60 protein-coding genes (1 of these 60 running past the window's edge) are annotated in these 55904 nt (G+C 68.3%); 26 read left to right on the forward strand and 34 right to left on the reverse strand.

What is annotated here, in order from left to right:
• A partial coding sequence (locus tag G406_RS56125) for an HNH endonuclease signature motif containing protein (RefSeq protein ID WP_169736771.1) occupies positions 1-312 on the forward strand: 312 nt, incomplete at its 5' end.
• 47 nt (positions 313-359) lie between these two features.
• On the opposite strand, the gene G406_RS0123565 is transcribed toward G406_RS56125, so the two are convergent.
• From G406_RS0123565 to G406_RS0123590, 6 genes are all read right to left on the reverse strand, one after another.
• Positions 360-1355: an L-histidine N(alpha)-methyltransferase gene (locus G406_RS0123565; protein ID WP_028935655.1), complete on the reverse strand. Its 996-nt coding sequence runs from the start codon at positions 1353-1355 to the stop codon at positions 360-362.
• On the reverse strand, positions 1345-2352 hold the full coding sequence (locus tag G406_RS0123570) for an iron-containing redox enzyme family protein (protein WP_037078616.1): 1008 nt from the start codon (positions 2350-2352) through the stop codon (positions 1345-1347). Before G406_RS0123570 ends, G406_RS0123565 begins: the two co-directional genes overlap by 11 nt.
• Positions 2352-2564 carry a CDGSH iron-sulfur domain-containing protein gene (locus G406_RS0123575; protein ID WP_028935657.1) on the reverse strand — a complete coding sequence of 71 codons (213 nt, stop codon included), beginning with the start codon at positions 2562-2564 and terminating at the stop codon, positions 2352-2354. The genes G406_RS0123570 and G406_RS0123575 overlap by 1 nt, the downstream gene beginning before the upstream one ends.
• Positions 2554-3225: a HemK2/MTQ2 family protein methyltransferase gene (locus G406_RS0123580; RefSeq protein WP_245607202.1), complete on the reverse strand. Its 672-nt coding sequence runs from the start codon at positions 3223-3225 to the stop codon at positions 2554-2556. Before G406_RS0123580 ends, G406_RS0123575 begins: the two co-directional genes overlap by 11 nt.
• 33 nt (positions 3226-3258) lie before the next feature.
• Positions 3259-4224: a hypothetical protein gene (locus G406_RS0123585; RefSeq protein ID WP_028935659.1), complete on the reverse strand. Its 966-nt coding sequence runs from the start codon at positions 4222-4224 to the stop codon at positions 3259-3261.
• A 127-nt stretch (positions 4225-4351) separates the two neighbouring features.
• Positions 4352-5077 carry a hypothetical protein gene (locus tag G406_RS0123590; protein ID WP_028935660.1) on the reverse strand — a complete coding sequence of 242 codons (726 nt, stop codon included), beginning with the start codon at positions 5075-5077 and terminating at the stop codon, positions 4352-4354.
• A 208-nt stretch (positions 5078-5285) separates the two neighbouring features.
• Between G406_RS0123590 and G406_RS0123595 the strand changes: the two genes are divergently transcribed.
• Positions 5286-5756 carry a nuclear transport factor 2 family protein gene (locus G406_RS0123595; RefSeq protein WP_028935661.1) on the forward strand — a complete coding sequence of 157 codons (471 nt, stop codon included), beginning with the start codon at positions 5286-5288 and terminating at the stop codon, positions 5754-5756.
• Here the strand turns inward: G406_RS0123595 and G406_RS49360 are convergent.
• The gene (locus G406_RS49360; protein WP_037078275.1) at positions 5753-6214 is read right to left on the reverse strand and encodes a PaaI family thioesterase; all 462 of its coding nucleotides are present in this window, start codon (positions 6212-6214) and stop codon (positions 5753-5755) included. The genes G406_RS0123595 and G406_RS49360 overlap by 4 nt on opposite strands.
• A 28-nt stretch (positions 6215-6242) precedes the next feature.
• On the reverse strand, positions 6243-7250 hold the full coding sequence (locus G406_RS0123605) for an MBL fold metallo-hydrolase (protein WP_028935662.1): 1008 nt from the start codon (positions 7248-7250) through the stop codon (positions 6243-6245).
• A 178-nt stretch (positions 7251-7428) separates the two neighbouring features.
• On the opposite strand from G406_RS0123605, the gene G406_RS0123610 reads away from it, so the two are divergent.
• Entirely contained in the window at positions 7429-7920 is a 492-nt protein-coding gene (locus tag G406_RS0123610; RefSeq protein ID WP_028935663.1) for a PaaI family thioesterase, read from the forward strand.
• An 8-nt stretch (positions 7921-7928) separates the two neighbouring features.
• Here G406_RS0123610 and G406_RS49365 read toward each other — a convergent pair whose 3' ends face one another.
• Positions 7929-8414 (reverse strand): MarR family winged helix-turn-helix transcriptional regulator, encoded by a 486-nt coding sequence (locus G406_RS49365; protein WP_051342564.1) that lies wholly within the window; start codon positions 8412-8414, stop codon positions 7929-7931.
• A 54-nt stretch (positions 8415-8468) separates the two neighbouring features.
• A complete protein-coding gene (locus G406_RS0123620; RefSeq protein WP_028935664.1) occupies positions 8469-8960 on the reverse strand; it encodes a GNAT family N-acetyltransferase in 492 nt (163 codons plus the stop codon).
• Between the two features lie 216 nt (positions 8961-9176).
• Here G406_RS0123620 and G406_RS0123625 point away from each other — a divergent pair, with 216 nt between their 5' ends.
• Genes G406_RS0123625 through G406_RS0123635 form a run of 3 tightly spaced genes read left to right on the forward strand, consistent with a single transcriptional unit; the run spans position 9177 to position 11949 of the window.
• A complete protein-coding gene (locus G406_RS0123625; RefSeq protein ID WP_028935665.1) occupies positions 9177-9668 on the forward strand; it encodes a PaaI family thioesterase in 492 nt (163 codons plus the stop codon).
• Positions 9669-9706: 38 nt separating this feature from the next.
• Positions 9707-11149 (forward strand): NAD(P)/FAD-dependent oxidoreductase, encoded by a 1443-nt coding sequence (locus G406_RS49370; RefSeq protein WP_037078278.1) that lies wholly within the window; start codon positions 9707-9709, stop codon positions 11147-11149.
• On the forward strand, positions 11134-11949 hold the full coding sequence (locus tag G406_RS0123635) for an alpha/beta fold hydrolase (protein WP_028935666.1): 816 nt from the start codon (positions 11134-11136) through the stop codon (positions 11947-11949). The genes G406_RS49370 and G406_RS0123635 overlap by 16 nt, the downstream gene beginning before the upstream one ends.
• Before the next feature lie 211 nt (positions 11950-12160).
• Here the strand turns inward: G406_RS0123635 and G406_RS0123640 are convergent, their stop codons facing one another.
• Together G406_RS0123640 and G406_RS0123645 are read right to left on the reverse strand one after the other, a co-directional pair.
• Positions 12161-13339, reverse strand: a complete 1179-nt coding sequence (locus G406_RS0123640; protein WP_051342565.1) for an LLM class flavin-dependent oxidoreductase — start codon at positions 13337-13339, stop codon at positions 12161-12163.
• Positions 13340-13378: 39 nt separating this feature from the next.
• The gene (locus G406_RS0123645) at positions 13379-14866 is read right to left on the reverse strand and encodes an aldehyde dehydrogenase (RefSeq protein WP_028935668.1); all 1488 of its coding nucleotides are present in this window, start codon (positions 14864-14866) and stop codon (positions 13379-13381) included.
• Between the two features lie 291 nt (positions 14867-15157).
• On the opposite strand from G406_RS0123645, the gene G406_RS0123650 reads away from it, so the two are divergent.
• Together G406_RS0123650 and G406_RS0123655 are read left to right on the forward strand one after the other, a co-directional pair.
• On the forward strand, positions 15158-16162 hold the full coding sequence (locus G406_RS0123650; protein ID WP_028935669.1) for an AraC family transcriptional regulator: 1005 nt from the start codon (positions 15158-15160) through the stop codon (positions 16160-16162).
• Positions 16163-16371: 209 nt separating this feature from the next.
• Positions 16372-17364 (forward strand): LLM class flavin-dependent oxidoreductase, encoded by a 993-nt coding sequence (locus tag G406_RS0123655; RefSeq protein ID WP_028935670.1) that lies wholly within the window; start codon positions 16372-16374, stop codon positions 17362-17364.
• Between the two features lie 396 nt (positions 17365-17760).
• On the opposite strand, the gene G406_RS49375 is transcribed toward G406_RS0123655, so the two are convergent.
• Positions 17761-19017 carry an integrase core domain-containing protein gene (locus G406_RS49375; protein ID WP_169736772.1) on the reverse strand — a complete coding sequence of 419 codons (1257 nt, stop codon included), beginning with the start codon at positions 19015-19017 and terminating at the stop codon, positions 17761-17763.
• A 321-nt stretch (positions 19018-19338) separates the two neighbouring features.
• The gene (locus G406_RS0123665) at positions 19339-19734 is read right to left on the reverse strand and encodes a nuclear transport factor 2 family protein (protein WP_028935671.1); all 396 of its coding nucleotides are present in this window, start codon (positions 19732-19734) and stop codon (positions 19339-19341) included.
• Between the two features lie 133 nt (positions 19735-19867).
• Here G406_RS0123665 and G406_RS0123670 point away from each other — a divergent pair, with 133 nt between their 5' ends.
• Positions 19868-20281, forward strand: coding sequence for a carboxymuconolactone decarboxylase family protein (locus tag G406_RS0123670; protein ID WP_028935672.1), 414 nt, complete (start codon positions 19868-19870; stop codon positions 20279-20281).
• On the opposite strand, the gene G406_RS0123675 is transcribed toward G406_RS0123670, so the two are convergent.
• Complete coding sequence (locus G406_RS0123675; RefSeq protein WP_051342567.1) at positions 20278-21093, reverse strand: IclR family transcriptional regulator; 816 nt, start codon at positions 21091-21093, stop codon at positions 20278-20280. The genes G406_RS0123670 and G406_RS0123675 overlap by 4 nt on opposite strands.
• Before the next feature lie 91 nt (positions 21094-21184).
• Here G406_RS0123675 and G406_RS0123680 point away from each other — a divergent pair, with 91 nt between their 5' ends.
• From G406_RS0123680 to G406_RS0123690, 3 genes are read left to right on the forward strand one after another with little or no spacing between them, the layout of a single operon-like run.
• Entirely contained in the window at positions 21185-21985 is an 801-nt protein-coding gene (locus G406_RS0123680) for an alpha/beta fold hydrolase (RefSeq protein WP_028935674.1), read from the forward strand.
• Positions 21986-22023: 38 nt separating this feature from the next.
• Positions 22024-23157 (forward strand): FAD-dependent monooxygenase, encoded by a 1134-nt coding sequence (locus G406_RS0123685; protein WP_028935675.1) that lies wholly within the window; start codon positions 22024-22026, stop codon positions 23155-23157.
• A gap of 27 nt (positions 23158-23184) precedes the next feature.
• Complete coding sequence (locus tag G406_RS0123690) at positions 23185-23916, forward strand: alpha/beta fold hydrolase (protein ID WP_028935676.1); 732 nt, start codon at positions 23185-23187, stop codon at positions 23914-23916.
• Between the two features lie 39 nt (positions 23917-23955).
• Here G406_RS0123690 and G406_RS54490 read toward each other — a convergent pair whose 3' ends face one another.
• Positions 23956-24552, reverse strand: coding sequence for a TetR/AcrR family transcriptional regulator (locus tag G406_RS54490; protein ID WP_169736773.1), 597 nt, complete (start codon positions 24550-24552; stop codon positions 23956-23958).
• A gap of 60 nt (positions 24553-24612) precedes the next feature.
• Here G406_RS54490 and G406_RS0123700 point away from each other — a divergent pair, with 60 nt between their 5' ends.
• Together G406_RS0123700 and G406_RS0123705 are read left to right on the forward strand one after the other, a co-directional pair.
• Positions 24613-25521 (forward strand): haloalkane dehalogenase, encoded by a 909-nt coding sequence (locus G406_RS0123700; RefSeq protein ID WP_245607203.1) that lies wholly within the window; start codon positions 24613-24615, stop codon positions 25519-25521.
• The gene (locus G406_RS0123705) at positions 25514-26257 is read left to right on the forward strand and encodes a hypothetical protein (protein WP_028935678.1); all 744 of its coding nucleotides are present in this window, start codon (positions 25514-25516) and stop codon (positions 26255-26257) included. Before G406_RS0123700 ends, G406_RS0123705 begins: the two co-directional genes overlap by 8 nt.
• 13 nt (positions 26258-26270) lie before the next feature.
• On the opposite strand, the gene G406_RS0123710 is transcribed toward G406_RS0123705, so the two are convergent.
• From G406_RS0123710 to G406_RS0123730, 5 genes are all read right to left on the reverse strand, one after another.
• On the reverse strand, positions 26271-26663 hold the full coding sequence (locus G406_RS0123710; RefSeq protein ID WP_051342570.1) for a pyridoxamine 5'-phosphate oxidase family protein: 393 nt from the start codon (positions 26661-26663) through the stop codon (positions 26271-26273).
• 29 nt (positions 26664-26692) lie between these two features.
• Entirely contained in the window at positions 26693-27637 is a 945-nt protein-coding gene (locus G406_RS0123715; protein WP_028935680.1) for an NAD-dependent epimerase/dehydratase family protein, read from the reverse strand.
• 49 nt (positions 27638-27686) lie between these two features.
• Positions 27687-28535 carry an AraC family transcriptional regulator gene (locus G406_RS49385; RefSeq protein WP_037078282.1) on the reverse strand — a complete coding sequence of 283 codons (849 nt, stop codon included), beginning with the start codon at positions 28533-28535 and terminating at the stop codon, positions 27687-27689.
• 137 nt (positions 28536-28672) lie between these two features.
• Complete coding sequence (locus G406_RS0123725; protein WP_028935681.1) at positions 28673-29494, reverse strand: SDR family NAD(P)-dependent oxidoreductase; 822 nt, start codon at positions 29492-29494, stop codon at positions 28673-28675.
• Between the two features lie 30 nt (positions 29495-29524).
• A complete protein-coding gene (locus G406_RS0123730; RefSeq protein ID WP_028935682.1) occupies positions 29525-30406 on the reverse strand; it encodes an NmrA family NAD(P)-binding protein in 882 nt (293 codons plus the stop codon).
• 190 nt (positions 30407-30596) lie between these two features.
• On the opposite strand from G406_RS0123730, the gene G406_RS0123735 reads away from it, so the two are divergent.
• Complete coding sequence (locus G406_RS0123735) at positions 30597-31040, forward strand: MarR family winged helix-turn-helix transcriptional regulator (RefSeq protein WP_064743073.1); 444 nt, start codon at positions 30597-30599, stop codon at positions 31038-31040.
• 1149 nt (positions 31041-32189) lie between these two features.
• Positions 32190-33779, forward strand: coding sequence for a DHA2 family efflux MFS transporter permease subunit (locus G406_RS49390; protein ID WP_084216342.1), 1590 nt, complete (start codon positions 32190-32192; stop codon positions 33777-33779).
• Here the strand turns inward: G406_RS49390 and G406_RS57295 are convergent.
• The 7 genes from G406_RS57295 to G406_RS0123770 all read right to left on the reverse strand — a co-directional run bounded on the left by G406_RS57295 (position 33731) and on the right by G406_RS0123770 (position 41237).
• Positions 33731-33931 carry a hypothetical protein gene (locus G406_RS57295; protein ID WP_156935128.1) on the reverse strand — a complete coding sequence of 67 codons (201 nt, stop codon included), beginning with the start codon at positions 33929-33931 and terminating at the stop codon, positions 33731-33733. The two genes, G406_RS49390 and G406_RS57295, sit on opposite strands and share 49 nt — an antisense overlap.
• Positions 33928-36336 carry a xanthine dehydrogenase family protein molybdopterin-binding subunit gene (locus G406_RS49395; protein WP_051342571.1) on the reverse strand — a complete coding sequence of 803 codons (2409 nt, stop codon included), beginning with the start codon at positions 36334-36336 and terminating at the stop codon, positions 33928-33930. The genes G406_RS57295 and G406_RS49395 overlap by 4 nt, the downstream gene beginning before the upstream one ends.
• Positions 36333-36830, reverse strand: a complete 498-nt coding sequence (locus tag G406_RS0123750) for a (2Fe-2S)-binding protein (RefSeq protein ID WP_028935684.1) — start codon at positions 36828-36830, stop codon at positions 36333-36335. The genes G406_RS49395 and G406_RS0123750 overlap by 4 nt, the downstream gene beginning before the upstream one ends.
• Positions 36823-37701 (reverse strand): FAD binding domain-containing protein, encoded by an 879-nt coding sequence (locus G406_RS0123755; RefSeq protein ID WP_028935685.1) that lies wholly within the window; start codon positions 37699-37701, stop codon positions 36823-36825. The genes G406_RS0123750 and G406_RS0123755 overlap by 8 nt, the downstream gene beginning before the upstream one ends.
• Positions 37702-37812: 111 nt before the next feature.
• Positions 37813-38922 carry a dipeptidase gene (locus tag G406_RS0123760; protein ID WP_028935686.1) on the reverse strand — a complete coding sequence of 370 codons (1110 nt, stop codon included), beginning with the start codon at positions 38920-38922 and terminating at the stop codon, positions 37813-37815.
• A gap of 27 nt (positions 38923-38949) precedes the next feature.
• Positions 38950-40065 carry an alanine/ornithine racemase family PLP-dependent enzyme gene (locus tag G406_RS0123765; RefSeq protein ID WP_028935687.1) on the reverse strand — a complete coding sequence of 372 codons (1116 nt, stop codon included), beginning with the start codon at positions 40063-40065 and terminating at the stop codon, positions 38950-38952.
• Complete coding sequence (locus G406_RS0123770) at positions 40062-41237, reverse strand: N-acetyltransferase DgcN family protein (protein WP_084216344.1); 1176 nt, start codon at positions 41235-41237, stop codon at positions 40062-40064. The genes G406_RS0123765 and G406_RS0123770 overlap by 4 nt, the downstream gene beginning before the upstream one ends.
• Before the next feature lie 368 nt (positions 41238-41605).
• On the opposite strand from G406_RS0123770, the gene G406_RS0123775 reads away from it, so the two are divergent.
• The gene (locus G406_RS0123775) at positions 41606-42478 is read left to right on the forward strand and encodes a PaaX family transcriptional regulator (protein WP_084216345.1); all 873 of its coding nucleotides are present in this window, start codon (positions 41606-41608) and stop codon (positions 42476-42478) included.
• Positions 42479-42545: 67 nt separating this feature from the next.
• Here G406_RS0123775 and G406_RS0123780 read toward each other — a convergent pair whose 3' ends face one another.
• From G406_RS0123780 to G406_RS0123805, 6 genes are all read right to left on the reverse strand, one after another.
• The gene (locus G406_RS0123780) at positions 42546-43367 is read right to left on the reverse strand and encodes a hypothetical protein (protein WP_051342573.1); all 822 of its coding nucleotides are present in this window, start codon (positions 43365-43367) and stop codon (positions 42546-42548) included.
• 6 nt (positions 43368-43373) lie between these two features.
• Complete coding sequence (locus tag G406_RS0123785) at positions 43374-43799, reverse strand: hypothetical protein (RefSeq protein ID WP_028935691.1); 426 nt, start codon at positions 43797-43799, stop codon at positions 43374-43376.
• 28 nt (positions 43800-43827) lie between these two features.
• Positions 43828-44091, reverse strand: a complete 264-nt coding sequence (locus tag G406_RS0123790; protein ID WP_028935692.1) for a cytochrome C oxidase subunit IV family protein — start codon at positions 44089-44091, stop codon at positions 43828-43830.
• Between the two features lie 3 nt (positions 44092-44094).
• On the reverse strand, positions 44095-44673 hold the full coding sequence (locus G406_RS0123795) for a cytochrome c oxidase subunit 3 family protein (protein WP_028935693.1): 579 nt from the start codon (positions 44671-44673) through the stop codon (positions 44095-44097).
• A 30-nt stretch (positions 44674-44703) separates the two neighbouring features.
• Positions 44704-45459, reverse strand: a complete 756-nt coding sequence (locus tag G406_RS0123800; RefSeq protein ID WP_028935694.1) for a hypothetical protein — start codon at positions 45457-45459, stop codon at positions 44704-44706.
• A gap of 297 nt (positions 45460-45756) precedes the next feature.
• Positions 45757-46047, reverse strand: coding sequence for a hypothetical protein (locus tag G406_RS0123805; RefSeq protein WP_028935695.1), 291 nt, complete (start codon positions 46045-46047; stop codon positions 45757-45759).
• Positions 46048-46091: 44 nt separating this feature from the next.
• On the opposite strand from G406_RS0123805, the gene G406_RS0123810 reads away from it, so the two are divergent.
• The 9 genes from G406_RS0123810 to G406_RS0123850 all read left to right on the forward strand — a co-directional run.
• Positions 46092-46952, forward strand: coding sequence for an MlaE family ABC transporter permease (locus G406_RS0123810; protein WP_084216346.1), 861 nt, complete (start codon positions 46092-46094; stop codon positions 46950-46952).
• Positions 46953-47142: 190 nt separating this feature from the next.
• Positions 47143-47826 carry an ABC transporter permease gene (locus G406_RS0123815; RefSeq protein ID WP_211241249.1) on the forward strand — a complete coding sequence of 228 codons (684 nt, stop codon included), beginning with the start codon at positions 47143-47145 and terminating at the stop codon, positions 47824-47826.
• 127 nt (positions 47827-47953) lie between these two features.
• Positions 47954-48754 (forward strand): ABC transporter ATP-binding protein, encoded by an 801-nt coding sequence (locus G406_RS0123820; RefSeq protein ID WP_037078641.1) that lies wholly within the window; start codon positions 47954-47956, stop codon positions 48752-48754.
• Positions 48755-50011 (forward strand): MlaD family protein, encoded by a 1257-nt coding sequence (locus G406_RS0123825; RefSeq protein WP_156935129.1) that lies wholly within the window; start codon positions 48755-48757, stop codon positions 50009-50011.
• Positions 50008-51429 (forward strand): MlaD family protein, encoded by a 1422-nt coding sequence (locus G406_RS0123830; protein ID WP_028935700.1) that lies wholly within the window; start codon positions 50008-50010, stop codon positions 51427-51429. Before G406_RS0123825 ends, G406_RS0123830 begins: the two co-directional genes overlap by 4 nt.
• Positions 51430-51444: 15 nt before the next feature.
• Positions 51445-52773: an MlaD family protein gene (locus G406_RS0123835; protein WP_051342816.1), complete on the forward strand. Its 1329-nt coding sequence runs from the start codon at positions 51445-51447 to the stop codon at positions 52771-52773.
• The gene (locus G406_RS49400) at positions 52770-54266 is read left to right on the forward strand and encodes an MlaD family protein (RefSeq protein WP_051342575.1); all 1497 of its coding nucleotides are present in this window, start codon (positions 52770-52772) and stop codon (positions 54264-54266) included. Before G406_RS0123835 ends, G406_RS49400 begins: the two co-directional genes overlap by 4 nt.
• Positions 54263-55582: an MlaD family protein gene (locus tag G406_RS49405; RefSeq protein WP_051342576.1), complete on the forward strand. Its 1320-nt coding sequence runs from the start codon at positions 54263-54265 to the stop codon at positions 55580-55582. The genes G406_RS49400 and G406_RS49405 overlap by 4 nt, the downstream gene beginning before the upstream one ends.
• On the forward strand, positions 55582-55904 hold the 5' end (the start) of the coding sequence (locus G406_RS0123850) for an MlaD family protein (RefSeq protein WP_028935702.1). The gene runs 955 nt beyond the window's last position; the window shows 323 of its 1278 coding nt (coding positions 1-323); it begins with the start codon at positions 55582-55584; the stop codon falls past the right edge of the window. Before G406_RS49405 ends, G406_RS0123850 begins: the two co-directional genes overlap by 1 nt.

Consider the following 55904-nt stretch of genomic DNA (forward strand, 5'->3'; position numbering starts at 1 on the left):
ACCGCGACCCCGGCCCAGCGCGCAGCGATCACTGCTCGTGACGGCGGTTGCGCCCATCCGGGATGCGACCAACCGCCACACCACTGCGAAGTCCATCACCTTACCCCATGGGCGCACGGCGGTAAGACCGATATCGACAATCTGGCGATGTTCTGCTGGCAACACCACCGGATGGTTCACGAATCCGGATGGACCATCGACATGGTCAATGGATATCCATCGATAATTCCACCGAAATGGCTCGACCCGACACAGACGCCCCGCCGAAAACCACCACCGATCATTGATCTGGTGACCATCGTTCGTGAGTAGCCGGACCCAAACCCGACAGTGGACCGCGATGCGGGGGCGGGGCCGAGTCAGTCGCGGCGGAAGAGGAAGAGTCCGTATGCCTGCTCGTCGTCGATCCAGTGCTCTTGCCGGGTGAGGCCACGCCCGGACAGGTCGGCGACGAAGTGATCAGGCTCGAACTTGGCCGAGAACCCCACGTTGATCGAATCTCCGGCGCGGAACCTCAGCGTCATGTCCAGCCCAGGTATCCGGACCGTGTGTTCCCGGGTGGCGTAGAGATGCCCTTCCACCACCGTCCGGCCGGAGTTGTAGTGCGCTCTCGGGACGAATCCGGCTAGGTCGAAATCGGCGTCGAACCGACGGTTCAGATGCGCGAGGTGGTTGAGCCGGAAGTCGGCGAACGCGCTGTGGCCAGGGGGATCGTTGTAGCAGGTCTCGAAGTCGGCTGCCGGTTTGAGCAGGTCGACCGACACGAGGAACCCGTCGCCCGGGCGGAGGGTCCCGGCGATCCGGTTCAGCAGGGCGGCACGTTCCTCCGGCGTGGTGTTTCCGAGGTTGCTGCCGAGGAACGCGACGACCAGCGGTCCGTCCGCCCGGTTCGCGGGGTCGCCCAGCCAGTCGAGCCCGGCCTCGTAGCGCCCCCACAGGCCGGTGACCGTCAGATCGGGTATCGCCGCCCTCAGCGCGAGGTCGCTGGAGAGCAGCATCTCGCGGCTGACATCCACCGGTAGGTAGGTCGTCGCGGCCCGCGCTGCGCACTCCCTGAGCAGCAGGCCCGTCTTCTTCGCGCTCCCGCTGCCCAGCTCCGCGACCCGGCAGCCGACCAGCTCGGCCATGTGCGCCGCGTGCCGTTCCAGCAGGCCCCGTTCCACCCTCGTCAGGTAGTACGTGGGCAGCCGGGTGATCGACTCGAACAGCTCGGAGCCACGTTCGTCATAGCCGAACCATGGTGGGATGCGGGGAATCGGCTCGCGCAGGCAGGCCGTGATGGTGGCGCGGTCGTCCCAGAACGCCGCGTCGTCCTCCAACGCCACGATGCGCGACGTGCTCGGGTCAGCCGACATCGACGGCCTGGCGCAAGCTGGTCGTGTTGTCCTGCCAGCTGTCGAGCAGCAGGTCGGAGAGTCTCTCGCCGAGCAGGAGGCTCGCTCGGATACCGAACACGACATCGGACGCGAGCTGTGGTTCGGCAGCGAGCAGGGGAGCGAGCACACCGTGGCGGATCATCTGCTCGTGCACGGCGTCCGCTTCGACGTGCTCGTCGTAGAAGCGGATCGCGTCGGGGCCACAGCCCAGTCGTCGCATCGCCCGGACCAGGCGATCGGAGCCGGGTGACGACGTGAGCTCCACCATGGCGAACTGGCCGATCAGCGCGCCACGCAGCCGTCGGTGCAGACCGCACATCGACATGAAGTTGACCTCGGCCAGAGTGGCGCCGGGGACCGAGTCGAGGTAGGCGCCGTAGGCGTCGGACAGGCCCAGCTCCACCATCATCCGGGCGAAGAGCACCGAATGCATCCGGTCGGCGTCCCCGGCCCCGTACTCGTCGTACTCGACGGCGACGAGCGCGGCCTTGGCGCGCCCGGCGAGCCGGGGGATCACCCAGGCCTGCGGGTCCGCTTCCTTGAGGTGGTACATCGACCGGTGCACGACGTACTCCCGGAGCTGCCACAAGGTCCCGTCGCGGCGCAGGTGGTGGGACACCCCTCGCGCGTCGACCGGTTCGACGAGCAGCGCGTCGACCTCGGCGGCGACGTCGGAACCGGGCACGGTGTCCGACCGCAGTGCATGTTCGAACACCTGCTCCAGCTCGCGGCGGGCGGTGAGCAGCGCCGGATCCCATTCACAGTCGTTGGGGACACCCGCGAAGCCGCGGTAGTGCGGTTCGTAGCAGCAGTGCAGGGCCAGCTGCAGGTCGTCGCCGTACGGATCGGCATCGGGCAGGCCGCCCAGGTCCGCGCGGTCCCGCTCGCCACGCAACACAGCCAGGACCGAGGAGGACAGCGGACCCCTCTCGCAGGGCAGGGGCGACTGCTCGGTGAGCGATGAGCTCGTCGTGATCACTCCGGCTCCCGGGTGGCGCGGGTCTTCGTGCGGTGGCTCGTGTCGCAGATCGGGTAGCGGCGGCTGCGCCGGCACGTGCACAGCGCCGTCACCGGGCGGTGGGAGACGACCTGCCTGCCGTCGGGCAGGACCAGCTCGACCGGGCCGGACAACAGCACCGGTCCGTCGTCGGTGACCACCACCCGCCGTTCGCGCGGATCAGCCGGCATGGCGGGCCTCGATCACGACCAGCTCCTCGACCCGGTCACCGTCGCCGATCAGCCCGCGTTCCTCGAGCATCCTGGCGCGTGCATGCATGACCGGCCCGAACGGAACGCGTGCCCGCTCCACCACCTCACCCACCAGACCGCCGTCGCGCAGCCGGTCGAGCGTGCGCTGTGCCCCGCACACGGCGGAGTGCACCAGCAGCACCGTCCCGGTGGGAGCCAGCATCGTCGCGGCGCCGGCACACAACCGGTCGAGCACCGCGCGACCGTCCAACCCGGCATCCCAGCAACGCGCCCGCCGGAACCGGGGCAGCCTCGACGTCGGCGCCGGAACATAGGGCGGGTTGGCGACGATCAGGTCGAACCGACGCGGAGCGACGGGTGCGAACAGATCTCCGCGACGTACCGTGACCGCCGCGTTGCGCACCCGGCAGTTCGACCAGGTGGCCAGCACCGAGCGCCACGACAGATCGACTGCCGTGACCGACGCGGCGCCGCCCCGGGACGCGGCCAGAGCCAGCGCACCCGAGCCGGTGCCGACATCCAGGACGTGTCGTCCGACGGCGTAGCCGCCCCGATGCATGACCTCGGTCAGCATCGCCGTGTCGTCCTGGGCCCGGTACACGCCAGGCGGGCACAACATCATCATGAGATCGAAACCCATCCCTGGTCGAGTCCGCGTCGGCTACGTCGTCGGTCAGCTGTCGAGCGTCTGCTCGGCGATCGCGGTGATCCGGGCCTGTGCCGCCTCGAGGACACCCGCCCGGTTCTTGTGTGCTTCCTCGTAGGCCTCGATCGTGCGCACGTCGGAGCTGTCGCGCAGTGCCTTCACGCCTCGGATGGCGTCGGGCTGGTTGAGCCCCGGGTAGTCGCTGATGGGCAGCTCACTCTCGTCGAGAGTGCCCAGCGCCCGCCGGGTCTGGTGCAGCGCACCGGCGGTCTGGTCGGCACCTTCACGCCGAGCCGTCCGCTCCGCCTGGTCGAGCGAGGCGTTGCGACCGCTGACCGCGACCTCACGCGCGGCGCCACCGAGCCGCATCACCCGGTCGGCCGCGCCGCCCAGGGTCTCCCGGGCCTTCTCGCCGGCATCCTGAGCGCCTTCGACGGTCCGGTTGACGCCTTCCAGCGCCACTCGCAGCGGCAGCCCGACCATCTTGGTCACACCGCCCGCGACCCGCTGGAACGGAGTGGCCCGCAGCGCCGCCGGGCCGCCGAGCGCCTCTTCGGCGAGCACGGTGCTGATCCAGTCCACCGTTTCCGTGTGCGCCGCCTCCAGCTGCTCGGCCAGCGCGCGCACCGAGGGCGAATCGGCTGCCTCGCCGAGCGCTTTCAGGTAGCGCGCCCTGCCCAGGAGCTGCTGCTCGAGAGCCAAATCCTGCAGCAGCGCCTCGTCGAACGGTGTCGCCTGCTCGACGGTGCTCTTGAACAGCGCGATGACCCGGCCGATGATCGGGCTGGCCACGTCCGGGACCCCACCCAGCTCACGGAGCTGACGCAGGATCAGCCGGCTGCGCCGGTCGGCGTTGTCGGCGTTCCGGGTCAGCTCGTCGCGCACCTTGTCTGTGCGGGCCTGTGCCAGGCGGATGCGGGCGATCTGGGCCTCGGTCTGGGTCAGCTGGAGGATGGCTCGCAGCTGGCGGGTGAGCGTCGTGGTCGAGGTCATCAGGGGGTAGAACTCCAGTCAGGTTGAGTGCAGCCGAACGGCAGTGCGTGTTCGCGTCTGCTCACTCCGCCTACCCAGTGGTGATGGTCCGAAGCTCGGATGGCGGAAGAACTTCGGGCGTGCTGGGTCACATTCGGCCGGAGGTGGCGGCCTTGAGTCCTTCTCTGGTCATGCAGTGCAGCTGTTCGCGCATGACGATGAACGAACTAGCCGCTACCGAGGAGTAGGGGTTCTCGCGCGCCGGCTCGGTCAGGTTGTTGAGCACCTGCCCCAGCAGCCGGGCCGTCGAGCGGCGACGCCAGAGCGACCACCCGACGAACAGGTCCGGCCCCAGGGCGCGCACGGTGACCATGCCGTACTCGGCGCCGTTACGCACGGTCAGCGAGGGAACACCGTCGAGGTCGCGCTGCCGGACCTGGAACGGCTGCCGGCAGCGCTGGGCGGCACATTCCTGGATCGCGGTCGTCACGGCGTCCGCGCGCTCGGCGCCGCCTTCCAGGACGGTGGCCCCGTCGGCGAGGGACTCACGGAGCGGGCGGAACGACACGACGATCCAGGCGAACAGGATGCACCCGGCGACCGCCGCGAACGCCGGAGAGATCGCGGCCTCGATGCCGCCCCTGCCGACCATGCTGTTCATCGAGCCGACGTTGAAGGTCGCACCCCACACCATTCCGCAGGCCACCAGCGGAAACCCGAAGCAGGCCGCCAGGACCAGGTGCGGCCGAAGGGCACGGGGCGCGAGCGCGTCAGCCGCTTCCACGGCGGAGCCGTCCAAGGTTCTCGGCCGGGCTGATCCGGAGGTGGTGAACTCGTCCGCGGCGTAGCCGTCGGTTCCCAAGGGTGTGCTCATGGTTCTCCTCAACACTGCTTCGGGTGGTGGATCGCCGACCGGCACCCGTATGAGCACTGCCACCAATCGGCGTGTCGAAACCCCGGACGAGCCGGTCCAACCCGGACGGGTTACCCCCGTGGTCTCGGCTTGTGGGAGCAGAGCGCGGCGGAGGAACTGGACTATCCTCGGGTTCGTCGGCCGTTTGCGAGCTCGTGGGGAGAACGCCGTGACCGTCGAGGAGCTGCTGGAGATCGAGCAGATCCGCGCCCTGCGCGATCGCTACGCGGCGGCGTTCGACAGCTGCGATGTCGCGGGCTTCGCGGAGCTGTTCTGCGACGACGCGGTGTGCGAGTTCCCCGAGGAGTTCGGCGGGAGCCGGGTCGGTAGGGACACGATCGCCGCTCATTTCGCCGAGCAGGCCGAGCGGATGAGCGAGCCCCGCGACGCGGTACACGTGACGACCAACCCGTGGATCACCCTCACCGGCCCGGACACCGCGCACGGCCGGTGCTACCTGCTCGACCTGCGTGCTCAGCAGCATGCCGAAGCCGATCGGGCGGTGAGCGCGGACGGGAACCCGCTGCTGTTCCTCGGGATGTGCGAGGACGATTACCGCAAGGTCGACGGGCGATGGAAGTTCGCCACGATTCGCCTGCCCTTCTTCTGGGCCGACCAGGCCTCGGAGAAGTCCCGCTAGGGACTGGGCGCGGTCCGCCCGGGAACGAAGACCGCGCTGGCCTGCGCGATGGTGCGGGTACCGACCGCGAGCGTGCAGTGCGCGAGCATCACCCGGGAGCCGCGATGCTGCAGGTTGGAGCTGGTGGTGACCAGATCGCCCGGACGGGCCATGCCGGACAGGTACACCGTCAGTGAGCTGGTCGTCAGCGGCGTGGGCGGGTCGGTGCTGGACGCGACGGCGTAGCCGATGGCGAGGTCGGCGAGCGTGGCCAGGACGCCGCCGTGCACGGTGCCGGTCCCGTTGAGGTGGCGAGAGTCGACTCGCAGTGCCAGACGCAGGTTCATGCCCTCGCCCCGGGAGTACAGCGGGCCGACGAGATCGACGAAGGGGCTGCTCCGGCCGTGTCGCCGGTAGCCTTCCGGAGGCCGGTTCGCGGGGTCCTCGACGGGGCTTTCCGGTACGTCGGCACGGTTCATCGTGAGGTCCGATCTGATCGTGAGCGGGTCAGTGCAGCGGGACGCCGGCCGGCGAGCTCTGCTGTGCGGGCGGCCACGCGCGGGGCATCGGTACGTGCAGCGCCCCCGGTTCGACCTCGGTGTGTTCGAGCGCGGCGTGCAGCCGTGCGTCGCGTCGGATGATCGAGCCTCCCCGCAGCATCGAGCCGATGAGCTCGACCGCGAAGTCCTCGGTGGACCGACCCAACAGCCGCGCGGCGTCCTGGAGCCAGGCCCTGGCGTGCAGGTAGGGCTCCACATCGGCGACCGGAATCCCGCTACGGATCATCAGTGCGTAGGCGAAGATTCGCCGGGAGCTGTACCAGACCGCGCCGTCCGGGTCGTCGACGAGACGCTGGGCGCGGCGGACCGCGGTGGCGAGCGCGGCGCCGGTGTCGACGGGGATCGGCCCGTGTGAGGGCAGCAGCACTCGCGGCGCGAGGTCGACCAGGCGCTGGAGGGAGGCCAACGCCACGGCCGCCACCCGGGGGCCGTCGAGCGCGAGGTTGACCATGCCGACGTCGTAGTCCGACAGCGCGTCGCCGACGACGAGCAGGCGTTCCTCCGGCTGCCAGAGCGCCAGGTGCCCGGGGGTGTGACCGGGCGTGCGTACGACCTGCCAGTCCGTGTCACCGAGCCGCAGCAGGCGGCCGTCGTCGAGGGGCTCGTCCACCGTGTAGGGGGCGACGGGCTGATCGAAGTACTCCGCCTGGCAACAGCCGGGATCACGCCTGGCGAGGGCGGTGGCGTCCGGAGTGCTCGCCGCGATGCCGGCCCCACCCGCCTGCAGTATCGCGTTCGCGCCGACGTGGTCGGAGTGCCAGTGCGTGTTCACCACGAGGCTCAGGCCCCTGCTGGTGTGCGCGCGGACCCACTCGGCCGTCTGCTCCGCGTGCGCGACGAACCCGCTGTCCACCAAGGCCGGGTGCCGTCCGTGCACGAGGATCAGGTTGGCATCCGGGAAGGGACGTTGCCGCCAGCTCAACCAGCTCGGCAACCCCTCGGCGTCAACGGTCACGGTATCTCCATCCGAGTGACGCTCGCGCGCCCCTCTGTTGTTGGAGTCGAAACTATCTCGGACCGGCTACCGGCGTCCAGAACCGGTGGTTTCGACGGCATCCACACCTGGATATTGCCGGCAGTATAGTTGGAAATCTAACTAATTGCTCGGCGCGAGCGCTCCGGGAAGGTGGATCATGAATCGCACACGGACCCACAGCTGGGTGGACCCGTCGGAACTGGCGGTCGCCACCCGCGCCACGGACGGGCTCGTCTTCTCCCGCCTGCTGGCCTCGCATCGGCTGGGCCCGATGCCGATGGCCGCCACTCTCGGCTACACGTTCACGGAGGCCGACCATGGACGGGTCGTGTTCGTCGGCGTCCCCCGAGAGGTCGTGTGCGGTCCGACGGGTTTTGTACACGGCGGTTTCGCCGCCGCGATGCTGGACAGCGCGGCAGGCTTCGCCGTACACACGACACTGCCGGCCGGGACCGGCTACACCACGCTGGACCTCTCGGTGCACCACCTGCGGCCGATCACCACCGAGACCGGTCCGGTCCGGGCCGTCGGCACCCTCCTCAGCCGAGGACGGCGTACCGCTCTCGCCCGCGCTGAGCTGCGCGATCCCATGGGTCGGCTGCTGGCGAGTGCCGTCAGCTCGTGCATGCTCTTCCCGCCGGAGGGCTGAGGGGTGCTTCACTCGCCGTCGACGGACTCCCAGTCCCTGGCGATGCCGATGAGCCAGGCGAGCAGCGCCATCTCGGCGGGTTCGCCGACACTGCGCATGAGCCGCCGCTCGAGAGTGTGTGCCCTGGCCCGAGCCTCGGTGAGCGTCGCGGTGCCGGACTCGGTCAGGTGGAGCAGCCGCTTGCGGCCGTCCTCGGGCGTGCGCGACCGGGTGATGAGCTCCCGCTCCTCCAGACGTTTCGCGATCGCGGACATGGTGGGGCGATCCAGCGCGACCGCGCGGGCGAGCGAACCCTGCTCGGCACCCGGGTAGGCGTCGACGGCCGCCAGTACGGCGAACTGCGGGCCGGTCAGCAGCGGCTCGACATGGCGCTGCCAGGAAGCGACGTACGCGTGGTGCAGCCTGCGCACCACGTAACCGGGCATGGCGAGCAGCTCGTCCGGAGCGGGAAGCTGCTCCGGTCCCGACTCGACTCCCGCACGATCTTCTTCCATTCCGCTATTCGACCATGCGGTGACAGCGGGCCGCCGACCTCGTGCTGGGCGAACCTAGCCGAGCCGCGTGGAGAGGTGAGCCAGCCGTACCGCCACGGCCGACGTCGCGCCGTGGTGGACGCTGGAGAACTCGCCGGGTATCCGGCGGAGAAGCCGCCCGACGTGGGCGTGCTCGCTGAAGATCTCCGCGGTGACGGTGGAGATCCCGCGCGCGGGCGCCGCACGGATCAGCGGCTCGACGAGCAGTGGCGCGATTCCGCATCGCTGCCAGGAGTCCTCCACGAGCACCCCGAGATCGGCCGTCACGCCGTCGTGGTTCCTGAGCAGGGATGCCAGTGCGATCACCGTGCCGGTGGGACGGTGGACGGCGACGAGGCTGCCGGAGGGGTCGGCGACCACGGCGGCCAGGTGGTCGGTCGGGATCAGGGGTGCCGCGCCGTGGAAGCGCGCGGCCCGTGTCGCCCGGCCACATCGCCGCCACATCTCGGCGACACCCGGGAGATCACGTTCGGTCGGTCGGTGGAGTGCGATGTCTGAGGTCGGCATGGCGGTGTTCCTCGGGTCGCGGGTCGAAAACTAGTTGGATTTATGACTAACTGAGCCCCCGAGTGACTGGCGGACGGTGTGGTCACTGCGTGGTAGGCGCACGTAGCCCTGTGATCTGCGTCATCGGTCCGGGTCTTCCCAGGGTGAGCATGGCACCAATATAGTTGGAAATCTAACTTACTGGCCAGTACGGCTAGTGGCGTGAAGGGATGGCTCATGGATCGCACACGGACCTACGGATGGGCGGACCCGGTCGAGCTGGCGATGGCCGCGCGGACCACCGACGGACTTGAGTTCTCCCGGCGGCTCGCCTCAGGCGAGCAGGGGCCGACGCCGATCTTCGCCACGCTGGGCTACGCACTCACCGAGGTCGAGCACGGCAGGGCCGTCTACGTGGGCGAGCCCGGCGAGCACGTGTACAACCCGATCGGCTTCGTGCACGGCGGGTTCGCCGCCACGATGCTGGAGAGCGCCGCCGGCAGCGCCGTGCACTCGACGGCGCCGGCCAGCACCGGCTACACGACGCTGGATCTCTCGGTGCACTATCTGCGCCCGATCACCGGCGACACCGGACCGGTGCGTGCCATCGGCACGCTCGTCAACCGAGGGCGGCGGACCGCGCTGGCGCACGTCGAGCTACGGGACCCCGCGGATCGGCTGCTCGCCCACGCGACGAGCTCCTGCATGCTCTTCCCGCCCGACGACTGACCAGGCCCATCCATCCCGAGTCGTAGGGAGACACTTCCGTGACAGAGAAGAAGATCGAGACCGACTACCTGGTCATCGGGTGCGGCGCGAGCGCCATGGCGTTCGTCGACACGCTCCTGGAGGAGACCGACCACCGGATCGTGATGGTCGACCGGCACGACCGGCCCGGCGGGCACTGGAACGATGCCTACCCGTTCGTTCGCCTGCATCAGCCGTCCGCCTACTACGGCGTCGGCTCGCGGGAGCTCGGCCGAGGCGTGACGTACCCGGACGGGCCCAATGCCGGCGGCTACGACCTGGCGTCGAAGGCCGAAATCCTCGACTACTACGACCAGGTCATGCAGCAGCGATTCCTGCCGTCGGGTCGGGTCACCTGGCTGCCGATGAGCGAGTACCGCCGGGGTCCACTCGGCGAGCACCACGTGAGGTCCCTGCTCGGAGACTCACGCGTCGAGATCGTCGTGGCCGGGAAGCTCGTCGACGCCACGCACGTGGGTACCGAGGTCGCCGCGACGCACGGGCCGCGCTACAGCGTGATGTCCCAGGTCCAGCTCATCCCGATCAATGGGCTGCCGGAGGTCCGGCGCAGACATCCCTGCTACACGGTGGTCGGCGCGGGCAAGACCGGCATGGACGCCTGCCTCTGGCTGCTGGCGAACGGCGTCGAGCCCCCGCGCATCCGCTGGATCCGGCCACGCGACCCCTGGGTGCTGGACCGTGCCGCCCTGCAGCCGTTCGCCGAGAACTTCGAGTACGTCATGCGCAACACCATCGACGGCTTCCGCGCGATCGTCGAGGCGACCTCGGCGTCGAACCTGTTCGAGCTGCTGGAATCCTACCGGGTACTGATGAGGTTCGATCCCGACGTCGAACCGAGTGCCTTCCGGGCCGCCGTGCTCTCGCGGGGTGAGCTGGAGCAGCTGCGGCGGATCCAGGACGTGATCCGGCTCGGTCGGGTCACCACGATCGAGACGAGTCGCGTGCTGCTCGACGACGGATCCGTCGATGCCGATCCCGACACGCTCTACATCGACTGCAGCGCGGCCGCGCTGCACCAGCCACCACCCGACGTGAAGATCTTCGAACCCGGTGTCGTCAACCTGCTGGTGACCAGGCGCGTTCAACCCGTGTTCAGCGCGGCGCTGATCGGGTTCGTCGAGAGTCACTTCGACGATGAGGACGAGAAGAACGCCATGTGCCAGGTCGTTCCCTATCCGAGCGTCCCACTCGACTGGCTGACGATGTGGCTGCCCACCCTGACCAACTCCGCGCAGTGGGCGCTGCGGCCCGAGGTGTCACGCTGGATCTCGGGCAGCCGGCTCAACGCGATCGGCGCCGCCGGGCGCGGGCTCGACCCGGCCGATCCGCGCCGGCACCAGCTGCGTGACCTCATGCGGGAGACCGCGATCAAGGCCGCGATGAGAATCCCGGAGCTGCTGACGCGGTTCAGCGAGCGGGAGGAGACATGGGCGAGGAGCTGATCGACGTCAACGGCACGAGCATCGTGGTCCGAAGCACGGGAACCGGCCCGCCCGTGCTCTTCATCCACGGTCTCTACGTCAACGAGCATCTCTGGGACGACGTGGTCGCCCGGACCTGCGCGTCGCGTACCTGTCATCTGCCGACGCTGCCACTGGGCGCGCACGTCGTGTCGGCCGGCAGGGACTGGCGACCGACGCTGGACGACCTGGCCGGACTGGTCACCGGTCTGATCCGGGAGCTCGACCTCGAGGATGTCACGGTCGTCGGCAACGACACCGGCGGCGGCCTGGTGCTGCTCGCGCTGGGCTCCGACGACGAGGCGCTCGAGCGGATCAGCCGGGTCGTGCTGACCAACTGCGACAGCTACGACCATCTCCCGCCCGCAGCACTTGCACCGCTGGTCAGTGCCGCGCGCCGGATTCCGATCCTGGCGAAGCTGGTTCTGCGGTCGCTGCTCTCGACCCGGTACGGACGGCGGCGGTTCCTCGGGACCGTCCTCGCCCGCGACCCGGCGCCGTACGTCGAGGCACTGTTCGACCCGGCGTTCCTCGACGAGGCCGTCCGGGTGACCGCCGCGCTGCACCCCAGCGAGGACCAACGGGGGATGCGCTGGCTGGAGAAGCTCGACGTGCCCGTCCACCTGGTCTGGGGGGACAGCGACGCTTTCTTCCCCGCCGAGGACGCGAACCGCCTCGCCGCCGCCCTGCCGAACGCCACGATCACCCGCGTCCCCCAGGCGAAGACCTACATCCCCCTGGAAGCCCCCGCCGAGGTCCACAAGGCAATCACCGCCCCCTGACCACCCACCACCCGCCCACCACCTGCCCATGCCCACCACCGCTCACGCCCACCGCCCACCCACGCCCACCACCCACCCCGATGGCACGAATGTGGCTTTAGGGACGTTCAACGTCCCTAAAGCCACATTCGTGCCGCGGGAGGTGGGGCGGGTGGGGTGGGTGTTGCGGGGTGCGGGTGGTGCGGGCCGGGGAGGCGGGTGATGGTTCGGGTCAGTGGCGCAGGCCCGCCTGCTTCAGGAGGGGCATGACGTTCTCGCCGAAGTAGGGGATCTCCTCGGCCGGGTCGATCAGACCGAAGATCATGCCCTCCATGCCTGCCTCGTTCAGGTTGCCCAGCTCCTCGGCGACCTGCTCAGGGGTGCCGACGATCGGGTAGCCGCCCCAGCCCGCGATGAAGCGCTCCTGCATCTCCTTGACGGCGTGGTCGAACGACTGGCTCGCACCGGAGCCGGCGATCTTGATGACGTTGCCGGCCGCACCCCAGTCGCCCTCGTCGACGACCTGCTGGAAGGCGCGCTTCGCCTCGTCCTCGGTGTCCCGGCAGACCACCAGGCCGTAGGTCATGACCTTGATGTCGCGTTGGTAGTCGTCGCGGGCCTTCGACTTGACCGTGTTCACATAGGACTTGATGTTCTCCAGGGTGTCGAGCGAGGCGAAGTTGACGTCCACGTTGCGCGCGGAGAACTCGATGCCCCGGGGCGAGTTGCCCGCGTTGATCAGTACCGGGCGCGGCGCCTGGTGCGGCTTCGGATAGGCCTCCAGCAGCTCGGCGTCGAAGTACTTCGTGTGCATGGTGAACGTGCCCGGCTCGGTCCACAGTTTCGTCGCGAAGTCGAGCCACTCCTGGCCGTACTCGTAGCGCTCGTCGTGCTCGCGCTGCTCGGCCCCGAACATCTCCATCTCCGGCGGCACCCAGCCCATCACCAGGTTGAGCGCGAACCGCCCCGCCGAGATGTGGTCGATCGTGGTTGCCGACTTCGCGGCGACGATGGGGTGCACCGTCGGCAGGTGGGAGGTCGCGGCGACCGCGATGCGTTCGGTGGCCTCGGCGATGCCCGCCGCCCAGGTGTAGGTCTCAAAACAGTTGCCGTTGAAGTTGGTCGAGCCGCCGAACCCCTTCCAGCGCGCCACCGGGACCATGACGTCGAACCCGATCGCCTCGGCGCGGCGCGCGATCTCCTTGGTGTGCTCCCAGGTGATCTTGTAGTTGCTGGGGGCGTGGCTCATGATCAGTCCGTACGAACAGTTCGTGCCGAACAGGCCCAGCTTCATCTTCTGGTCGCCCAGCAGTGGGTTCGTCTCGCGGCGGTCGACCAGGGGATGGGTCTCCTCGATCGGGCGGGGATCGGTCGGCGCGAGGCCGAGGCGTTCGTTGGCGGTGACGGTCATGACGGATCTCCTCGGTGCGGGTGGACGGGGGAGCGGACTTCAGCCCAGCTGGAACGGGTCGCGGGTGCCGCCGGTGAGCTCGACCCAGATCGACTTGTTCTCGGTGTACTCGTTGATCGCGTCGACGCCGTTCTCCCGGCCGATGCCGCTGGCGCCGAACCCGCCGAAGGGCATGTTCGGGCCGAGGACCCGGTAGGCGTTGATCCAGATCGTGCCGGCGCGCAGCTTGGCCGCGACCCGGTGCGCACGGTGCACGTCCTTCGTCCACACCGCGCCGGCCAGCCCGTACGGGGTGTCGTTGGCCAGCTTGAGCGCCTCGTCCTCGTCGTGGAACGTGTACGCGGCCAGTACCGGGCCGAACACCTCCTCGCGGACGATGGTGTTGTCGGGTGTCACGTTCGTGACGACGGTCGGTTTGACGAACAGCCCGCCGCGTTCGGCATCGGGCTCGCCGCCGCAGGCGAAGGTCGCTCCCTCGGCGGCGGCACCGGACAGGTAGCCGAGGACCTTCTCGTACTGGGGCCGGTTGGCGACCGGGCCCATCTCGGTGTCCGCCTCGGTCGGGTCGCCGAGCTTGATGGCGTTGGCCCTGGCCACGACCTTCTCGACCAGCGCATCGTGCACGTCGGCGTGGACGATGAGGCGCGAGCCCGCCATGCAGGTCTGCCCGGTTGCGGCGAAGACGCCTGCGACCAGGCCGTTGGCGGCGGCGTCCAGGTCGGCGTCTGCGAAGACGATCTGCGGGGACTTACCGCCGAGCTCCAGGGTGACCCGGTTGAAGTTGGCGACCGCGGCCTGGGCGACCTTCGCCCCGGTGGCCGACGAGCCGGTGAAGGCGACCTTGTCGATCCCCGGGTGCTTGGCCAGTGCTTCACCGGTCGAGCGCTCCCAGCCGGTCACCACGTTCAGCACACCGGCGGGCAGCCCGGCCTCGTGGAGGATCTCGGCGAACGCGACGGTGGACGCCGGAGCGTGCTCGGACGGCTTCACCACCATCGTGCAGCCCGCCGCCAGTGCGGGTGCGAGCTTGAAGGTCAGCAGCAGCAGGGGGGAGTTCCACGGGGTGATCGCCCCGACGACCCCCACCGGCTCGCGGCGGGTGAACCCGAAGTAGTTCGGGTTGACCGGCGGCACGGTGCGGCCCTCGACCTTGTCGGCGAGCCCCGAGAAGTAGTAGTACCACTGCGGAAGGCCGGTGAGCTGGCCGCGCATCTCCCGCAGGAGCTTGCCCGAGTCGTTGACCTCGAGCAGCGCCAGTCGTTCGGCGTTGTCGGCGACCGCGGCGGCGCAGCTGCGCATGACGGCGGCGCGCTGGAAACCGGTCATCTGGCCCCACTCGCCGTCGAACGCGGCGCGTGCGGCGGCCACGGCCTCGTCGACGTCCTCGGGGCCGCCGTCGGCCAGCCGCGCCCAGGGCTGACCGGTGTACGGGTTCTGCGTCTCGAACGACCGGCCGGACCGGGCGTCGACCGACTGACCGTTGATGAAGAGCTTGAACTGTTCCAGCGGTGGGGAAGACGCGGGCATCGTCGACCTCTCGTTCGTCAGGTCCCTCGGGTGGCCGCACCCAACGGCGGCCGATGACGGGAGACGCTAAAGAGATGCGGCCGGTGCCGATATCCGCGGACCGCGGCCGCACATCCGTTTCGTGCGAGCGGAGCCACAGGCCGGCGGCCGTGACGTGCGCTCAGCGGATAGCGCACCGCTCTGAACGGCTGGTACGCCCGCCCCCGCTCCGATTACGCTTCGACGTATCCGTCTCGGCGCGGCTCGTGGGGTCGCGGTGGGTGGCGAGACGACACGAGGAGGTGTCGCAGGATGGCGGACTCGCGCGAGAAGACGGCCCCCGCGCGTCTGTCGCGCTACCCGGTGCTGGGGACCCGCAGCCTCGAGGAGGCCCGCGAGGCGGTCACCCGGGTGTACCTCGACCACGATCTGTCCGCCCCGGACGACCGGCTCGAGATGACGCTCAACGCGACCTCGGACCGGTTGTTCACCCTCGGCTACCTGACCTACAAGTCGTGCGCCAAGCTCGTGATGCCACCGACCCAGGACTGCTATCACGTCAACCTGACGGTCGCCGGACGCACGGACGCGAACCGCAGCGACGGTGACCGGGAGACGACCCTGTCCCGGACCAGCGGAATCGTCCTGTCTCCCGAGCAGGAGAACACCGTGCGGTGGTCGCCCGACGCGGAGCAGCTGATCCTGAAGATCCCGAGGACGAGCCTGGAGAACCACCTCGCCGACCTGCTCAACCACCCGGTGCACGAGGTGGTCGACTTCGACTTCGGCATCGACCTCACCACCCCGGCCGGGTCCACATTGCTGTCCTCGGTCGAGTTCTTCGCACGTGAGCTGGACCGGCCGGGTGGGCTCGCCGACATGCCGATCGCCCGGGAGCAGCTCGAGGCGTTTGTCATGACGCAGCTGCTGCACACCGGGCGCCATCAGTTCTCCGACGAGCTGCTGGCCCCGGACGACCCGGTCCGCAAGGGTCGGCTGCGGCCGGTGATCGAGTACATGGAGCAGCACGCCGACGAACCGCTCAGCCCGCCCGAGCTGGCTCGGGTCGGCTGCATGAGCGTCCGCACCCTGCACGCGACCTTCCAGCAGGAGCTCGGCGAGTCCCCGATGGCCTACCTGCGACGGGTCAGGCTGGACCACGTGCGGGCGGAGCTGCTGCGCTGCGATCCGGCGCTGACCCGGGTCACCGACGTCGCGCTGCGGTGGGGTTTCTTCCACCAGAGCCGCTTCGCCCAGCAGTACCGCGAACGGTTCGGCGAGCTGCCGCGCGACACCCTGCGGGCGCGCGGCGCCTGACGGCCTTCCCAGAGCGACACGTTCGTGTTATCAAGCCGCCGACCAGCGACGACACCACGCCGTTGGCCGATGACTTCGGCGGGTCCGTATTTGATGATCGGCTAAACTCTGGCACCCTTTGCGGCCAGGTCAACTGTTGGGGAAGCGCGCCGCTCGATCTCGGCGTTGGCCGTCGCGACCAGTGGTCAACGGCGAGGAGGCCGTTTTTAATGAAGCTTGCTCTCTACCTGCCCAACTTTCGTACCAAGGTCACGGTCAAGGAGCTCGAGGACCTGACCGACCTCGCGGAGGACCTCGACTTCGACTCGGTCTGGACGCTCGACCGGGTCATCGTGCCGGAGTCCAGCGACCGAGGCGAGATGCAGCACCCGTTCGGCATGATGCAGGAGATGCCGCGTGGCCTGCCGGTGGCCTCACGTGGTGAGTTCCTCCAGGGCATGCCGCTGATCCCGTGGCTGGCCGCGAAGACCAGCAAGGTACGGATCGGCATGAGCATCATCGACACGCCGTACCGCTCGCCCGGCGTCCTCGCCGCCGAGCTGGCCACCATCGACCACCTGTCGAACGGCCGGCTCAACGTCGCGGTCGGCGCGGGCTGGATGCCCGAGGAGTTCGCGGCCTGCAGCGCCACGCACATCTTCCCGAAGCGGCACAAGCACGTGCGCGAGACGATCGAGATCATGCAGGGCATCTGGACGAACGAGCTCTTCGAGTACCACGGTGAGTTCGCCGACTTCGAGCTCTCCGGCTTCGGCGCCAAGCCCGTGCAGCAGCCGCACCCGCCGATCTTCTTCAGCGGCCTCAAGGATGCGAAGCGCGCCGCGTCCCGCGTCGCCAAGTACGGCCTGTCCGGCTGGATCGGAATCCAGGACACCCCTGAGGAACTGCGGGAATGGCGCGGCGCCATCCAGCAGGAGCTGGAGGCGATGGACACCTCCCGGACGATCGAGGACCTCGAGATCTGCAGCATGCTGTGGTTCGTGATCACCGACGAGGAGATCGACCAGTCGCCGGCTGGCAAGCTCACCAACCTGCTGGTGGGCACGGCCGGGCAGATCACCGACCAGCTCAAGCGCTACAAGGAAGCCGGGCTGACCATGCCGCTGCTGTGGCCGCCCTTCCAGGACGTGCCGGTGGCGAAGACGCTCGACGACCTCAAGCGTCTGAAGGAAGAGATCATGCCGAAGGTCGACGCCGCGTAGTTCCGGCGCCGGACCGCGTTCGCCGGCAGGCCTCCCTGCCGGCGAACGCGGCACTTCGCAGTGTCGTGTCGCACCATTCGATTTCCCCGCGGGTCCTGCGTTCCACGCTGCACACGCAATGCGGAAGCGGTTCGCACAGATCGAGTGCATGCCGCGCACAGGCTTCAGGTCAGTGCCACTCAACGTAAGTTGATCACGGTGTTCTGCCTGCGGTTCTGTCTAGCGCGGTCTGGACCGGGGATGGTGGGGCTCGTGGTGGTTATGGGCCGCCGAGTGGCGGCAAGATGCACGGGTTGCGCCCGGATACTTCTCGAACCACCACACCATTAGTCCCATTGACCCGTTTCGTCTCATCGTGCAGAGCTTGATGTTGCGTCGCAGACACTGCAGCGTCTGTCATGTGACAGGAGATGTCTGACGGTTGGTGACAGGACATGTCTGACAGTCAGGGTTGTGGGTTGTAGGTGAGGGTACGGCGTTTGGTGCTGCGTGGGTGTAGTGCTGGTTGGCGTTGCGGGTGCGGTCGAGGGTGAGTTGGCGGATGAGTTGTTCGCGGTAGAACACGAGTGCGTGGTTGCCGGTGATGAATGCGGTGATGGGTTGTCCGGCGTATTCGACGCCGAGGGGGATGATCGTGTTCTGGGTGGCGAGGTAGCCGTCGCGGCTGGTGGCGCGGCCTTCGATGACCTGGGTGACTTGGGTGGCTTCGACGTCTTGGGTGTCTTGGGTGTGGGCTGGTGGGGTGGGGCGGGTGCCGGTGAGGCGGCGTTGTAGGGGTGTGTCGAGGTCGATGCCTTGGTGTGGGCGTTGGTTGTATTCGAGGCGGTAGCGCTCGAGCAGGGTTTGTAGTTCTTCGAGTGTGGTGGCTGGGGGTTGGGCGGCGAGCCAGCGTCGGGCGGTGGCGTGGGCTCGTTCGTTCTTGCCGTTGGTTTGGGGGTGTCGGGGTCGGCTGTTGATCAGTTTGATGCCGAGTAGGGCGAGGTTTTTCTCGAACAGGACCTGGATGTTCATGCGGCGGCCGGTGAAGGCCAGGCCGTTGTCGGCTAGGGCCATGCGGGGTGGTCCGTAGCGGTCGATTCCCATGGTCATGGCTGTCCAGGCGCCTTCGGTGTCTTCGCGTGGCCAGGCCAGTTCGGCGATGTTGTAGCGGGAGTGGTCGTCGTAGATTTCGAAGACCATGACCAAGGTCGAGGTGGGGTCGGCGAGGTGGTAGCCGAAGGCGTCGATGTTCCAGCAGTCGTCGGTGGCGGGGAAGACGAAGCGCTTGAACGAGGAGCGGGGTCGTTTACCGGGTTCGGGTTCGATCATGCCCGCTCGGGTCAGGACCCGGTGGATGGTGCGCACGCAGGGCGGGTGTTGCAGCCCGTCGTGCAACAGCCGGCAGCGGATGGATATCGCGCCGTTGTCCCAGCCCTCGCGTTCGAGTTGCTTGCGGGCGGCGACGATCAACTCGACCACCTCGTCGCTGGTACGACTCGGCGAGTGATGCGGTGCGCGGGACCGAGCCACCAGACCAGCCATGCCCTCGGCCTCCCACCGACGCCGAAGCCGGTAGTAGGTGTCCCGAGAGATGTCAGCCTCCCGGCAGGCCTGGGACACGCCCTTGTGACCCGCGGCCACAGCAGTGAACAACAGAACGAACTTCTGCTCCATCGTGATCACTTTCCGGCTCATCAACGAACACTCGCCGATGAGCCCGTCAGTGTCAGATATGTCCTGTCACCAAAGTGTCAGCTATCTGTTGACACTTCACAGACACTGCAGCGTCTGCGACGCGACATCAAACTCTGCGAAGTCGACCTGCTGGCGGACTTTTCTCGATCACCACGGTGTGGTGGCTGATTTTTCACGCCGGAAACAGCTACCAGGCCGTGATGATCGTGGTTCGGGGGCTGGCGGCCGCAGCCCATGTGTTCGGGCCACGTCCGGATCGGGCGCTGCAGTGTCTGCGACGCGACACGAGGGTCTGCGAGGTCAGAGTTGCCGGCCGGGGATCGGCTCGGCCAGCGGGGCGCGTGAGGGTGCCGCGGGGAACGGATCGGCGAAGTACTGGGTCTCGTGGGTCACGAGACCATCGGTGAACTCCATGATGCTCACCGAATGGGTGCTGGCCCCGTCATAGCTGATCAGGCACTCGCTCGTCCAGAGGTCACCGCCGCCCACGATGCGGACGATCGTGAAATGGCGTTCGGCGGGGTGTCCGCCGCGTTGTTCCTGGATCGTCGAGCGGCCCCGGAACCGCTCCCCGGACTGCGGGTAGTCCAGGATCGCGCCGTCGGCGTAGATCGCGTGCTCGGTGTCGATGTCCCCGTGCTCGGACGCGGTCCAGTGCTCCTCGATGCGCGTTCGGGTGTCGGAATCGCGAGTCATCGTCCGCCTCCTCGAGTGTCTCTGCCCTGCCGCTCACAGTGTGGACCAGTCGTTGACGAGCACGTGCGGACCAAATACGGTCTCATTATGGACCGACGGTCCATTTCTTCCTCAGTGATGAAAGGTGTGGCTCGTGACGATCGACGCTCAGGAGTACATCGACGAGATGGCGCGCAGCCGCGGGTACGTCCTCGACTACCACAAGAAGATGGCCAAGGCCGACTTCCCGGTGCTGCGGGCGGCGAACGACATGGTGGCGGCCGCGTACCTGACCGAGCGCACTCTCGACCGCAAGACCAAAGAGCTGATCTTCGTCACCAGCCTGACCGTGATGCGTGCGTCGAAGGGGCACATCCAGAGTCACATCCGCGTCGCGCTCGACCTCGGGCTCACCCCGACAGAGATCCTCGAAGCCATCGAGATCGCACTGCCCGAGGCAGGCATCGTCGCGTTCCAGGCAGGCTTCGACGCCTGGCAGGAAGTGGTCGGCGCCGAGGGGATCGAACCCAGGGTGACCGTTCACCAGGGCGGCTCGGGCGCCGACTAGCGAGCGGTGGTGACCAGCTGGATCGGGCCGCCGAGAGCGCTGCTGATCGCCAGTGCCGTCCGGATCGTCGCATCCCGGTAGGTCTCGAACTGCTCGTCGCCGAACCGGTGCGCGGGCACCAGGATGCCGACGCTGGCGATCACCGCGCCCGTGCTGTCGCGGATCGGGACCGCCAGCCCACAGATGCCCTTCCGGTAGGTCTCGCGGTTCACCGCGAACCCGTCCCTGCGAACCTGTCCCAGCAGCTCGGTGATCGCCTCGGGCGTGGTCGGGGTGTTCTCCGTGTACGCGGGAAGCGGCCTGCCCAGCAGCGAACGGATGTCGGCCGCCGGCTGGAACGCGAGCAACGCCCGGCCGGTGGCGACGACCGTCGCGGGCGCCCGGTTGCCGATCTCCGGTCGCGCGATCACCAGCTGGGTGGACTGCAGCTTGTCGACGTACACCACGTCGCCCTGGTCGTAGACGGCGAGCTGGACCGTCTCACCCAGCTCGTCGTTGAGCTCCTCCAGGTAGGGGCGGGCGAAGTTGCGCAGGTCGAAGGTCTGCGCCCAGTAGTTGCCCAGCTCGAAGCACTTGATTCCCAGCAGGTACCCGGCCTGCGCGTCCTGGGTCACGTAGCCGCGCTTGCGCAGCACCGCGAGCAGCCGGTGCACGGTCGCCTTCGGCTGCCCGAGGCCCAGGGCGATCTCGGAGAGCCCGCGCGCCTCCCCGGCCGAGGCCGCGAGCCATTCCAGCACGTCGAGCGCCCGCTCGACCTGAACTCCCTGGCCGGCGACGGGCTTCTCGGTGTCGTACACGGACTCCTGGTTCACATCCTCAGTGTAGGTGGCGGACCACGATCATCCAGGCATCCGCGCCCGTCGGTCCATTGACATGGACCATTGGTTCATTTTAGATAAAAATATGGAACAGCAATCCGCCACTCGGGTCCGAACGACGGTGGCGCGACCGTCGATCTCCTACGCGATGGACGGCCCATCCTCGGCGCCCGCGATCGTCCTGCTGCACAGCCTGGCGACCCGGGGCGCGGTGTGGCGGCCGGTCATGGCGGAGCTGTCCGGCTCGTTCCGCATGCTGGTGCCGGACACCCGCGGTCACGGCGACTCGGCGCCGGCCCCGGAAATGGGTGTCGACGACTGGGTCAGTGACATCGACCGGGTGCTCGACGACGCGGGCGTCGACCGCGCGGCGCTGGTGGGTGTGTCGATGGGTGGCATCCAGGCGCTCGCCTACGCGGCCGCGCGGCCGGACCGGGTCTCCGCTCTCGTCGTGGCGGACAGCTTCGCGGCACTGCCGCCCGCCGTCGCTCTGGCGCGCATCTCGGCGATGGTCGCGCACGCCGAGTCCGCCCCGATGACCGAGGTGGCCGCGAAGTACCTGATCGACACCTTCGAGGACCCCACGAGTCCGGGTGCGAGTGCGGTGGCGAGTGCGATGGGGGAAATGAAGCGGGACAGCTACCTCGGCGCGGTCCGAGCCTGTTTCGGCGCCGACGTGACCGATCGACTCGCCGAGGTCGTCGCGCCGACCCTCGTGTTGTGGGGCGACCGGGACCACAAGACCCCGAAGCCGTTGTCCGAGGCCATCCGCGACGGCGTGCGCGACGGGCGGTTGGAGGTCGTCCCGGACGCGGGCCATCTGTCGAACGTCGAGAACCCCGAAGCGTTCGCCCGCGCGGTGCGCACCTTCCTCACCGGCCTGTGACGCACCGGCCCTCGGACCAACGATCGGGAGACCACACGATGACCTCGGGACCGACCATCGCAATCATCGGTGCCGGCATGGGCGGGCTCGCCACCGCCGCGGCGCTGCGGCGCGTCGGTGTCGACGCCACCGTCTACGAGCAGGCCCGGCGGTTCAGTCGCCTCGGTGCCGGCATCCAGATCGGCTGCAACGCCATGCACGTGCTGCGCGGGCTGGGACTCGAACCGACGATGCGCGCGGCCGCCTTCTACCCTCGGTCCTGGAACAACAAGGACTGGCAGACCGGCGAGGTGCGGTTCGACCAGATTTTCGGCCCATCCGCCGAGGAGAAGTACGGGGCTCCCTACCTCCTCGGCCACCGGGGTGACCTGCACGAAGCGCTCCTGAGTGCGGTTCCGGCGCGGAACGTCCGGCTCAGTCACACGCTCGTCGGCCTCGACGAGGACCCGAACGGGGTCCGGCTCACCTTCGCCGACGGCTCCTCGACCGTGGCCGACGCCGTGATCGGCGCGGACGGTGTCCACTCGACGGTGAAGGACCTCCTGTTCGGTGCGTCCGAGGCCAACTTCACCGGCCGGATCGCGTACCGCACGACGTTCCCCGCCGAGCTGCTCGGCGGGTACGAGCTCGACGAGTGCACGAAATGGTGGGGCCCGGACCGTCACATCGTCATCTACTACGTCAAGCCGGACCGCAGCGAGGTCTACTTCGTGACCAGCCAGCCCGAGCCGGAGTTCACCGTCGAGTCGTGGTCGGCGAAGGGCGACATGAACACGTTGCGCGCCGCGTTCGACGGCTTCCACCCGCAGGTGCAGCGCACCCTGCGAGCCTGCCCCGACGTGCACAAATGGGCACTGGTGGACCGCGATCCGCTGGACAGCTGGTCGGACGGCACGGTGACCCTTCTCGGCGACTCGTGCCACCCGATGACCCCGTACATGGCGCAGGGTGCCGCCATGGCGCTCGAGGACGCGGTCGTGCTCGCTCGCCTGCTCGACGGTGTGGGCGACCGGGCGGGCATCGCCGAGGCCTTCGGCCGCTTCGAGGCGATCCGCAAACCGCGCACCTCGCGGGTCCAGCTCAGCTCACGCACGAACACCTGGCTGAAGCAACGCACCGACGTCGACTGGGTCTACAGCTACGACGCGTGGACGACCCCGCTCGCCGCCTGATCTCGGACCGTCGGACAAAGGAGTCCCATGACAGAGACGTTCGTGCTGATCCCCGGCGCGTGGCACGGCGGGTGGACGTGGCGTCCGGTCGCCGAGCGGCTACGCGCCCACGGGCACCGGGTACTCACCCCGACCCTGCCCGGCCTCGCCGACGGTGAGGACCCGCGTGGGTATTCGCTCGCCGACGCGGGAGACTTCGTGGTCGACCTGATCGCGCGGTACGACCTGCGCGACGTCACCCTCATCGGGCACAGCTGGGCCGGCTACGTCATCACCCACGCCGCCCCTCGGCTCGCGGACCGGCTGCGCGGGCTCGTGTACTGGAGTGCGTTCGTCCCGGCGGAGGGCAGGGGCCTGTTCGACGAGGTGCCGCCGGACCATCGCGAGCTGTTCACCCGGACAGCTCGGGAGTCGGGCGACAACACGGTCGTGCTGCCGTACGAGGTCTGGCGGGAGAAGTTCATCCAGGACGCGCCCGAGCCGGTGCGGCACCTGACGTACCAGCTCCTGGTGCGCCAACCGTTCCAGTACTTCACCGAGACCGTCACCCCGCTCGACCCGGACTCGCTGTCGGTGCCGGTCTCGTACGTGCTGAGTACCGACGACATCGTCATGCCTCCGGGGGAGCTCGCCTGGGATCGGTTCGCGGACCGGCTCGGTGTCAGCCCGACCGCCGCGCCCGGCAGCCACGAGGCGTGTTTCACCCAGCCCGACGGGCTTGCCGAGGCGCTGCTGGCGACGGTGTCCGCCCAGCACTAGGCCACGGGGGATGTGGCCATCAGCAGGTCCCGGACCTGATCAGTGACGAGCAAGCCCGCGAGCGGTGCTCAGTAGCTCGCGGCGTTCCTGGGTCGGTGCCTGCGCCGCGGTGAGCAGGTTGTAGGCCAGGACCATCGGGACGAGCGCCTCGGTACGGGCATCGACCGAATCGGGTGGGATCTGACCGAGCTCCGCCGCGCGGCCCAGGGCCGCTCGCAGGCTCATCCGTAGCAGCTGCCGGTACCGGGCCGTGTGCTCGGCGACCGACGGCGGCGGATCGCGGAACTCCGCGATGGTGTTGACCGCGAGGCAGCCCCGGGCCACGGTCGCGTCCAGGGTCGAGCCCAGCCGGTCGAGGAAGGCCTCGACGTCGTCCAGTCCCTGCTCGCCCCGCGCCATGGGGCCGAGCATGAACGCCTCCAGGACCGTGTCGTGATAGCGCGCCAGCGCCGCGACGAACAGGTCCAGCTTCGTGCCGAACGAGTTGTAGAGGCTGGACGTGGACAGGCCGGTCGCGGCGCACACGTCCGGCATCGACACGGCCGTGTACCCGTGCCGCCAGAACATGCGCATGACGGTGTCCAGGACCGCGGTGCGGTCGAACGCCGGAGGCCGGCCGGGTCCACGTTTTGACATGACCATTGCAGAATAGTCGCTGAGTTTTGTAATCTCCATTGCAGATTGATGGAGGAGGCGGTGACCTTGACGAACCCGGCAGCCTGGCGGGAACTCAAGCAGTACGCGCACGTCGACGGAGCCCGGATGGCCTACGTCGAGCAGGGTGCGGGTCCGGCGATCGTGTTACTGCACGGCAACCCGACCTCGTCGTTCCTGTGGCGCGACGTGGTGCCCGAGCTGACCGGACTGGGCCGCTGCCTCGTCCCGGACCTGATCGGCATGGGCGACTCGGACAAGCTCCCGGCCGACGATGCCCGGCGCTACACCTTCGCCCGCCACCGGGAGTTCCTCGACGGCCTGCTCGACCAGGTGCTCGAACCGGGGGAGCCGGTCACCTTCGTGGTGCACGACTGGGGAAGCGCGTTGGGCTTCGACTGGGCCCGCCGCCACCCCGACCGGGTCCGCGGCATCGCCTATCTGGAGGCGATCGTCCGGCCGATCCCGGACTGGGAGGACTGGCCGGAACCCTCCAGGCGGGTCTTCCAGGGCTTCCGCTCGCCCGCTGGCGAGCAGATGATCCTGCGGGACAACATGTTCGTGGAACGAGTGCTGCCCGGTTCGGTCCTGCGCTCACTGTCCGAGGAGGAGATGGACGAGTACCGCAGGCCGTTCACGACACCCGGCGAGGACCGCCTGCCGACGTTGCTCTGGCCGCGTCAGCTCCCCATCGCGGGCGAGCCCGCCGACATCGTCGAGATCGTGGCCGAGTACTCCGGCTGGCTGGCGGCGACGGCTGGGTTGCCGAAGCTGTTCGTCAACGCCGAGCCGGGAGCGATCCTGAACGGTCGGCAGCGAGAGTTCTGCCGGACCTGGCCGGACCAGACCGAGGTGACGGTGCCCGGTTCGCACTTCGTGCAGGAGGACTCGGGCACGCTCATCGGGCAGGCCGTCGCGGACTGGCTGAAGTCGGGCACGATCGATGGCTGACGGTGACGCGCCCGGACTGTTGTCACGCGTCCTCGACGCGCACGGTGGGGAGAGCCGCTGGAACCAGGTGAGCGCGCTGCGCGCGGAGGTGTCGCTCAGCGGGCCGTTCTGGGAGCGAAAGGGCTGGTCCAGCGGCCTCGACCGCATGTCCCTGCGGGTGGACCCCGCGGTGCAACACACCAGTCTGGGCTCGTTCACCGACCCCCGGCTCCGGTCGACACTGCAGGTGGCACCGGAACGAGTGCGGGTGGAAACCCTCAAGGGTGAGACGGTGGACGGCCGTGAGCGTCCGGCGGACTCGTTCGCGGGCCACACGGCGGACTCCCGGTGGGACATCGTGCAGCTCGCGTACTTCGTCAACTACGCACTCTGGAACTACCTCACCTTTCCGTTCCTGCTCACCTACCCGGGTGTGCGGACCAGCGAGATCGAGCCGTGGCAGGAAGGTGACGAGACGTGGCGGCGGCTGCAAGTCACCTTCCCGGAGTCGATCGCGACGCACAGCACCGAGCAGGTGTTCTATTTCGACGACCGGTTCCTGCAACGCAGGATGGACTACGCACCGAGGGTCGTCGGCAGCTCGCCCGCCGCGCACTACACCTCCGGGCACCGCACCTTCGGCGGCTTCACGATCCCGACCCTGCGCCACGTCTACCCGCGCGACCCCCTGACGAACAGGCACGACCCGAATTTCCGGTTCATCACCGTCGAGATGCACGACGTCGACGTGTCATGACGCGGGTGGCACCTCAGCCGAACGCCGGGACGATCACCCGGCTCGGTGCCACGAGGAACACCTCGCGGCTCTCCTGCCTCGGGTAGCTGCCGCCGGTGTACTTGGCGAAGATGCGGTCGACGATCTCCCAGCCTTCGTCGCCGCCCACCCTCTTCACGACGCGGCCGAGGACGAGCACGCCGCGGACGAAGTTCTCGCGGTCGGTCACCGACAGGGCGATGCGGTCGTCGATGGCGAGGTTGCGGCCCTTGCGTGACCGGGGCGAGGTGAAGAACGCCAGGTGGTCACCCTCGATGTCGATCATCACCGGGACCGAGTGCGGCCCGCCGTCAGGCAGGAGCGTGGCGACGTGGGCGATGTTCTGCCCGGTGAACAGGGCGATGGCTTCATCGTCGAGCAGGGTCATGGCGGTCCTCTCCAGCGGTGACGGGTGGGTCAGCGGTCATGTCGGGTCAGCCAGCCGACGTAGTCGGTGACGGACCGCTCGACGTCGTACCGCGGCGCGAACCCGGTGTCCTCCCGCAGCCGGGTGATGTCCAAATGGGTGTCCGTGGGGCGGTCGGGGTCGCGGCCCTCGGGGAGCGTGATGGCCGCGCCAGGGACAGCGGCGTTGATGGCCGAGACGACCTCGCTGTACCGCACGAGACGTCCGCTGGAGACGTTGTAGATGCGGTGGCCGAGCCGGTCGGCGAGCATGAGCAGCGCGATGGCCCGGCCGCAGTCCTTGACGTAGCATAGGTCGCTCGCGTCTTCGGCGTAAGCGGGTGGCCGGGGCGGGCTGAGATCCGGAGCCTCGCCGCGGACGGCAGCGTTGAGCAGGCGCGGAAGGGGGGTGAAGGGGTTGTCGGGCACGCCAAGAGGGCCCCAGACCGTGCCGATCCGCAGGCTCACCGTGTCGAACCCGGCACTGTCGCCGGCCAGCGCGCTGAACAGTTCGGCGGTCTTCTTGAACACCGGAATCCGGTGCGCGGCTATCACCGGGAGCGGGACGTCCTCACGCAACGGGGACTCCTCGACCCCGAGGTACGCGGCGATGCTGCTGGCGACGGCGAACCGACGCACGCCCCACGCCGTCGCCGCCTGCAGCGCGTTGAGCAGGCCGAGGGTGTCGGCGCGGAGGTACCGCACCGGATCGGCCAGGTCGTAGGGGGCAGCGGCGAGGTGCACGATGCCGGTGATGTCGTGTCGCTTCCCGATGTCGAGGAAGGCCGCCTCGTCCGTCGTGTCCAGGTGCTCGACGACGACCTGATCGTCACCGGCGAGGTGCTCGGGTAGCCGGGTGGACCGATGGGCGGTGAGGACGACGGATTCACCCAGGTCGAGCAGCGCCCGCGCGGTGTGGGACCCGATCGAACCCAGGCCGCCGGTAACAAGGATCACTCGTTCCCCTCCATGCTGTGTCGGGCTCGTGAGCCGCGTGACAGCGACGTTAGGCGGGGACGGGTCGCCGCTCTTGTACGAAACGGCCATCCGCTGGGCGGAGCATCGGGACGTAGGACGCGGAATGGTCGTGGTCGCACGCGCACGTCGAGCTCGACTGGGCGACGAAGTCCCCGGGAGTCACCCCGAGGAGCCTGCGGCACTCGCGGGTGAGGTGGGCCTGGTCGTGGTAGCCGCTCTCGACGGCCCACCGTGCGAGATCGACCTCCGGGTCGCCCCGGCGGGCGATCCAGGCCTGCACACGTGCGCTGAAACCTCGCACGCGCAGGATGCGGTGCAGCTCCTTCGGCGCCACGCCGACCGAGGCCCTGCACCGGCGCCGCAGCTGCCGTTCCGAGATCGACAGCAGCGCGGGCAGAGCGGCTGTTCCTCCGGGGTGCCAGGGCATGAGACGCCGGACGGCCTCGTCGACCAGCAGGTCCGGCTCACCGGCGGATCGCGCGACGAACGACTGGAGCGCGGTGAGCGCAACACTCGGTGTGGTGGCGTCCCCGATGCGGTCCGTCAGCCTGGCCATGTCTCGCCAGATGTCGGTGCCCGGGATGTCCTGATCGATGAGCTCGTCGGCCGACACCGTGACGAGGCTGCCGAGCACGCCCGGACGCAACCGCACCCCGACGACCGTGCGCCCCTCGGGAATCTCCCGATGCGTCGCGGTGGTCAGTGGCCCGAGCAGCTGGGGGACCTCACCGAGGACACAGCGCACCTCGGCTCCGCCGTGCGGCTCGTGCCGCTGCGTCACGGCCGCGGCGCCGACCTGCTGGATCCAGACCGAGGATGCGAGCGCGGCGAGAGCGGGTGCCGGCGCCCGCTCCTGGTACGACGATTCCCCAGCCACCGCACCGTCCCGCCGACTCGTTCCGGATCAGTAACCTACGCCCGGCGGGCACGGGACGACCAAACTGATTTCGCTCGTGAGTGGTGAGGGCGCCCCGGGGCACCCTCACCACTCACGAGGCCGAGCAGGTCCGGTGCTCAGGCGTCGACGGTCAGCGGGCTGAAGGATTCCCATTTGTCCAGCTCGGCGAGCCGCGACTGAAGTGAGGCCCGGATGCCGGTGACCGCATCCGCTCCGACGGCGAGGCGCAGCGGTGGGTCCGTCATCGCGGCGACGGCCAGGATCGCGTCCGCAACCGTCTCCGGGCGCCCGAGGGACTCCAATGGCGCGGACGAGAACTGGGACAGGGCGGCGCCCACGGTCGGGGCGTAGGTGTCGTCGGGCGGCACGACGGCGGCGGAACCGAGGAACTCGGTGGCGAACGTGCCGGGTTCGACGATGGTCACCCGGACTCCGGTCGGGGCGACCTCATGGGCGAGGGCCTCGCTGAACAGTTCCACGGCGGCCTTGGACGCCGAGTACAGTCCGGAGCCGGGAAAGGCGAACTGCCCGATGAGCGAGGACAGCTGAACCACGCGACCCCGCGATTCGCGTAGCGCGGGCAGACTCGCCCGGAGCACGGCCAGATTGGCCAGCACGTTGGTCTCCAGTACCGCGCGAACCTGCTCGGCGCTGGTCTGCTCGACGGCGCCGAACACCCCGTAGCCCGCATTGTTCACGAGGACGTCCAGCCGACCGGCATCCCGCACGGCCGCTGCCAGTGTCCGCTCGGCGTCCGGCGCCGTGAGGTCGAGCGCGAGGGTGGTCAGCTGCCCCTCGGGTGCGGAGCGAACCAGGTCGTCGAGTCGGTCGGTTCGCCTGCCGACCGCGATCACCTGCGCGCCGGCGGCGAGTGCGCGGTCGGCGATCAGTCGGCCGAAGCCGGAGGTGGCGCCGGTGATGAGCCAGGTTGAGGACATGATGTGGGTTCCTTGCCGGTGGATGGTGGGTCAGCGGTTATGGGAGGCGTGGGCGTCGAACTGCTGCCGGTTGCGCTCGACGAACTCCTCGACGGTGAGCGCCTCGGTGCCGGTGATGGTCCGGATGACGTCGTTGGTGCCGGCGAAGATGCCGTTGCGGTAGTCGATGGCGACGTTCGACAGGTGCTGGATCAGGTGCGGGCTGCGCCCGGTCCGTTCCAGCTGGGCCTGGAACTCCTCGATCTCGACCGGCACGTAGCGGACCGGATATCCCAGGGTCTCGGAGACCGCGCGGGCGATCTGGTGGTGGTCCAGCTCGACCGGGCCGTAGAGGGGATAGATCTTCCCGGCGTGCGGAGCGGGGTCTTCGAGAATGGCCGCGATCAGCCGTCCCTGGTCCTCCGCCGGGATCGGGGCGTGCCTGCCCTCGCCGAACGGCAGCCGCAGGTCACCGGTCGTCTCGTCGCGGAAGTGCAGGAGCCACTCGGCGAAGAACGTCGGGCGGATGTGGGTCACGGTCCCACTGAAGTGGTCGAGCACGCGTTCGGCGATCCAGTGCTGCCGGGCCGCGTTGCTGCCCGCGTCGCGCCGGGCCGAGATCTGGGACATGTTCACCAGCGCCCCGACGTGGTTCTCCTCGGCCGCCTGCAGCAGCGTCGCGGTGGCGTCGATGAGTCCGGGCGCGATCGGGTAGGTCAGGTATGCCGCCTCGATGCCCTGGGTGGCCTTGGCGACCGCGTCGAGATCCAGCAGATCCCCGGTGACGATCTCGGCACCGGCCTCGGCGAGCCGTTCGGAACGTTCGTCGACACGGTGCACGAGCGCCCGAACCTGATGACCTCGACCCAGCAAGGTCGTGGTGGCGTGGGAGCCGGTCTTGCCTGTGGCGCCGGTGATGAGCAGGTGAGCCATTGCGGCATGTCCCTTCGTGGGGTGGCTGTGTCGTTCGTGAACCTGTAACGCGATCATTTACGGGCATATGCCCATTGTGATTATGGGCATATGCCCGTAGTTTTTCGACATGAGAACTCCGCGCACGTCGTTGCCTTCGGGGTAGGGGATGCTTCCCTGGTCGGGGCGGCGGACGCGTGGAGGTGTGACGATGGAGGAGTCGAGGGTCTCGGCGACCAGGGACTGTTACGCGACGGCGCTGCGTAAGGCGTCACGGCGGATGACCGCGCTGTACGACGACGTCCTCGAGCCCTCGGGTCTCCGCTCGACCCAGTACGCGATTCTCCGCGAGCTCGCCGCCGGCGGCTCCCTGACGATCAACGAGCTGGCTCGGGTACTCGTACTGGATCGCTCAGGGCTCGGTCACTCGTTGCGTCCGCTGGAGCGTGGTGGCCTGATCTCGCTGGGCCAGAGTCCCTCGGACCGGCGCAGTGTCCTGGTGACGCTGACCGAGAAGGGGAAGCGGCAGTACGGCGAGGCGTCGGTGTTGTGGCGTTCGGTCCAGGATCAGGTCGGGTCGCTGCTGGGGGCTGCCGTGGCCGACCAGCTGCGGGAGCAGCTCAACGAGCTTGCGTCGGATGAGCGGTTGGGTTGAGGTTTCTGTCTCCGCTGGCTCGTCAGTGTGCATCCCCGCTGGCCATCGAGTGTGCTTGGCGTGGCCGCCCGCTCTCAACCCCCGGCTGACGCCGGCCTCGCGCGGGTTCCTGGTTGCACGCCGTTCGGGGGCGAGGTTTCAGGGTTGACAGCGGACGGCCACGCCAAGTGCCGGCCAGTATCGCGGGGATGGGGGAGCTGTGCGGCGCTTGTGTTGGTCACGGCTGCGCCGCGCTCGTTGAGTGCACGTGCACCCAGGGCTCAAGATCACCCCACCTGTCACACGCGTAACGCCCGGGGTGACTTCGCAGAGGCTCAGGTTGCGTCGCACATGTTCCAACATCTGCGACGCAACACGTAGCTCTGCGAGGCGTGACAGAAGCGACCACCGAGACTCCTGGGACTGCGTGATTGTGTGGGGGCGCAGCCACCTGCGGCATGCACGCAGACCACTCCCATCCCCGCGATCCTGGCTACGCCAAGTGTCGGCCAGGATCGCGGGTGAGGGGGAGCTGCGCGGCGCTGTTGCTGGCCGCGGCTGTGCCGCGCACCCCTCACGGTCTCGGGGTGCACCGCGCTCGTTGTGTGCACGCGCCCGCCGCCCAAGATCACCCCACCTGCCACACCCGTAACGCGCCGGGTGACTTCGCAGAGGCTCAGGTTGCGTCGCACATGTTCCAACATCTGCGACGCAACATGAAGCTCTGCGAGGCGCGACCAAAGTGACCACAGAGACTCCTGGGACTACGTGATCGCGCGAGGGCGCAGCCCGATGCGCAACGAAAGCGCCATCGGCCTGCCAGCAGGCACGGCGTGCACTCCACTCCCGCACGGCGTGCACGCACACTGCGCCTTTCCCCGCGATCCTGGCTAAGCACTTGGCGTGGCCGCCCGCTGTCAACCCTGAAACCTCGCCCCCGAGGCAGCGCAACCAGGAACCCGCGCGAGGCCGGCGTCAGCCGGGGGTTGAGAGCGGGCGGCCACGCCAAGACCATGGAGAGCCGGCGGGGATGCGCCCGCCACTCCGAGGTCCAGACGAAACGGGCACGTGCCCTCTCTCGCGCTGCATAGTACATTGCAACCTAGCTGGGTGAGTTCTGAAACAAGACTTACCCGGTAAATCGGCGAGCTAGGGATAAGGGCGGGCGAGATGACGCGCAGTGTCGAGACGGAAACCCGTCCTCGCCCCGAGGCCGGGGTAGAGGCGGAGCCCAATCCCGCTCCGACGAGCTACGTGACCGAGAAGTGGGGACTGCCGCTGGGCGTGGTGGTGGTCGGCATGTTCATGTCGGTCCTCGACACCAGCATTGTGAACGTGGCCATCCCCAACATGCAGAAGGAGTACGGGGTCTCGCTCACCGACATCGAGTGGGTCACCACGGCCTACACGCTCGCTCTCGGGGTGATCGTGCCGACCAGCTCGTGGCTGGGGGAGCGGCTGGGGATGCGTCGGCTGTACCTGATCTCGCTGCTCGGCTTCTCGCTGTTCTCCGCGGCGTGCGGAATGGCGGAGAACCTGGAGAGCATGATCATCTTTCGGGTGTTGCAGGCGCTCCCGGCCGGGGTCATCCCGGTGACCTGCATGACGATCCTGCTGCGCATGGTGCCGCCGTCGAAGCTCGGCATGGCGATGGGCATGTACGGGCTGGGCATCGTCGTCGCACCCGGCGTCGGACCGACGATCGGCGGCTACCTGGTGGAGTACTTCGACTGGCGGCTGATCTTCTACATCAACGTGCCGGTCGGTGTGCTGGGCGCGATCGCCGCGATCGCGGTGCTGCCCAGGTTCCCCGCCTCACCCGGCAAACGGTTCGATCTGCCCGGGTTCATCTGTGTTGCCGCCGGTCTGTTCTGCCTGCTCCTGGCGGTCTCCGAAGGCAGCGACTGGGGTTGGACCGGCTACCGGGTGCTGATGCTGACCGTCGCCGGGATCAACCTGCTGGCACTGTTCGCGATCATCGAGCTGAACACCGCCGAGCCTCTACTGGACGTGCGTCCGCTGACCAACCTGCCGTTCCTCAACTCGATGCTGCTGGTCAGCGTGCTGTTCGTCGGTCTGTTCGCCGGCTTCTTCTACATCCCGGTGTTCCTGCAGCAGGGGCAGAACATCACCGCGATGAACACCGGCCTCACGGTGCTGCCGCAGGCGGCAGCGCTGGTGATCATGACGCCGCTGGCGGGGCGGCTGTACGACCGGATCGGGGCACGATGGCTCGCCGTGGTCGGGCTGGGCATCGACGGCGTGGGGACGTTGATGCTCGCCGGCATCAACGCCGACGTGACCCGCGCCGAGCTGTCCTGGTGGATGGTGATCAGGGCCACCGGGGTCGGGCTGGCCATGATGCCGATCATCACCAGTGGCATCGCCGTGCTGCCGCCGTCGCTCACCGGCGCCGGCAGTACGTTCACCACCCTGTTCCAGCGGGTGGCCGCGGCGCTCGGGCTCGCCGCGCTCACCGGCCTGGCCACCGCGCAGCAGGCACAGTTCTGGGCCGACCGGTCGGCGCTGCTGCACGGGTTCGGCACGGTCGAGGACCCGCGCATCGTCGCCATGGGCCAGGGCGGGCCCGGTGGGCTGATCCCGCTGTGGCAACAGCTGCACCTGCGCGTCCAGGCCCAGGCCTACAGCAATATCTTCCTCATCGTGGGGGTCGCCACGATCGGCGCGATGGTGTGCGCGTTGTTCCTACGTCATGGCCGCCCGGCCGGTGGCGCCAAGGCCGAGCCGGTCGAGATGTAGCCGCGGCGCAGCCACCTGGTCAGCCGGGACAACAGCGCCACCGCCACCGTCGCGGCGGCGATCGCGACCCAGCGGACCGTGGGCGAGACACCGGGACGGGCCGTGGGCACGGGACCACCCGGCGAGGACCGAGCGTCCTCGGGCTCGGTCACGCCGGCCCCTCGGGCGTCGGCAGCGCGGGATCGTCCGCGGGCTCCGGCCAGGGCCGGCCGGCCGCTTCGTCGAGCGCGCGCAGCACCCGCTCCGGGGTGATCGGCTGGTGCCACACCCGGGCGCCACGCTGCGCGAGCGCGTCGTTCACCGCGTTGTGCACCGCCGCCGGAGCGCCCGCCGCTCCCGCCTCGCCCGCGCCCTTGACACCCAACGCGGTGAGCGGGCTGGGCGTCTCGATGTGGGTGATGTGGATGTCGGGCAGGTCCGAACCGGCCGGCAGCAGGTAGTCCAGCAGCGTCGAGGTGAGCAGCTGGCCGTCCTCGTCGTAGTACAGCCGTTCCAGCAGCGCCCCGCCGACGCCCTGCGCCACGCCGCCCCGGATCTGGCCGTCGACGATCGTCGGGTTGATCAACACCCCGCAGTCCTCGACACAGCTGTAGCCGACCAGCCGCACCAGGCCGCTGTCCTCGTCGATCTCCACCACGGCCGCGTGTGCGCCGTTGTTGAACGTGACGTTCGGCCCGACGTACTCACCGACCACGGACAGCCCGACCCGCAGCTCGGGCGGCAGCTTCTGCGTCCGCCAGTGGGCCACCTCGGCGACCGCGCCCACGTCCATCCGGGTACCCGGCGCCCCGGTCACCCGGACCTGCCCGTCGACCAGCTCCAGGTCCGCCGGGTCCGCCTCCATCAGGTGCCCGGCGATGGCGAGGATGCGCTCCCGGACCTCACGCGAGGCCGACGCGGCGGCGCCGGAGCTGACCACGGCCGACCGGCTGGCCCAGACACCCGTTCCGTGCGGAACGGTCTTGGTGTCGCCGCTGAGCACGGTGATCTGCTCGAACGACACACCCAGATGGTCGGCGACGACCTGCGCGGCGGTGGTGTGCAAGCCCTGGCCCTGGCCGGGGGTGCCGAGCAGGACGGTGACCGAACCGTCCGCCTCCATCCGCACCTCGACCTGGTCGTGCGCGGTGATCGGGGCGCCCCGGGCGCCGTAGAACGCCACGCCGGGTGCGGTGACCTCGACGAAACAGGCCAGCCCGACACCGAGCAGAGCGCCCCGGGTGCGTGCCTGTTCCTTGCGTTCGGCCAGCGCCTCGGGCCCGATGTCCCGCAGCAGCAGGCGCAGCGACTCCTGATGGGACCCGCTGTCGTAGACGTGCCCGGTGACCGAGGTGAACGGCAGTTCGTCGGGGTTGATGAGGTTGCGTCTGCGCAGCTCGGCGGCGTCGATCCCGAGCCGGCGGGCCGCCTCGTCCAGCAGCGCCTCCATCACCAGGATCGCCACCGGGTGGCCCACCCCCCGGTACACCGCGAGTGGGGCCTTGTTCGTGATCGCCACCCGCAGATGCGCGCGGTACACCGGCACCCGGTACGGCCCCGGCATGATCGTCGCCACCTGGATGCCCTCGGTGACCATGGTGCGCGGGTAGACGGAGAACGCGCCACCATCGCTGATCACCTCGGCGCGCATCCCGAGGATGGTCCCATCGGCCGCGAGCGCCACCGCCGCGACGACGCGCTCGTCGCGTGCCTGGGTGTCGGACTGCAGCGCCTCCGCGCGGTCCTGGATCCACTTGACCGGGCGGCCCAGCAGCATGCTCGCCAGACAGGTGGCCAGCTCGTCCGGATACACGTGCGCCTTCATGCCGAACGCGCCGCCGACCTCGTCGGTGAGGATGCGCACGCTGCTCTCCCGCAGGCCGAGCAGCTCCGCGAACGTCGACTGCAGCATGTGCGGGGCCTGCGTGGACAACCGCGCGGTCAACGCGCGGGCGACCGGGTCGAACTCGGCGACCGCCCCTCTCGGCTCGATCGAGGTGGCGGTGTGCCGCGCGGTCGACATGCCGATCTCGACGACCTCCGCCGCCTCGGCGAACGCCGCCTCCACGTCACCACCGCCGAAGCGGCCCTCGAACGCCAGGTTGGTGCCGAGCTCGTCGTGGACCAGGACCGAGCCGGGTTCCACCGCGCGGATCGGGTCGGTCACCGCGGTCAGGTCGGAGTACTCCACCTCGACGAGCTCGGCGGCGTCCTCGGCCTCCGCCCGGCTGGCGGCCACCACGATCGCGACCGGCTCGCCGACGTAGTGCACCTTGCCGGTGGCCAGCGGCCGCTGGTCGCCGGACACCAGCCCCGGCCAGTCGAGCAGTCCCTTCCACGACCGGCACAGCGGGTTGACGTCGTCGGCGGTGTAGACCGCGTGCACCCCGTCCGCCCGCAGCGCCGCCGCCACCTCGATGGCGGCGATCTCGGCGTGTGCCACGGGCGAACGGACGAACGCGGCGTGCAGACATCGGGTCGGCGTGACGTCGTCGGCGTAGCGACCCCGGCCGAGCAGGATGCGCGGGTCCTCGACCCGGCGGACCCGCCTGCCGACCCAACCCTCGGTGAGGCTCACGACCGCTCGCCTCGTTCACCGAGCTCGGCGGAGTACTCGGCCACCGCGTCGATGATCGGTTGATAGCCGGTGCACCGGCAGATGTTGCCGGACAGCCGCGCTCGAATCTCGTCCCGGGTCATCGCGGGTGCCTCTCGCACCGCCGCAACGGCCGCCATCAGGAACCCGGGTGTGCAGAATCCGCATTGCAGCGCCTGGTGCTTCCAGAACTTCTCCTGCAACGGATGCATGTCACCACCGGCGAGGCCTTCGACGGTGTCCACCCGCGCGCCCTCGGCCTGCACCGCCAGCGTGAGACAGCTGCGTACCGGCAGGTCGTCGAGCAGCACCGTGCAGGCCCCGCACACACCCTGTTCACAGCCCAGGTGGGTTCCGGTCAGTCCCAGCTCGTGACGCAGCAGGTCGGCGAGCGTGGTGCGTGGCGTGACGTGGCCGGTCTCGGCGCGCCCGTTGATGATGAGCCGGACCGGCGCCGGCTCGTGTGCCTCACGCATGTGCCACCGCCAACCTGCCGGCCGCCTCGGCCAGCGACCGTCGAACCAGCCGGGTGCCGGCGCGGCGGCGGTAGGTCGCCGAGCCGTGCAGGTCACCCAGGACGTCCACCCCGTCGAACGCGTGCTCGGCGGCCTCGCTCAACAGCCCGTCGCTCAGCGGTTCGCCGACCAGCAGCTGCTCGGCGGCGGTGGCGCGGACCGGCGCACCCGCCACACCGAACAGCGCGACCCTGGCCTGCGTGCAGCGGCCGTCCGGGTCGGCGTCGAGCACCACGATGACGCCGACCAGAGCGAAGTCCCCCTGACGCCGGGCGATCTCCCGCACCGACCAGCCCGAGGTGGGGGACGGACACGGCAGCTCGACCCCGGCGACCAGCTCACCCTCGTCGAGTGCGTTCGTGTAGGGCCCGAGCAGGAAGTCCTCGGCCGCGATCCGCCGTCGCCCCCGGGCACACGCGACCTGCACCGAACCGTCGAGGGCCAACAGCAGCGCCGGAATCTCGGCGGCCGGGTCGGCGTGCGCCACGGAACCGCACAGCGTGCCCCTCGACCGGATCTCCACGTGCCCGACCTGGCCTAGGCACGCGACGAGCAGCGGGTGTGCGTCCCGGATCTCGGGGCTCGCCTCCGCCGCCCCGGTGGTGACCGCGGCCGACACGACCACCTGCTCCTCGCTCGCCACATGACCTTGCAGATCGGCCGCACCGGTGATGTCGACCAGCAGCTCGGGCCGGGACATCCGCAGCGCCATGAGCGGCAGGAGGCTCTGGCCGCCGCCCAGTACCCGGGCGTCCTCGCCGTGCTCGTCGAGCAGCGACGTGGCTTCTTCGAGCGACCCCGCGCGGTGATAGGCGAACGGCGGCAGCTTCACGGCACGTCCTCCTCGACGGTCGGCAAGCGCACCAGCATGCTCGCACGCCCGGTCCCTCATCGCTCAGTCAAACGTGCTGACCAGGCAGAACCGTTTCTTCAGGGTCGGCGTCTAGGCGGACCGAGGGCCGTCGAGCTCGTCGATCGTGGCGAGTGACGGTGGTTCGGTGCGGCGCAGGCTCGTCGAGACGTCCTCGACGTCACGCAGGACACGCAGTGCGTTTCGCCAGGTGAGGCCGGCCAGATCGGTGGTGGACCAGCCTCGGCCCATGAGCTCGGCGATCAGGTTGGGATAGCCCGAGACGTCCGGCAACCCGTCGGGGGTGGATCTGGTGCCGTCGAAATCTCCGCCGATACCGAGATGGTCGATTCCGGCGACCTCACGCATGTGGTCCAGGTGGTCGGCGACGTCGGCCACTGTGGCGACCTGCCGAGGCTTACGCCGGGGCAGGATGAACCGCGGCACGAAGGTGACCATGGCGATGCCACCGTTGGCGGGTAGCCGGGTCAGCACGTCGTCGGGGATGTTGCGCGGATGCGGACAGAGGGCGCGCGCGGACGAGTGGGAGAAGATCACCGGCGCCCGTGTCGCCCCGAGCGCGTCGCGCATCGTGTCGGCGGAGACATGGGACAGGTCCACCATCATGCCCAGACGGTTCATCTCGTGAACGACCGCGACGCCGAACCGGGTCAGCCCGCGAGCGACCGGCTCGTCGGTGGCGGAGTCCGCCCACCGCACGTTGTGGTTGTGGGTGAGGGTCAGGTAGCGGACGCCCAATGTGTACAGCGCGCGGAGGGTACCCAGCGAGCAGGCGATGGAATGCCCGCCCTCGGCGCCGAGCAGGGAGGCGATCCGTCCGTCGGTTCTGGCGTCGAGGACGTCGGCGGCTGAGCGTGCCAGCCGCAGCTGGTCGGGATAACGCTCCGCCATGGCGTGAACGCAGTCGACCTGTTCCAGCACGGCGGCGACCGCGGCGTCCCCGCTCAGCTCGGCGGGGACGTAGACCGACCAGAACTGCGCGCCGACGCCGCCGGCACGCATTCGGGGCAGGTCGGTGTGCAGGTGCCCGGACTGGTCGGTGGCGATGTCACGCAGGCTGAAGTCGTAGCCGACCTGCTTGCGCAGCGCCCAGGGCAGGTCGTTGTGCCCGTCGATCACCGGATACTCGGCCAGCAGTGCCTGGGCCCGCGCCATCAGCAGCGGGTCGGCCCGGTAGGTCATCCGGTTCCCTCACCAGAGGCGAGCGCCCTACCCACCGGAGACTTCGGCGAGGTGCACACGGTCGGGCCGCTGGGTGTGGCGTCCCAGGTGCTCGACCTTGGCGACGAACGGAGAGGTCATCGCCTGGACGAGGGCGCCGTAGGCGACGCCGAAGGCGAGCTCGTCGCCGACGGCGACGAGATGGTCCCCCAGCTCGACGACCAGGTGGTCGCTGCTCATCCCGAGGATCGTGATGCCGTCGGGAGGGCACAGACCGTCGAGTTCGACGTCCTGACGGCCGAGCGCCAGGATCGCCTGACGGACCGTGCCGATGCCGGTGCGGACCGGCGCCTCGCCGTAGGCGGCCTGCGCACGGTCTCCCCAGGGCTGAGCGGGTTTCGTGGCGACCTCGATGACCTCGGCGATCAGGGTGAAGGCGTCCGTGTGCAGGCCGGCGATCGGTGTCCGGTGCAGTGGGTCGACGCCGAGGAGAATGGCTTCGCCGAGCCGGAGCTCGTCGATCCTGCCGACCGCGCCCGTGCTCAGTGCCCAGCCGAGGTTGGCGGAGTTGCCGCCCGAGACGGTGCCGAGTGAGATCCCGTGCAGCGCCTCGATGTCGTCCACGAGGCCGCTGAGGACACCCATGTTCCGGTCGTCGGGTACGACGCCGTTCTGGCAGGCGAGGTTGGCGCCGAGCCCGACGAGCCGCAGCGACGGATGGTCGAGGACGACACGCGCGGCGTCGGCGGCGTCGTCGGGAGCGATGCCCTCACGCAGGTCGCCCAGCTCGATCATGAGCACGATCCCGTGCGTCCGTCCCGCGCGCAACGCCGCACCGTCGAGGGCGGCCAGCACGACGGCCTCGGTGTTCAGGCTGACATCGGCGACCGCCACCACCCGTCGTGCCTGACTGAGCATGGGCGAGCGGATCAACGTCCGTGATGCCGACCGGCCGGGTCCCGCCAGCCGGGTCAGGTTCGGGACCCGGGAGTCGCCGAGGCCCGAGGCACCGCCGCGCAGCATCGCGGCGCCGATCTCGGGCGATCCCAGCACGGCCTTGGTGACCCCGGTGACCCGGATGCCCGTGGGCATCAGCCGGTCGACCAGCGAACGGGTGTTCTGTTCGAGCTTGTCGAGATCGCTCTCGATCCGCGGCGCGGTCACCCGGGTGTGCTCGTATCGGCCGTCGTGGCGAGTGCCGGGAACGCTGCCAGCACCATGTCCACCAGCTCCGACGCGGGCCGGGTCAGCGGGTCGGTGACCGGGAGGCCGAGCTGGAGGTGATGCTCGGCGATCGCGGTGTCCAGCTCGTCGGCGGTCATCTCCTCGTGGTTGATCGTGACGCCGATGACGCGGGTGTCGGCGAACGCCTCGATCAGCGCGATCTCGCTGGCCGCGGTCGGCATCGGCACCATCGGGAAGTCGCCGAGCATCCTGCGCTTGGGAGCGTGCTGGACGATCACGCCGGCGGGACGGCTGCCCCGCACGATGTGCGCCGAGGTCAGGTAGGCGGGGTGGCTGAGCGCGCCCTGTCCCTCGACCACGATCACGTCGGGGTCCTCGTTCTCGAACGCGGCGACGACCTGGTTCTCGACCTCACCCGAGCAGAACTGGGGGACCAGCGCGTCCAGTGCGACGCCGTACTTCCCGCCCTGGATCAGGGTGGTCTGACCGGTGCCGACCATGACGGCCCTGATGCCGTGCGCGTTGAGTGCTTCGACCAGCAACGTGGCGGTGGTCCGCTTCCCGATCGCGCCGTCCGTGCCGAGGATCGCGATCCTCGGGCAGGTCACGTCCACGATCCGGCCGGAGAACAGGTGCAGGTCCCGTTTGGCCTTCGGGCGACGCACGTCGGTGATGGTGACACCGGCGATCACGGCGGCCGCGACGAACTCGGCATCGTCGTTGAGGAACTCGTGCAGCCCGTTGATGATGTGCATCCCGCGCGCGATGCCGTCGAGCAGCACGATCCGCTGGTCGTCCGACAGCAGCCCGTCGGCGGGCGCGAGCCCGCAGATCAGGTAGTCGGGTACCCGTCCGGCGTGGGCGAGGCACTCGACGAGCGACGCCAGCACCGGGATGCCGTTCGCGGTGCCGTCCAGGAACTGCCCGGAGTCGACGCCGGCCCGGAGGCTGTCGATGACGCTCAGGACCTCGTACTTCTCCGAGTGCCGCACCAGCCCGTTGGCGGTCTTACCGTCCTGCTCGCCGAACTGGCCCTCGCAGTAGACGACGGCGGTGGAGCCGGTGGGCAGGGTGAAAGGAACCGCGGGAGCCCTCGACCCGCTCTGGGTGGGCGCGTCGAGAGAAGGGGAGCCATTGCTGAGCGACGACATGAAGTCCTCTGAGAAGGCTCAGAGAAGGCGACGGGATCGTGGCGGGGCCGGTAGGCCCAACGTTGCGCGAGTGGTCTGCCCTGAGGGACGGCAAAGTTGCCGACTCGTGGAGCCTACCCGGTCGGTCCCGCTCCATACCCCGTGTCGATTTTTTCCGGGAGATTCTGGAGGGTGACCTGTGTCTCCCGGGACAGGATGGGGTAGCTGAGGTTCCGTGTGCGCGTGCGCCGTCGAGATGGTTCGTCCGTCGTTGTGATGATCGTCGGTTGTGGAAGTAAGTCGCTCTGCGTGTCAGGCGAACGCGGGCAGTAGGGTCGCTCTTGTCGGCGCAAGCAGAGATTTCGGGAATCCTGGCGGTGGTATAGGTCGTGGCGGATAGGACCATCAGGCCGGAATCCGACCGCAGGCAAGGCGGGCCGCCGACGGAAGGCAGCGCGCGTTCTCTGTTGTTGACCGTTCTGGGCGAGTTGGTCGTCCCCGACGGCAAACAGGTGTGGACGGCGTCACTGCTTTATGTGCTTCGTGGGCTAGGAGTATCGGAACAGACCGTCCGGCAGGCGATCATGCGCGCATCCGACCGGGGCTGGATCAGTGGCGAACGGGTGGGGCGAAACGTCTGCTGGTCGGTTCAACCCGTGGTGATGCAGTTGCTCGACGAGGTCACTCAGCGGGCCACCTCACTGAGTGACAGTGCGGAGAACTGGGACGGTAATGGCATATTCCTGAATGTCACCATCCCGCAGGACCTCAAGGGCGTCCGGAAACGGTTGTACAGCGCGCTGGGCTGGGCAGGATTCGGCAGCCCCTTCCCTGGGCTGTGGACCAATCCGCACGTTGATCGTTTGGACGAGACCAGGGCGATCATCGAGGAACTGGGCCTGCGCGATTCGTCGATCGTGTCGATCGGACGATTGACGGATGCGGGCCTCACCGCCCCGGAGATCATTGAACGGGCCTGGAATCTGGACGGCGTCGCCGATCGGTACGCGAAGCTGCTCGACACCTATGAAGGCCTGGAACCCGAGCCCGGTGACGAATTGTTGTTCCGATATCTGGCGCTGGTCGACGAGTGGCGCAAGTTTCCCGAGATGGACCCGCAGCTGCCGCCGGACGTCCTGCCGAACTGGATCGGCCGCCGGGCCGCCGAGACCTTCGCGACATTGCGCGCGAGATGGGGCCCTGGCGCGCGCACACGCTGGGAAGAGGTAGTGCGAGCAACGGAACCGAGCTCCCGCTCATGATCACCACCGCCTGAGGGCTGATTGCACGGCGTGAAACAGCCCTCAGGCGGTGATGATCATGGAGGTGCTAGGTGGCGACGGGGGCGGTCTCGGCGGTGGTTGCCACGGCTGGTCGGCGCTGCAGGACCGGGAGGAAACCTGCTGCTCCCCGGACCAGCAGGCCTGCCAACACGATGCTCAGGACCGTCGCGCCGGCGGTGATGGCGGTGTTCGGCTCGGCCAGATGGATGGCGATGATGACGGGCCAGCCGGCTCCGAAGTTTCCCCCGAGGAACGTGCACGGAAAGATCACGAACAGCCAGAGCAAGGTGACCGGGCGACCTGACATCCGCTGCCGGAGCAGGGCGGCCGCGATGGCGAACGCAACGACCTGAGCGGTCTCCAGCACGCCGATGACCAGCGGGTACTGGAAGATGCGCAGGGTGTGTGGGCCCCAGTAGGCGTAGGCGCCACCGTTGATGCCGATCATCTCGAACACACACGACATGAGCAGCTCGGTGCCGGCGAAGACGCCGAGCCGCTGCCGGGTGAGCGTGCCCTGCCAGGCACTACGGGTGATCAGGATGGCCGCGCTCGCGTAGAGCACCGCGTAACCGCTGTGCGTCCACAGCGGTTGAGGGATGTCGAACGCGGTGAAGTGCGTCGCCATGCCCTCGGTCGAGTAGAAGTACAGCATCATCGCCGTGTCGTAGAGCGGCTCGACGAACGCGCCGACCATGGCCGCGAGCACCAGCAGCACGTAGAACGGTGTGCGCTCGCGCCGGCCGAGCTGCACAGCGAACACCAACAGGACGGCGGTGAGCACCCAGCTTCCGTAGAGCAGCACGCCCTGGGTTGTCAGGTTGAGCGGGTGATCGACCGGTGGCAGCGGCATGGCTTGGGTGACCATGACGCGCTAGAACAGGGAGCCGAGGACGGAGCTGCCCTTACCGTCCGGGTCGCCGTCGTAGGAGTAGTCGTGGTCGTAGCGGTGGTCGTACACGTTCTTCTCCTTGCACTCGTCCCGGCCGGCGGTGTTCTCGTTGCCCGCGCCGCACTGGGCGAGTGACGAGTTCTGGTTGGCGTTGGACGCCGAGTTCGGCCGGGTGTCGTCGTGGTAGTTGTGATCGATGTCGGAGTCGGTCCCGCTGCCCGGTACGTCCGGGTACTCGTCGTTCCGAGTGGGCATGGCGGAGCTGCTGGTCGGCATCTCGAACGTGTGCAGGCCCTGGGCGGTGCCGGGGGTGGCCGCGACGGCCGTACCGGAGAACGCGGCGCCGAGCGCGGCCGCGCCGATCACCGTGGCGGTGATCTCCAGTGTGCGACTTCCTGAGAAGTACATGATTTCCTTCCGAACGGATTGATCGGGGTTATCCGACGAAGTAGTAGGTCAAGATCATTCCGGTCACCGCGACGGTCCAGGCTTCGAAATAGATCCGCCAGGCACGCGGTGCGTGGCGCACCTCCATGAAACGGAGGATGACCATGCGGATCTTGTACGCGGCGATGAGAAAGATTCCGACGGTGGCCACCAGGGGAGCGAACGCATCCTTGGAGAGCATCCAGGTCGAGATGATGGTGGCCACCATCAGAATCGCCCAGACGATCGTGATGGGGTTCTTGGCGATCGGCATGGGTTACCTCATGAGATACAGCAGTGGGAAAAGCATGATCCAGAGCAGGTCCACCATGTGCCAGTAGGAGACGACACTCTCGAGGAAGACGCGATTTCCGCCGTCGAAGGCGCGAGCGCGCGCCTTGGTCCATACGATGGCCAGGAAGACGTTCCCCACTATCACGTGAACCAGGTGGATACCGGTCAACGAGAAGTACCACATGAAGAAGTCGTTGGTCATCATCGAGATGCCGCCGGACAGCTTCCCGGTGTACTCGATCGCCTTGGACGCCATGAAGGCGATTCCGCAGAGGAACGCCCCCATGATGAGGCCGGGAATGCGTGCCGGCTGATCCTTCTTGGCCGCATCGACGGCGAGCGCGGCGAACCACGAACTGGTCAGCAAAATCAACGTGTTGATTCCGCCGAAATTGTAGTCCAGGGCGTGCCGGGACGCCTCGAACAGTGCTGGGTTCTTGTGCCGGTCCTGCATGAACGAGTTGAACAGAACGGCGAAGATGACCATGTCCGCGGCAATGAAGACCCAGACGCCCTCCAATCCTGGAAGGCGCCTGGACTTCACGCGGTCGGTTGCTACCACTCGTCGGGCTCTTTCTCGGTCGATGACAGCTCAGTCGACGTGAGCGGGACGACCGAGAGCGGCGGCTGCTTCGTCCTCCGCCTTGAGACGTGGAATGGCCTTGATGATGTAGAACGACAGCGACGGGCACCAGATGAACCAGGTGAAGAACGCGATCCAGAAGTTGAAGGAGCCGTTGAACGCGAACGGTCCGGTCGTGACGAACGGGATCAGGCTCACCGGGAAGAACGAGGCGAAGGTGACCCAGCCCCACCAGCTGACCCAGGCCGGGACCAGCGGCTTCTCCCGCTTGTCGCGCATGAAGACGATGCTGATCGCGGCGATCTGGAACGACGTCACCATGTAGGCGAGGTCGATCAGCAGCCAGCCGAACCAGTAGAGCATGTGCATGATCTCGGGTGAGAGCGCCTGGACCTCGTGCGCGGCGGTCAGCCAGATCGCGCAGGCGGTCATGATGGGTGCGGCGGTGATGGTCGCGCCCATCATCTCGATGCTGGCCAGGTGGCTGTCGCCGGTGTGGACCCGGCGCATGACCTGTGAGATCGCGCAGCCCCACGCCATGTAGAACGACGTCACCGTGAGGCAGACCGACATGCCGATCATGATCGACGTCGAGTTCTGCAGGTAGTGCTCCTTCACCTCGACCGCGCTCGCGGCGGGGGAGAAGGGCGGGATGTTGCCGGCGAGGATGCCCCAGAACACGACGAACGTCCCCATGAAGATGGGGCCGCACCAGGCGAGCATCTTCCAGGTCCGGTAGTCGACGACCAGCGGACCGACCTTCACTGAGCCCGACGGTCCCGCCGCGCCGGTCAAGGGTGGTGCCGGTGTGGCACCTGTATCTGCGTCCGTTGCCATGGATCGATCTCCTTACGTGCCGGAACCCGGACAGAAATATGACATAGAAAGAAACCGTATTTCCGCGCCTGTAGGCTGTCAAGGGTTCGATCTGTGACAGGTAGAGACATCACCTAGCTGGTTATGTAGGCGATGCGCGGAGCGAATGTGACCCAGGTTTCACTCACTGAGAGTGAGCAAATGCCAGTGAAATCCTTGTGGATCTTCCGGACGCTCAGGCTCTGATCATGTGGTTCTGGTGTCGTAGGTGCAGATCAGCTGGTCCCGAGCTTGTCGTCGAACCTTCCGGGCCGACAGCGGAAAGTAGTCGCTCGACCCGGAATCACGCGGTGTGGTGAAGTCGAGAAAGTAAACAGTCACCGTCACTTGGTTGCTGTCGTTGTAGGTGATGCAGGGCACGGAGGCGGTTGCCCTGACCACGATTTTGTTGATCTTGAGCTCGAGCGCGGAATCGACGCGGGCTCGGCTGTGGACCGAGGAGGTCCCATGGCGGAAGCGGGAGAACGCACAGTGCATCTGGGAACTGGGCAACTGGGAACAGACGGGCGAGGTGGGCGGCCATGACGGTCCAGACCGGTCCACCGGGCTCGGGCGGTTCGGGTGCCGCTGTCGAACGCGGCCCCGAGCTGGCGGAGGCGATGCCCTCGCGCGTGCGCGGTCTGCTCGTCGAGGTGGGGCAGGTCGGTCAGCTGACCGCCGCGCTGTTCTCGACGGCCATCCGCAATCCACGCGGGTACTGGGCGGACACCTTCGAGGAGATGTACGGCCTGCTCCGGTTCTGCTACATCTCGGTGTTGCTGTGCGTCGGTGGTTTCTGCTTCCTCATCGGTAACTACGCGTACAACATCCTGACCCTGGTCGGTGCGCCGAACCGCCTCGGCTTCTTCTTCGTGTTCGCCACCGCCCGGGAGATCGCGCCGTTCTGTACCGGCATGGCGGTCGCCGGCGTCATGGGTACCGCGATGACGGCCGACCTCGGCGCTCGCAAGGTCCGTGAGGAGCTCGACGCGCTGAAGGTGCTCGGCGTCGACATGGTCCGCGCGCTCGTTCTGCCCCGTGTCCTGGCGATCACGATCATGACCGTCGCGTTCGACCTGGTCGGCATCGCGATCGGCACGGGCCTGGCGGCGCTCGCCGGATGTGCGATCGGCATCGTCTCCTACGGCGCGTTCTTCTCGGTGTTCCTGGCGAACATGACCGCGCCCGAGCTCGCCGGAACAGTCATCAAGACCTTGCTGATCGGATTGTTCATCGGAATTGTCTGCGCTCAGAAGGGCCTCAACTCCAAGGGCGGCGCCGAAGGTGTGGGGCGGGCGGTGAACCAGGCGGTCGTGTTGTGCTTCGCGGCCGTGTGGATCGTCAACTTCATCGTCAACGCCGTTCTGCTCGGTTTGAACCCCGACATTCTGATCAACCGATGAGAGAGGCTGCGCTGTGACTGTTGTCGACGACCGGAGCACTCAGTCGGATGATCAGCCGGAACCGAACGGAAATGGTGGAAGCCAGGCCCTCGGCGGTTATGGTGAGGGACAATCCCTCATTCGTGACGTCGGAGAGGCCGCGCTGTTCGCGGTGCATACCGTGCGCACTCTTCCCAGGGTTCGTAACTATGTGTCGGAAATCTTCCGCCAGATCGGCATCCTGGTTCTCTCCAGCTACGGAATCATCCTCTTCATGGAGGGGATTCTCGCGGCGGAGATCTCTCTAGAGGGCCATTACCTGCTCAAACAGCTGGGTGCCGGCAGCTATACCGCGCTGTTCGCGGCGGTGTCCGACTACACGGTGGCCCCGGAGATGTGGGGCTGGGTGCTGTCCGCGAAGGTCGGTTGCGGCCTGGTCGCGGAGATCGGCTCGATGCGGATCAGCGAGGAGATCGACGCGCTGGAGGTCATGGGGCTGGACTCGATGTCCTACCTGGTCGGTACACGGGTGCTCGCCATGGTGATCTTCACGCCGTTCATGTTCGTCTCCAGCACCGGCTTCATGTACATCGTGAACTACTTCCTGAACGTGACGGTCTTCCAGAGCGTCTCCAAGGGTGGCTATCTCTCGGTGTTCTGGTCGTTCCTGACTCAGCGCGACATTCTGCTGTCGCTCACCGCGGGTGCGGTCATCGGCCTTTCGATCGTGCTGGTCGGCTGTTACTACGGCTACACCGCCAAGGGCGGCCCGGTCGGCGTCGGTAAGAACACCGCGAAATCGATGATCATCAACCTGATCATCGTGAGCGTGGTCGGGGCGATCTTCCAACAACTGTTCTTCGGTGGTTTCGCGCGCGCGCCCATCGCGCACTAAGTCCGATCCACATATCCAGACTCGTCAGAAAGGGACACCGTTGTCTGAATCAGGGAACCACGGTGACATGGGTCGGCACCGGCCGAGACAGAATTCCGACCAGGACGGCGACGGCGACACACAGGTGATGCCGGCCCAGGGGCGCGGGCGAAACCTGGTCGCCGCCGAAGACGAAGTGCACACCGTGCAGGTCAAGAACGTCCGTAAGGCGTTCGGCAACTTCAAGGTCCTCGAAGGTCTGAACCTGAACTTCGTGGACGACGCGGTCACCACGATCCTGGGCCCGTCCGGTACCGGCAAGAGTGTGCTGCTCAAGCACATCGTCGGCCTGCTCGCCCCGGACGCCGGTGAGGTCATCGTCTTCGACCAGGACATCTGGAAGATCAGCGAGGTCGAGCGGCAGGAGCTGCGCAAGAAGTTCGGCGTGCTGTTCCAGGACGGCGCGCTGTTCGGCTCGATGAACATCTACGACAATGTCGCGTTCCCGCTGCGCAAGCACACCAACAAGCGGGAGAGCGAGATTCGGGACATCGTCATGACCCGTCTCGAGGAGGTCGGTCTGGCCAAAGCCATCCACAAGGCACCCGGCGAGGTGTCCGGCGGTATGAAGAAGCGCGCCGGATTCGCCAGGGCGCTGGTGCTCAACCCCAGCGTCGTCATGTTCGACGAGCCGGACTCGGGCCTCGACCCGGTGCGTACCGCGCTGCTGAACGAGCTGATCCTCAAGATGCACGAGGAGCACGGCGGCACGTACGTGCTGGTCACCCACGACATCTCGACGGCGCGGCGGGTCAGCGACTACGTGGGCGTGCTCTGGAAGGGACAGCTCGTGCACTACGGGCCGTCCGAGGAGGCCTTCAACTCGCCGGACCCGTTCGTCCGCCAGTTCCTGTCCGGTCAGCCGGCCGGACCGTTGGGGATGGACTAGATGAGCCAGGGACTGACCCGAGGCCGCATGCTGGTCGGCGCGGTGATCGCGGTGGTGGCCCTCATCGGGGGCTGGGCACTGTTCTCCGCGCAGAGCGGATACCAACTCAAGTTCGTCCTGCCCTCTGCCGCCCAGCTGCCGGAAGGTGCGCCGGTGCTGATCAGCGGACAGCAGGTGGGACGGATCACCGAGCTCGCGGTGCAGGACGGCAAGGCCGTCGCCACCGTCAGCATCTCCGGTTCGGCCGTGCCGCTGCACGAGGGCACCACGTCGCGCGTGGAGTGGTTCTCCGCGCTCGGTGAGCGCTTCCTGACGATCATGCCGGGACCGGCGAACAACGCGGCGATCCCGAGCGGCTCCCTCTACCAGGCCCAGGCGGGCCAGATCGAGGTCGATCAGGTGCTCGCGGCGCTGGACAAGCCGACCCGCGACCGGTTGAGCTCGGCGTTCGCCCAGCTCAACGGCACGGTGACCGGCAAGGAACCCGAGCTGAACCAGACGTTGAAGACCGCCGGACCGACCGTCCAGGCGCTCGGCGACGTGCTGGCCGGAGTCGGCAAGGACGGGCCGGCGATCAAGGCGCTGGTCAAGGAGCTGCACGAGGTGATGTCGGTGGCGTCGGACCGGCAGGCCCAGCTGCGCGGCGTCATCGGTGACCTCACCGCGTTCACCGGCACCACGGCGGCGCAGCAGCGTCAGCTGAACGCCGGGCTTGCCGAGCTGCCCTCCACCCTGCGGGCGACGCGCGACACATTGGACAAGGTGCACCCGGCCGTCGAGGCGACCGTCCCGCTGCTGCACGACCTGGAGCCGGCGACCGACAGGTTGCCCTCGGTCGCCAGGAACCTGAGCCCGCTGCTGGAGGACCTCCGGCCCTCGGTCAAGGATCTGCGGCCGACGGTCGAGGCGCTGCGGGACCTGCTGCACCAGACACCGGACCTGCTGGACACGGCGCGCGACGACCTGCCGACGCTGACCGACATGGCCGGCAAGTACGGCCCGGGCGCCGCGTTCCTGCGGCCCTACACACCGGAGTTCATCGGCTGGATCACCGGCTGGGGCATGGCGTTCTCGCACTACGACTCCCAAGGCCACGTGTGGGCCGGCCTGTTGGCTCCGGGCAGCAACGCATTCAACGAGAAGGTCGGGCCCAACCTGCCCGGATCGCAGCCCCGCGCCGAACCCAAGCCGGGTGAAGCGGTGGGCCAACCCTGGGAGGACGCAACAGTGGACGCGGCCGGCGGTGGTGAGCGATGAGCGGGAAACGATCAGGACTGATCCGATTCGTCGGGATCGTGGTGGCCGTACTGGTGGTCGGCGCGATCGCCGGGGTCGTCATGAACACCGGGGACAACAAGAACGTTCAGATTTCGGCCCAGTTCAAGGACGCGTTCCCGATGCAGATCGGGAACGAGGTGAAGATCGCAGGTGTCGCGGTCGGCTCGATCAGCGACATCCGGCTCGACAACGGCATGGCCAAGGTCGTCATGGACGTCAAGACCGAGGTACTGCCGCTGCACACCGACGCGAAGGCGACCATCACCACCCAGGACCTTCTCGGTGAGCGCTACATCGCGCTGGACCGGGGCAGCGCGGGCGCGCCGCTCATGGGCCAGCCGGCCGAGATCCCGACGCCGCAGACCAACCGCGACGTCGACCTGCAGGAAGTGCTCAACTCGGTCGACACCCCGACGAGCGTCGCGCTGGCCGGGATGATCAGCACGACCGGTCAGGGACTGCACGGCAACGGCGAGAAGACCGCCTCGGCGATCTCCGCGCTGCAGCCCGCGCTGCACCAAACCGACCAGCTGGTCGGCATCCTCAACCAGCAGAACGCGCTGCTCAACCGGCTGGTGGACAACGCGTCCCCGGTCGCGGCGGCGGTCGCGGCGGACAAGGGCCAGCGACTCGATCACCTGGTGGGCTCCACCACCCAGACGCTGTCCGTCGTCGCCTCCCGGCAGCAGGCACTGCGCGACACACTCGCGCAGCTGCCCAGCTCCATCGCCAGCGCGCGACGGACGCTCGCCCAGGTTGCGGGGGTGTCCGACCCGACGGCGAACACCCTGGAGTCGATCCGGCCGACCACCGACGACCTCAAGGACATCAGCGGTGAGCTGCGGCGGTTCTCCGACGCGGCGGACCCCGCGCTGGCCTCGCTGCCGCCGGTGCTGGACAAGGCACAGCGGCTCCTCGACGAGGCACGACCGGTCGCCGAGCAGCTGCATCACGTGGGTGGAGACCTGCGCGGCGTCTCCGACGGGGCGAACGGCCTCGTCATCAACGCGCTCGACCTGCGGTTCTCCAACCTGATGGAGCTGCTCAAGGGCTGGACGCTGGCGACGAGCGACTACGACTCGGTCAGCCACTACTTCAAGGCGATCCTGCCGAACACCCCGAAGACCGTCGGCCAGCTGGGTGCCGGGCCGGTACCGAACGCCCCGGTGGCGCCGGTGCCGTCGGTTCCGCTGCCGGTCGGACCGCCGAAGCCGCGCTTCGACGAGCTGGGCAAGCCGCTGACCCCGCCGAACTCGGCGGAACGCCCCGGTGACCCCGACACCTCGTCGTCCGGTCAGGGCGCCCACGGCGGACCCGCCAAGAAAGACGGAGCGACCGGGCTCACCCCGGGGCAGGAGAACAACATGATGGACCAACTCCTGGGCGGGGGTCACTGAGCCATGGTGAACAGAATGCTCGAACAAGGTGGCCCGGATCCGGGGGGAACCACCCCGGAGCAGCGCACCCTGTACCGCTCGGTGCTCGCGGGCCTGCTGGTCTTCGGGGTCCTCGCGGTCCTGCTCTACCTGACGTTCAAGTCACAGACCGGACTTCCGTTCACCCCGAAGACCATGGTCAAGGTCTCGTTCGGCAACGTGCACTCGCTGCGGGTCAACGACGACGTGCGGGAGAACAGCAGGCGGATCGGCCGGGTCAGCGAACAGTCCATCACCGGTAACGATGCGCTGATCACCCTGGAGATCGACGGCACGCGCCCGGTCTACGGCAACGCGACCGCCCAGATCTGGGACGTGTCGGCGCTGGCCACGAAGTTCGTCGAGTTCAACCCGGGCACACCGGACGCGGGCCCGCTGGGCGACAAGGTGGTGCCCGCCAAGGGCAACACCGACTCCTCCGACCTCAACCAGGTGCTCAACATCTTCGACCCGGCGACCCGGGACGCGACGAGCACGACGCTGCGGCAGTTCGGTGGCGGCTTCGTCGGCCACGGCGAGGACTTCCAGGCCGCTCTGGGGTCGGCCCCGGCGCTGCTGAAGAACCTCGGCACGGTGTCGGTCGACCTCGCGTCGCAGCGGTTCGACCTGCCGGACGTGCTGCGCAGCGGCGACGCACTGTCGGTCAGCCTGCACGGGCGGGAGGCGCGCATCGCGTCGCTCGAACAGCGGGTGGATGCGACGATGCAGGCACTGTCGGTGGACGGCGGCAAGCCGCTCGCCGACACCCTGGACAAGGCGCCCGGCACGTTGAGCACCGTCCGGCCCGCGCTGGACTCGCTCAACGCTCCGCTTGCCGACACTCAGGCGACGATGACCGACCTGCAGCCGGGAGCGAAGAGCCTCGGGGACGCGACCCCGGACGCGCGGGCCTTCCTGCGCGACAGTGTCCCGGTCGCCGACCAGGTCCCGGACGTCGCGGACCAGGCCGAGCCCGAGGTCTCCGACCTCGCGGACACCGTGTCGGACGCCCGGCCGGTGGTGCCCAGGGTGACCGATGCGATCGCCTACCTGGAGACCCCGCTGCAGGTGCTCAAGCCCTACGCACCCGAGCTGGCCCAGATGATCGTCCGGCTGAACAGCTTCGTCAGTGAAGGAACCGAGCCGAACAAGCGCTTCGCCCGGCTGAACATCATCGCGGACGCGGGGACCGTCACCAGCGGAGTGGTGGGCTCGGGTCCGAACTATCGCCAGCAGGTCTATGCCAAACCGGGCGATACCGCCAAGAAACGGATGACCGGCGTGCTCCCTGATGCCATCGGAGTTCCCGTGGGTGATCACAAGTGAAACTGATCCCGCGCAAGAAGCAGACCGAGGACGGCGAGTCCTCCCGCTGGGAGGGCGCGCCGAAGGCTCTCGGCGTCGTGATGATGATCCTGCTGGTGCTGGCCGGTGTCGGCGCGTTCATGAAGGACGAGATCGCATCGATCCTGACCCCGGGCGACATGATCACCGCGTCGTTCTCCCGGCAGTACCGGTTGCAGCCGTACAAGAGCGTCGTCAAGGTCGCCGAGGTGAAGGTCGGTGAGGTCACCGACATCGAGACCGCCGACGACGGCGTCACCAAGGTGACGATGCGGCTGGACCACGGTGTCATCGAGAAGCTGGGCAGCGACCCGACCGCGGCGATCCGCCCGACCCTCGTGGTCGGCGGCATCTACTACATCGAGATCACCACGGCGGGCCGGGGCGGTCGGTTCTCGGGTGACATTCCGCTGGGCCGCACCACGGTGCCGGTCGAGCTGGACCAGGTGCTGACCCCGATCGACCCGAGTGCCCAGAAGGGCATGCAGACCGCGATCAAGCAAGTCGACGCCACCCTGCAACAGGGCGGCAAGGACGCGATCCGCAAGCTCGTCGACGAGACACCGGACACGCTGCGGCCGGCGAGCGTCGTGCTGAACGCCACCCGGGGAACCGACCCGGAGCGCGACCTGCCGAGGCTGGTTGCCGGTCTGGAGAACTTCTCCGCCGACTTCACCAAACGCGACGGGCAGCTGGCCTCGAACATCAACGGCCTGCACACCCTGTCGGCGACCTTCGCGGCCGCGCGTGGCCCGGTCGCGCAGTCCTTCGCCTCGTTGCCGCAGACCCTGCGGACCACCAGGGCCGGGATGATCGACCTGCAACCCACGCTGGACAAGCTCACCGACACGGCACCGGACTTCCGGGAGTCGGCGCGGGAGCTGGACCCGTTCCTGGAGAAGCTCGACCCGGTGCTGCACCGCGCCCGGCCGGTCGTCAGCGACCTGCGGGACGTCCTGGAAGACGCCAAGCCACTGGTCCAGGACCTGGTCCCGACCGCGGACAAGGCGACCGATCTGCTCGAGGACCTGCGTGGCCCCGTGCTGGACCGGCTGAACGGGCCGATCATCGACGCACTGAACAGCCCGTGGCACGGCACCGGCGCCTACGCCGGCGGTGGCAACGACCACAAGCTGTACGAGGAGATCGCCTACTTCAACGCGGTCACCGACCAGGTGTGGATGCACCACGGTCGCAACGGCGGCTGGGGAAGGCTGATGGCCGGTATCGGTGGCAACACACTGACCGGTGGCAGCCAGTTCCCCAGGACGCTGGAGCAGGACCTGGAGGCAGGCGGGTTGGCGAAGCCGATCGGCCCGCAGGACGCGACGCCCAAGGGACAGAAGCCGGCGCCGACACCGCCGCCGCACCCCAACCCGCCGCCGCTGGTACCGCCGCAGAAGTCGCACGGCAGCCAGTCGGCACCGGGTGATGCGAACCTGCTGCTGCCCGGTGGGCTGGGAGGGAACAAGTGAGCGGGAAGAAGTTCGACCTCGCGCTCCAATGGGAGCGGATCCGGACGGTTCCGGGTCTGGGCCGGGACGTCGCCGCCCTCACCTTCCTCGTCGTCATGGGTGTGGTGGCCGCTGTGGTCATCCAGACGCAGCTGACCCCGATCGCGCCGTGGGCCGATCACACGGTGGTCAAGGCGGAGTTCAGCTCGGTTCCCGGCGCGAACCCCGAGGCTTCGACCTCGGTGACGATCGCCGGCGTCAAGGTCGGCCGGATCACCGGCTCGGAGCTGACCGACCACGGCACGGCGGTGCTGAGCCTGGACGTGCAGGGCAAGCCGCAGGTCTACGACAACGCGCGGCTGATCCTGCGGCCGAAGAACCCGCTCAACGAGATGAACGTCGAGATCAACCCCGGCGGTCCTCCCGGTCAGCTGCTGCGCGACGGCCAGGTCATCCCGGCCAGCCAGACGATCCGGCCGATCCAGGCGGACGAGGTGCTGCAGAACCTGGACGACAAGGCGCAGCAGGGTCTGCACGACATGCTCGCCGAGTCGGACGTGGCGCTGGCGAGGGCACAGACGGAGCTGCCCGGCGGCCTCAACGCGGCCACCGACACGACCGTGCACCTGCAGCCGGTGGTCGCGGCACTGCAGACCCGCCGGGACAAGATCGCCCAGCTGGTCTCGGCGATGTCGGAGATCTCCGGCGCGGTCGGGGAGAACAACGAGCGCACCACCCAGCTCGCCGACTCCACCCAGGCCACGCTGGACGCGTTGGCGGCGAACGACGCCGCGCTGCGTTCCAGCCTGCAACAGCTGCCTGGCCTCACCGACGAGCTGCGCCACGCGCTGGACGGGACGCAGCGGCTCACCAAGCAGCTGAATCCGACCCTGGACAACCTGAAGGACGCCTCGGAAGATCTGCCCAAGGCGCTGGACAGGTTCCAGGACACCACCGACAACATCGGCGATGTCGTGGACGCGCTCGGGCCGGTGGTCGGCAAGGCGCGCTCGGTGGTCTCGGACCTGCGGCCGTTCATCAACGACGCCAACCACTCGCTGGACGATCTGCTCCCGGCGACCGACAAGCTGGACCGCGACACCGGTCTGCTCACCTCGTACCTGGTGCAGTTCAGGGCGTTCTTCTACAACACCAAGTCGGTGTTCGGTGCCGGTGACTCGCAGACCACGATCATTCGCGGTCACGTCGTCGCCCCGCCCGGCTACTTCGTGATCCCACAGAAGAAACCGAACCTCTACGCGCCGTCACCCGGTGAGAACGGCAACCGACCGAACCCGAGCCCAGGTGGGCTGCTCAACCCTCCGGGAGCGAACTGATGAGAGCCCTCAACACCCGGTACCTGACGGTCTTCGGATTCATCGGGCTGTCGCTGCTGATCTTCGCCTACCTCTTCACCGGCAGCGGCATCCGGATCCCGGGGTACGACTACTCGGACTGGACCGGCTACATCCACATGAAGGACGTGGACAACTCGGTCCGCGCCGACCGGGTGCAGATCGCCGGGATCCAGGTCGGCACGGTGCGGTCGGTGACCCACGAGAACGGTGAGGTGAAGATCGAGTTCACCATCCAGCCGAAGTACGCGCCGCTGCACCAGGGCGCACAGGTCCGGCTCGGCGCCCGATCCCTGGTCGGTGA

Source organism: Actinospineispora spinosispora DSM 44797 (assembly GCF_000429025.1).
GTDB classification, from domain to species: Bacteria; Actinomycetota; Actinomycetes; order Mycobacteriales; family Pseudonocardiaceae; genus Pseudonocardia; species Pseudonocardia spinosispora.

What these genes read in the sequence shown, in the direction of transcription:
- G406_RS0123565 (WP_028935655.1), bottom strand. Translation starts at nt 1,355, where the DNA reads ATGTCGGCTGACCCGAGCACGTCGCGCATCGTGGCGTTGGAGGACGAC.
- G406_RS0123575 (WP_028935657.1), bottom strand. Translation starts at nt 2,564, where the DNA reads ATGCCGGCTGATCCGCGCGAACGGCGGGTGGTGGTCACCGACGACGGA.
- G406_RS0123580 (WP_245607202.1), bottom strand. Translation starts at nt 3,225, where the DNA reads ATGGGTTTCGATCTCATGATGATGTTGTGCCCGCCTGGCGTGTACCGG.
- G406_RS0123585 (WP_028935659.1), bottom strand. Translation starts at nt 4,224, where the DNA reads ATGACCTCGACCACGACGCTCACCCGCCAGCTGCGAGCCATCCTCCAG.
- G406_RS0123590 (WP_028935660.1), bottom strand. Translation starts at nt 5,077, where the DNA reads ATGAGCACACCCTTGGGAACCGACGGCTACGCCGCGGACGAGTTCACC.
- G406_RS49360 (WP_037078275.1), bottom strand. Translation starts at nt 6,214, where the DNA reads ATGAACCGTGCCGACGTACCGGAAAGCCCCGTCGAGGACCCCGCGAAC.
- G406_RS0123610 (WP_028935663.1), top strand. Translation starts at nt 7,429, where the DNA reads ATGAATCGCACACGGACCCACAGCTGGGTGGACCCGTCGGAACTGGCG.
- G406_RS49365 (WP_051342564.1), bottom strand. Translation starts at nt 8,414, where the DNA reads ATGGAAGAAGATCGTGCGGGAGTCGAGTCGGGACCGGAGCAGCTTCCC.
- G406_RS0123620 (WP_028935664.1), bottom strand. Translation starts at nt 8,960, where the DNA reads ATGCCGACCTCAGACATCGCACTCCACCGACCGACCGAACGTGATCTC.
- G406_RS0123625 (WP_028935665.1), top strand. Translation starts at nt 9,177, where the DNA reads ATGGATCGCACACGGACCTACGGATGGGCGGACCCGGTCGAGCTGGCG.
- G406_RS0123635 (WP_028935666.1), top strand. Translation starts at nt 11,134, where the DNA reads ATGGGCGAGGAGCTGATCGACGTCAACGGCACGAGCATCGTGGTCCGA.
- G406_RS0123640 (WP_051342565.1), bottom strand. Translation starts at nt 13,339, where the DNA reads ATGACCGTCACCGCCAACGAACGCCTCGGCCTCGCGCCGACCGATCCC.
- G406_RS0123645 (WP_028935668.1), bottom strand. Translation starts at nt 14,866, where the DNA reads ATGCCCGCGTCTTCCCCACCGCTGGAACAGTTCAAGCTCTTCATCAAC.
- G406_RS0123650 (WP_028935669.1), top strand. Translation starts at nt 15,158, where the DNA reads ATGGCGGACTCGCGCGAGAAGACGGCCCCCGCGCGTCTGTCGCGCTAC.
- G406_RS0123655 (WP_028935670.1), top strand. Translation starts at nt 16,372, where the DNA reads ATGAAGCTTGCTCTCTACCTGCCCAACTTTCGTACCAAGGTCACGGTC.
- G406_RS49375 (WP_169736772.1), bottom strand. Translation starts at nt 19,017, where the DNA reads ATGGAGCAGAAGTTCGTTCTGTTGTTCACTGCTGTGGCCGCGGGTCAC.
- G406_RS0123665 (WP_028935671.1), bottom strand. Translation starts at nt 19,734, where the DNA reads ATGACTCGCGATTCCGACACCCGAACGCGCATCGAGGAGCACTGGACC.
- G406_RS0123680 (WP_028935674.1), top strand. Translation starts at nt 21,185, where the DNA reads ATGGAACAGCAATCCGCCACTCGGGTCCGAACGACGGTGGCGCGACCG.
- G406_RS0123685 (WP_028935675.1), top strand. Translation starts at nt 22,024, where the DNA reads ATGACCTCGGGACCGACCATCGCAATCATCGGTGCCGGCATGGGCGGG.
- G406_RS0123690 (WP_028935676.1), top strand. Translation starts at nt 23,185, where the DNA reads ATGACAGAGACGTTCGTGCTGATCCCCGGCGCGTGGCACGGCGGGTGG.
- G406_RS54490 (WP_169736773.1), bottom strand. Translation starts at nt 24,552, where the DNA reads ATGTCAAAACGTGGACCCGGCCGGCCTCCGGCGTTCGACCGCACCGCG.
- G406_RS0123705 (WP_028935678.1), top strand. Translation starts at nt 25,514, where the DNA reads ATGGCTGACGGTGACGCGCCCGGACTGTTGTCACGCGTCCTCGACGCG.
- G406_RS0123710 (WP_051342570.1), bottom strand. Translation starts at nt 26,663, where the DNA reads ATGACCCTGCTCGACGATGAAGCCATCGCCCTGTTCACCGGGCAGAAC.
- G406_RS0123725 (WP_028935681.1), bottom strand. Translation starts at nt 29,494, where the DNA reads ATGTCCTCAACCTGGCTCATCACCGGCGCCACCTCCGGCTTCGGCCGA.
- G406_RS0123730 (WP_028935682.1), bottom strand. Translation starts at nt 30,406, where the DNA reads ATGGCTCACCTGCTCATCACCGGCGCCACAGGCAAGACCGGCTCCCAC.
- G406_RS0123735 (WP_064743073.1), top strand. Translation starts at nt 30,597, where the DNA reads ATGGAGGAGTCGAGGGTCTCGGCGACCAGGGACTGTTACGCGACGGCG.
- G406_RS49390 (WP_084216342.1), top strand. Translation starts at nt 32,190, where the DNA reads ATGACGCGCAGTGTCGAGACGGAAACCCGTCCTCGCCCCGAGGCCGGG.
- G406_RS0123750 (WP_028935684.1), bottom strand. Translation starts at nt 36,830, where the DNA reads ATGCGTGAGGCACACGAGCCGGCGCCGGTCCGGCTCATCATCAACGGG.
- G406_RS0123760 (WP_028935686.1), bottom strand. Translation starts at nt 38,922, where the DNA reads ATGACCTACCGGGCCGACCCGCTGCTGATGGCGCGGGCCCAGGCACTG.
- G406_RS0123770 (WP_084216344.1), bottom strand. Translation starts at nt 41,237, where the DNA reads ATGTCGTCGCTCAGCAATGGCTCCCCTTCTCTCGACGCGCCCACCCAG.
- G406_RS0123780 (WP_051342573.1), bottom strand. Translation starts at nt 43,367, where the DNA reads ATGGTCACCCAAGCCATGCCGCTGCCACCGGTCGATCACCCGCTCAAC.
- G406_RS0123785 (WP_028935691.1), bottom strand. Translation starts at nt 43,799, where the DNA reads ATGTACTTCTCAGGAAGTCGCACACTGGAGATCACCGCCACGGTGATC.
- G406_RS0123790 (WP_028935692.1), bottom strand. Translation starts at nt 44,091, where the DNA reads ATGCCGATCGCCAAGAACCCCATCACGATCGTCTGGGCGATTCTGATG.
- G406_RS0123805 (WP_028935695.1), bottom strand. Translation starts at nt 46,047, where the DNA reads ATGCACTGTGCGTTCTCCCGCTTCCGCCATGGGACCTCCTCGGTCCAC.
- G406_RS0123810 (WP_084216346.1), top strand. Translation starts at nt 46,092, where the DNA reads ATGACGGTCCAGACCGGTCCACCGGGCTCGGGCGGTTCGGGTGCCGCT.
- G406_RS0123820 (WP_037078641.1), top strand. Translation starts at nt 47,954, where the DNA reads ATGCCGGCCCAGGGGCGCGGGCGAAACCTGGTCGCCGCCGAAGACGAA.
- G406_RS0123825 (WP_156935129.1), top strand. Translation starts at nt 48,755, where the DNA reads ATGAGCCAGGGACTGACCCGAGGCCGCATGCTGGTCGGCGCGGTGATC.
- G406_RS0123830 (WP_028935700.1), top strand. Translation starts at nt 50,008, where the DNA reads ATGAGCGGGAAACGATCAGGACTGATCCGATTCGTCGGGATCGTGGTG.
- G406_RS0123835 (WP_051342816.1), top strand. Translation starts at nt 51,445, where the DNA reads ATGCTCGAACAAGGTGGCCCGGATCCGGGGGGAACCACCCCGGAGCAG.